Source organism: Kitasatospora sp. NPDC054939, from assembly GCF_053610105.1.
Window position 1 is genome coordinate 1 of the sequence record NZ_JBSGXP010000021.1, and the last position, 57487, is coordinate 57487.

Below are 57487 nucleotides of genomic sequence, written 5' to 3' on the forward strand. Positions count from 1 at the left end.
GGGCGGGGGCGACGCCGTAGCCGACCAGCACCGCCTTCCGCCCGGCGGCCGCGGCTCCCGAACAGTCCGCGGCCAGGGCGGGCGGCGCGGGAGGTACGGCGGCTGCCGCGGTCGGTGCGGTCGGCGCGGCCAGGTCGGCCGGTGCGATCGGTGCGGGCGCCGGGTCGGCCGGCGCCCCCTCCGCGGGCCCGGTGTCCACCGTGATGATCGCCGCGCCGACGTCCACCGTGGCCCCCTCGGGGAAGCCCAGCGAGTGCACCAGGCCGTCGAAGGGGATGGGGAGTTCGACCGCGGCCTTGGCGGTCTCCACCTCGCAGACGATCTGGCCGTCCCGGACGCGGTCGCCGACCGCCACGTGCCAGCGGAGGATCTCGGCCTCGGTCAGCCCCTCGCCGACGTCCGGCAGGGGGAAGCGCCGGAAGCGGGGCGGCGCGGGTGCGATTGCGGTCATCTTGGATCCTCAGTGCGCGAGGGCGCGGTCGACGGCGTCGAGCACCCGGTCCAGGTCGGGCAGGTACGACTCCTCCAGCCGGGACGGCGGGTACGGCAGGTGGAAGCCGCCGACCCGGAGCACCGGGGCCTGGAGGTGGTAGAAGCAGTGCTCGGTGACCCGGGCGGCGATCTCCGCGCCCGCGCCGAGGAAGACCGGCGCCTCGTGCACGACGACCAGCCGGCCGGTGCGGCGAACCGACTCCTGCAGGGTGGGGAAGTCGATCGGCGAGATCGAGCGCAGGTCGACCACCTCGATCGAGGTGCCCTCCTGCTCGGCCGCCGCCGCGGCCTCCAGGCAGACCTTCACCATCGGCCCGTACGCGGCGAGGGTGAGGTCCCGTCCGGGGCGGGCGATCCGGGCGGCGTGCAGCGGGGCGGCCGGGGCGGGGTCGACCCCGCCCTTGTCCCAGTAGCGGCGCTTGGGTTCGAAGAAGACCACCGGGTCGTCCGACTCGATGGCCTGGCGCAACATCCAGTAGCCGTCCGACGGGGTGGCGGGGGACACCACCTTGAGGCCGGCGGTGTGCGCGAACAGCGCCTCCGGCGACTCGCTGTGGTGCTCCACGGCGCCGATGCCCCCGCCGTACGGGATGCGGATCACCAGCGGTACCCGGACCTTGCCCAGCGAGCGGGCGTGCAGCTTGGCGACCTGGGCCACGATCTGGTCGAAGGCCGGGTAGACGAAGCCGTCGAACTGGATCTCGGCGACCGGCCGGTAGCCGCGCAGGGCGAGGCCGACGGCGGTGCCGACGATCCCGGACTCGGCGAGCGGGCTGTCCAGCACCCGGGCCTCGCCGAAGTCCTTCTGCAGCCCCTCGGTGATCCGGAAGACGCCGCCGAGCCTCCCGACGTCCTCGCCCATCAGGACGACCTTGGGGTCGCGCTCCATCGCGTGCCGCAGCGCCTCGTTGAGCGCCTTGGCGAAGGTCGGCTCCGCCACCGTCACCACTCCCCCGTGCTCTCGTGGCCGGTCGGGCCGTCGGCGAACGAGGCCAGGTAGGAGGCGAGTTGGGCGCGCTCCTCGGCGACCAGCGGGTGTCCTTCGGCGTACACGTGGTCGAACAGGCTGAGCGGGTCCGGATCGGCCGTGGCGCGGACCTCCTCGCGGATCCGGACCGCCAGCCGCTCGGCCTCCGCGTCCACCGCGGCGAAGTACTCCTCGTCGGCGTGGAACTCCCGGGCCAGGTGGGCCCGCAGCCGGGCGATCGGGTCCCTGGCGGCCCAGGCCTCGCGCTCGGCCTCGTGCCGGTAGCGGCTCGGGTCGTCCGAGGTGGTGTGCGCGCCCATCCGGTAGGTGTACGCCTCGATCAGCACCGGGCCCTGGCCGCTGCGGGCGTGCTCCAGGGCGGCCCGGGTGACGGCCAGGCAGGCCAGCACGTCGTTGCCGTCCACCCGGACGCCCGGGAAGCCGAAGCCCTGGGCGCGCTGGTGGATCGGCACCCGGCTCTGCCGCTCGGTCGGCTCGGAGATCGCCCACTGGTTGTTCTGGCAGAAGAACACCACGGGCGCGTTGTAGACGGCGGCGAAGTTGAACGCCTCGGAGACGTCGCCCTGGCTGGTCGAGCCGTCGCCGAAGTAGGTGACGACGGCGGTGCCGGCGCCGTCCTGGGCGACGCCCATCGCGTAGCCGGCGGCGTGCAGCGGGTGGGCGCCGACGACCAGGGTGTACAGGTGGAAGTTGTGCTCCTGCGGGTCCCAGCCGCCGTTGGTGGTGCCCCGGAAGACCTTGATCAGGTCGAGCGGGTCGATGCCGCGGCACCAGGCGACCCCGTGCTCCCGGTAGCTGGGGAACACGAAGTCGTCCGGCCGCAGGGCCCGCGCGGAGCCGATCTGGGCGGCCTCCTGGCCCAGCAGCGGGGTCCACAGGCCGAGTTCGCCCTGCCGTTGGAGGGCGGTCGCCTCGTTGTCGAAGCGCCGGACCAGCACCATGTCGCGGTACATGGCGCGGAGTTCGTCCGGGGTGCAGCCGGGGTCCAGGCCGGGGACGTGCACCCGCTCGCCCTCGGGGGTGAGCAGCTGGACCTGGTCGGTGGAGACCGGGGCGGCCTCCAGCCGGAACGGGCCGGGCCGGGTGCCGGGGTGGAGGTCGGGGTGCGGGGCGGGGTCGAGGCCGGGGTGCAGGCCGGGGTGCGGGTCGGCCGGGGTGCGGGTCGGGCTCATCGGAGGGCTCCCGTGGGGACGCGTGCGCCGTCAGGGGCCAGGGCGGCCCCGATCTCGGCGACCAGGTCGTGGGCGAAGCCCGGCATGGCGTCGCCCAGGAAGTAGAAGTGACCGCCGTGGTAGACCCGGCGGCGGTGGCCGGCCGAGGTCTCCAGGCCCCAGCCGGCCATCGCGGCCGGCGGGCCCCAGGCGTCCTCGGTGCCGCAGAAGACGCTGATCGGGCAGGGCAGCGGGGTGCGGTCCTGCGCCGGGCGGAAGGACTCCACCGCGCGCAGGTCGGAGCGGGTCAGCCGGACGAAGCGCTCGACGAACTCCGGTACCCGGGTGAGCTGTTCGGGCAGGCCGCCCATGGCGCCCAGCTCCCGCAGCAGGGCGTCGTCGGGCAGCAGCGACAGCCGCCGCAGGGTGCGGTAGCCGGGCGGGACGCGCCCGGAGACGCCCAGCCACACCGGCGGCCGGCCCACGGCGTCCAGCGCCCGGGCGGTCTCCAGGGCGACCAGCGAGCCGTAGCTGTGGCCGAACAGCGCGAGCGGGGCGTCGGACCACGGTTCGAGGTCGGCGACGGCCAGCGCGACGGCCTCCCCGAGGTCCTCCAGCGGCTCCTCGCCGTAGCGCTTGCCGCGCCCCGGCAGGTCGAGCAGCAGCAGCTCCCAGGTCTCCGGGAGCTCCCGGTGCAGCGGGTAGTAGGCGGAGGCCGAGCCGCCCGCGTGGTGGAAGCCGATCACCCGCAGCTCGGGGTCCTCGACCGCGCGCGGCCGGACGAAGGGGGTGGGCGTCGTCATGACAGCGGCTCCAGTTCGCGGACGCTGCCGGTGACGAACCCGCCCAGCAGCTCGAAGAGTTCGACCAGCGGAAGGTCGGCGGAGAGCTCGTCGACCGGCACCTCCACGCCGTAGGCCTCCTCGATCGCGATGGTCAGCTGCATCGCGGTGAAGGAGTCGCCGCCGACGTCGAGCAGGGACTGCGAGAGGTCCAGCAGCTCCTGGTCGGCGTGCAGCACCCGGGCGAGTTCGCGGCGCAGGAACGCACCGACGTCCGGCAGCCCGTCCGCCCGCGCCGGGGCCCGGCCGGGCGCCGCGTCGGCGGTGGCCGGGTCGGGCTCGTCGATCCAGCAGCGGACCCGGCGGAACGCGTACGTCGGCAGGTCGCCGGTGCGCGGGGTGCCGGGGCGGCGCAGCGACTCGAACCGCAGGTCGGCGCCGGCCCGGAAGAGCTCGGCCAGGGCGTCGAGCAGCAGGCCGGGCGCGGCGGCCGGATCGCCGTCGAGCAGCAGCAGCGACCGGCCCTCGCGGACCAGTTCGGCGACCGCCCCGGGCACGGCCGGGCGCTCCACGGTGTGGTCGACCCGCAGGCCGAGGCGGGCCAGCCGGCGGGCCAGCCGGACGCCCGGGGCGTCCGCGGAGTCGTCCGGGCCGTCCAGCGCCGGGTGGGCGGCGAGCAGGGCGTCCAGGCCGCGGCCGACCGCCGCGGTGTCCTCGGCGAGCCGCAGCCGCACCGGCGGCTGCGGGGAGGCGGCGCCGGCCGGGGAGCGGTCGAGCGCGTCGGCCGCGGCGGCCAGCCGGACGGCGAGCCGTTCGGCGTCGGCGCCGGTCACCGCGAGGCGGTACGGGAACGCCGTCCGGCCGTCGCGCAGGGTGGCGCAGACCGCCGCCAGCTCGGCCGGCCCGGTGCGGGCCAGCCGGGCGACGGTGTCCTCGGCGAGGGCGGCGAGGCTGTCGGGGTCCTTCGCCGAGAGGGTGAGCAGCTCCGGCCCTGCCGCGGCCGGTTCGGCCGGTGCCGGGGTGTACGCCTCCAGGACGGCGTGCGCGTTGGTGCCGCTCATGCCGAAGGCGCTGATGCCGGCGATCCGGCGCTGCTGCCCGGCCGGCCAGGGCCGGGTGCGGCGCGGCACCTCGACCCGCAGCCGCTGCCAGGGGATCAGCCGGTTGAGCGGGCCGGCCGACTCCGGCTGGCCGACCGGTACGGTGCCGTGGCGCAGCATCAGCACCAGCTTGATCAGCCCGGCGATGCCGGCCGCGCTCTCCAGGTGGCCGATCCGCGACTTGACGGTGCCGACCAGCAGCGGTTCGGTGCGGCCGGGCGCCCCGCTGCCGAGGACGGCGTCCAGTGCGCCGGCCTCGATCGGGTCGCCGAGCGAGGTGCCGGTGCCGTGCGCCTCCACGTAGCCGACCTCCGCCGGGGCGATCCCGCCGTCGGCCAGGGCGGCCCGGACGACCTGCTGCTGGGCGGGGCCGTTGGGCACGGTCAGGCCGGAGGAGGCGCCGTCGTGGTTGACGGCGGTGCCGCGCAGCACGGCGAGGACGGGGCGCTGCTCGCGTTCCGCGTCGGCCAGCCGCATCAGCACCAGGGTGCCGACGCCCTCGCCGCGGCCGTAGCCGTCCGCCGAGTCCAGGAAGGCCTTGGAGCGGCCGTCCGGGGCGAGGGCCTTGCTCTGGCAGAGCGAGACCATCAGGTCGGGGGAGAAGAACACGTTGGCGCCGCCGACCAGGGCGTAGCGGCACTCGGCCCGGCGCAGGCTCTGTGCGGCCAGGTGGAGCGCGACCAGCGAGGAGGAGCAGGCGGTGTCGACGGTCAGCGCGGGCCCGGAGAAGCCGAGTGCGTAGCTGATCCGGCCGGCCGCCATGGCGTGGCCGCCGCCGGTGCCGTAGTAGGGGTCGAGCGCGGTGCGGTCGGCGCGGTGGCCGAGCCGCTCGGTGTAGTCGGCGGTCATCAGGCCGACGAACACGCCCGCCTCCAGCCGCTCCTGGCGGCGGACGGCGATCCCGGCCCGCTCCATCGCCTCCCAGGAGGTCTCCAGCAGCAGCCGCTGCTGGGGGTCGAGGGTCTCCGCCTCGCGCTGCGAGATGCCGAAGAAGGCGGGGTCGAAGTGGGCGACGTCGCGCAGGAATCCGGCGCGGTCGACGTAGGAGCGGCCGGGCCGCTCGGCGCCCGCGGTGAAGACCGAGCGCAGGCCGGGGCGGTCCTCGGGGATCGGGCCGACCGGGTCGGTGTCGCCGAGCAGGAAGTCCCAGTACTCCTCGGGGGTGGTCTGTCCGCCGGGGAGCCGCAGGCCCAGGCCGACCACGGCCAGCGGTGCGGTGGCGGCGTCCTCCAGTGCGCGGATCCGGGCCTTCAGCCGCTGCGACTGGGCGAGCTGCTGCTCCATGATGCGGCGCAGGTCATCGGTGTCCATGGTCACCTCACAGATCCACGGTCAGGTCGTCGGACAGGGCCTTGAGGAGCTCCTCGTCGCTCAGGGCGGCGAGGGTGTCCTCGGCGAGCGGCGCGGCCGGGGCGGCCGTCGGCGCGGTGGGGGCGGTGGCCGCCGCGGGGACGGCGGGGGCTTCGGACGGGGCGAGGTCGATCTGCTCGACGACGAACGCGGCCAGCTCCCGGACGGTCGGGTAGTCGATCGCGACGGTGGAGGGCAGTTCGGTGTCCAGGGCGCCGCCCAGGATGTCGCCGAGGTCGAGGACCATGATCGAGTCCATCCCGGCCTCCTCGAAGCCGCGGTCGTGGTCGGCGACGGCGTCGGGCTCGCCGAGCGTCTCGCCGATCAGCACCCGCAGGGTCTCCCGGAGCACGTTCTCGCGGTCCTCGTCCGGCAGGTCGGCCAGCAGGGCCCGCAGCCAGCCGCGCCGGCGGTCGCCCTCGGGCCGGTCGGGCGCGGCGGCGTCCTGCGCCGGGCGCTCGGCGGCGGGCTCGGGGCGGGCCGGCACGGCCAGCTCCTGGACCAGGGCCGAGCGCGGGTGGCCGCGCAGTGCCTCCAGGTACCGGGTGACGTCGATGTCGACGGCGAGCAGTCGGGCGCCGGCCGCCGAGGCGGCGTAGCCGAGCAGGGGTTCGGCGGCGTCGTCGGTCAGCGGTTCGATGCCGAGCCGGCCGATCGCCCGGCGGGCCGCCTCCGAGGCCGCCATGCCGCCCTTGGCCTGCGGCACCCACGGCCCCCATTCGACGGCGGTGGCGGGCACGCCGCGGTGCCGCAGCGATTCGGCGAGGCCGTTCAGGTAGCCGTTGGCGGCGCCGTAGTTGGCCTGGCCGGCGTTGCCGAGCAGTCCGGCCGCCGAGGAGAACAGCACGAAGGCGGTCAGCGGGATGCCGCGGACGGCGTCGGCGAGGTTGCCCGCGCCGCGCGCCTTGGCGGCGAACACGGTCTCCCAGTCCTCGGCGGTCAGCTGGTCGAAGGCGTGGTCGGCGGTGGCGCCGGCCAGGTGGAAGACGCCGCGCAGCGGGGCGTCCTGGACGGCGGCGGCCACGGCGGCGGCCGTCGCCCCCGGGTCGGTGAGGTCGGCCGCGACCACCCGGACGGCGGTGCCGCCGGCCCGCAGCCGCTCGATCACCTCCTCGGCGACCGGGTCGGGCGCCGAGCGGCCGACCAGGGTGACGGCGGTGGCGCCCTGGCGGACGACGGCCTGCGCGACGCTCAGGCCGAGCGCCCCGAGCCCGCCGGTGACCAGCACTCCGCCGCCCTGCCACTGCGGCACCGCCGGCGAGGGCATCGCCGCGGTGAGCCGGGCCAGCCGGGCGCCGTCGGCGCCGACCGCGATCCGGGTCTCCGGGATCCCCCGATCGAGCAGCAGGGTGAGGGTGCCGGCCAGCTGCTCGGGCTGCCAGCCCTCGTCCAGGACGACCCGCAGGATCCGGCGCTCGGCGTCCTCGGCCTCCAGGGCGGCGGTCATGCCCCAGAGCGCCTCGCGGACGGGTGCGGCCTCCGGGCCGCCGGTGCCGAGCACCGCGTACGGGGTGGTGCGGGGCGCGGACCGCAGGGTGGCGGCCAGCTCCAGGGCGGCGGCGAGGGCCGCCCGGTCGTCCGCGCCGCCGGGGCAGCGGGCGTCGACCAGCAGCTCGGTGGCCGCGGAGACGGTGTCGGAGACCCGGTGGCCGAGCTGTTCGAAGGCCTCGGCGATCCGCAGGCCGGGCCCGTCGGCGGCCCCGAGCACGGTGACCGTGCGGCCGGGCGCGCCCCGGCCGTCGAGGGCCGGCTCGGCCATCCAGGCCAGCTCGTAGGCGTTCGGCTGGCCGTCGCGCAGGCTCTGGCGGAGCATCGCGCGGCGGGCGTTGCGGACCCGGAAGTCCTCGGCGACCAGCAGCGACCGCCCGTCCGGGGTGAACAGGTGCAGCTCGGCGGTGCCGACCCGGCGCCGCCCGTTGGGCAGCGGCTCGGACTTCAGGGTCCGGATGTGGCCCCAGAGTTCGGGTTGCGGCGCGGACCGCTCGGGGAAGGTGATCCGGCCCGCCGAGAACGGGATGGCCAGGGTCGCGGCGCTGTGCACCTGGTCGTCGACCATGAAGCCGGCCGTGGACTGGAACACCGCGTCGATCAGGCCCGGGTAGACCTCGTAGTCGGTGACGGCGTCCGGCAGCTGCGGCTGGGCGTAGCGGACCAGCGCCTCGCCGTCCTTGATCCACAGATCGGCGATCCAGCGGAAGGACGGGCCGAGGTTGTAGCCCAGCGCGCGGAAGTAGTCGTAGAAGGCCCGGCCGGAGACGTGCCGGTCGGCCTCGGCGATGAACGCCCGGGTGTCCGTGGCCGCGGGGCGGATCCCCTCGCTCGGGCAGCCGAGCCGCGCCGACAGGTGCTTCTCCCAGACGCCCTGCTCCGGGTCCAGCAGGCTGTGCAGGGCGACCGTCCGGGAGGCGCCCTCCCCGCCGACCAGGATCTGCACGTCGTAGGACTCGCCGTCCTTGATCACCAGCGGGCGCGGGCAGATCAGGTCCTCCACGGCGAGGCCTTCGCCGCCGCCGGCGATCGCGGAGAGGATCGTCGCCAGGTGGGAGGAGGCCGGGGTGAGGACGGTGTCCTCGATCCGGTGGTCGGTCAGGTACGGCGGGAACTCGGCGCTGCGGGTCAGCGCGAAGACCCGGCCGTCGAGGGCGGGGGAGCGCAGCTCGGCGCCCCAGTGCCGGCCGCCGGCGGGTGCCGCCGGTGCGGAGGCCGCGGCGGTGTCGGCGGCGGCGGTCGCGGGGGCCGCGGCCGGGGTCCAGTAGCGGGTCGCGGCGAACGGGTGCAGCGGGGCCGGGGCCTTCGCGGCTCCGGTCGCGGCCTGCACGGCCGCCCAGTCGAGCTCCTGGCCCTGCTCGTACAGCGCCGCGGCGGCGGTGAGCAGCGCGGTGCGGTCGGCGGTGCGGCGGCGCAGCGACGGGTACGCCCCGCCGGCCGGCACGGTGCCGGCCGCGTGCAGCAGGTTGACCAGGGTGCGGTCGGGGCCGAGCTCCAGCAGCACGTCGGTGCCGAGCTCCAGCAGCGCCCGGGCGCCGTCGTGGAAGCGCACCGCCTGCCGCAGGTGCCGGGCCCAGTAGGCCGGGCCGTACGCGCCGTCCTCCAGCACCCGGCCGGTGAGGTTGGAGACGATCGGGATCCGCGGCGTACGGAACGCCAGCCCGGCCACGATCCGCTCCAGTTCGGCGGCGACCGGTTCGACGTAGCGCGAGTGCATGGCCGAGGAGACGGCCAGCTGCTGGGCGCGCACCCCCGCCTCCTTGGCGCGGCGGGCCACCTCGGCGACGCCCTGCGGCGAGCCGGAGACCACGGTGGAGCGCGGCCCGTTGAGCCCGGCCACGTCGCAGTCGGTGCCGGCCACCAGCTCCTCGGCGGTGGCGGCCGGGGCGACCAGCGAGAGCATCGCGCCGGGGCCGGTGCTCGCGATCAGCCGGGCCCGGTGGGCGGCCAGGGCGAGGCCGTCGGCCTCGTCCAGGGCGCCGGCCACCACGGCCGCGGAGATCTCGCCGAGGCTGTGCCCGGTGACCGCGGACGGGGTGACCCCCCAGGACTTCCACAGCTCGGCGAGCGCCAGCTCCAGGGCGACGATGGCGGGCTGGGCGAGGTCGATCCGCTCCAGCGCCCGGTCGTCGAGGCCGTCGACGACCAGTTCGCGCAGTCCGGTGCCGAGCAGCGGCGTCAGGACGGCGTCGCAGCGGTCGAAGACGGCGCGGAAGACCGGCTCGGTGTCGTACAGCTCGCGGCCCATCCCGGCGTACTGGCTGCCGGAGCCGGTGAACAGGAAGGCGACCTTCGGCTCGCGGCCGCCGGTGTGGGCCGGCCCCTCGCTGCCGAACGCGTCGAGCAGCTGCTCGCGGGTGGTGCCGAGCAGCGCCCGGCGGACCGGGAAGTGCGTCCGGCCGGCGCCGGCGGTGGCGGCGAGCCCGGCCGTTCCGGCGGGCGTGCCGGGCTGCGCCAGGCGGTCCTTCCAGAGGGCGGCGAGGCGCTCCCAGGCGGCCGGGTCGGGGGCCGACACCGGCACCAGGAACGGGCCCTGCGGCTCCTCGGCGGGCACGGCCGCCGGGTCGTCGGCCGGTGCCTCGCCGATCACCAGGTGGGCGTTGGTGCCGCTGAAGCCGAAGCCGGAGACGCCGGCTAGGCGCGGGCCGCCGGAGCGCCGCCAGGGGGTGAGCGAGTCGACCACGCGGATGTTCATCTCGTCCCACGGGACGTGCGGGTTCAGCTCCTCGCAGTGCAGCGAGGCGGGGATCCGGCCGTGCCGCAGCGCCAGGACGACTTTGAACACGGAGGCCATCCCGGCCGCCGACTCGGCGTGCCCGAGGTTGCTCTTCACCGAGCCGACCTGCAGCGGCTCGCCCGGCTTGCGGCCCCGGCCGAGCACGGCCCAGGCGGAGTTGAGCTCGATCGGGTCGCCGAGCGAGGTGCCGGTGCCGTGCGCCTCCAGGTAGGAGACGTCGGCGGGTGCGACGCCGGCGTCGGCCAGCGCGGCGGTGATCACGGCCTGCTGGGCGGTGCCGCTGGGCACGGTGAGGCCGGAGGAGGCGCCGTCCTGGTTGACCGCGCTGCCGTGGATCACGGCGTGCACCCGGTCGCCGTCGCGGCGGGCGTCGCTGAGCCGCTTGAGCACCAGCACCCCGCAGCCCTCGGCCCGGACGAAGCCGTTGGCGTCGGTGGAGAAGGTCTTGCAGCGGCCGTCCGGCGACAGCATGTGGGCCCGGCTCACCGCGACCGAGGTCTCCGGCGAGCTGATCACGTTGACGCCGCCGGCCAGCGCCCGGTCGCTCTCGTACGAGCGCAGCGAACGCACCGCCAGGTGCAGCGCGGTCAGCGAGGAGGAGCAGGCGGTGTCGACCGCGAGGGCCGGGCCGTTCAGGCCGAGGGTGAAGGCGATCCGGCCGGCCGCCGCGTTGAGCGCGGTGCCGGAGGCGAAGTACGCGTCCAGGCCGCCGAGTCCGGCGCTCTCCAGGTGCCGGGCGTAGTCGGAGTTGCTGATGCCGACGAACACGCCGGTGCGGGTGCCCTTGAGGGCGCTCGGCGCGGTGCCGCTGTCCTCCAGGGCGTGCCAGGACGCCTCCAGCAGCAGGCGCTGCTGCGGGTCGAGGCTCTGCGCCTCGCGCGCCGGGATGCCGAAGAAGGCGGCGTCGAAGCGGGCGATGTCGGAGAGGAAGCCGCCCTGGTCGGTGGAGATCCGGCCGGTGTCCAGCGGGTCGGTGGAGTGCAGCCGCCCGGCGTCCCAGCGGTCGGCCGGCACGGTGGTGACGGCGTCGGTGCCGGTGCGCAGCAGCTCCCACAGCTCGTCGACGCCGTCGGCGCCGGGGAAGCGTCCGGCCAGGCCGACCACGGCGATCGGCTCGGCGGTGCCGGGCCGCTGCTCCGGGGCGGGAACGGCGCCGTCCGCGGCGGGTGCGGCGGCCCGTTCGGGGCGCCGGCGGGGTGCGGCCGGGGCGCTGGTCACCTGCTGCAGGACGGCGGCGGCCAGGTCGGAGACGGTCGGGCTGTTGAAGACGTCGGCGACGTCCAGCCGCAGGCCGTACGCCTCGGAGAGGTCGCGGGCCAGGTCCACGGCCATGATCGAGTCCAGGCCGAGGTCGAAGAAGCCGGTCCGCTCCGGGACGGCGCCCGCGTCGGCGTGGCCGAGCACGGCGGCCAGCAGGGCGGCGACCTCGGTCCGGGCGGCGGCGGCCCGGACGCCCTCGGGCAGGGCGAGCAGCCGGATCCGGCCCGGGGCCTCCTCGGCCGGCGCGGCGGCGGTGCCCGGCCCGGCCGTCCCGGCGGCCCCCGCGGCCCCGGGGGCGGTCGGCGGCACCAGGCGGGCGAACAGCGGTCGGCGGCGGACGGTCGAGACCACCTCGACGAAGCGGGCCCAGTCCATCGCGCAGGCCAGCAGGTGCGCGCCCTCGCCGGGCGCGGCGGCGGCCAGCGCGGCGGTGCCCTGGGCGGGCGTCAGCTCGGCCAGGCCCATCCGGGCCAGCTTGCGGCGCTTCTCCTCGTCGGCCATGCCGTCCAGGCCCCAGGTGCCGTACGCGACGCTGGTGGCCGGGAGCCCGGCGGCGGCCCGGTGGGCGGCGATGGCGTCCAGGCCGCCGTTGGCGGCGGCGTACCCGCCGCGGCCCTCGTGGCCCCAGAGCGCGGAGACCGAGGAGGTCTGCACGAAGAAGTCCAGCGGCCAGTCGCGGGCGGCCAGGTGCAGCCACCAGGCGCCGCTGTACTTGCCGCGCAGCGCCGCCGCGAAGTCGGCGGCCCCGGCCGTGGCGAGCGCGGCCTCGGGCAGCGTGCCCGCGCCGTGCACCACGCCGCGCACCGGCGGCAGCCCGTCCAGGGCGCGCAGCGCCGTGGCGAGCTCGGCGGGCGCGTCGCAGTCGGCGGCGCGGTAGCGGACGTCGGCACCCTCGGCGCGCAGTGCGGCGAGCGCGCCCGCGGCCTCGGCGGACAGCCCCTCCTCGGGGGTGCGGCCGACCAGCAGCAGGTGGCGGGCGCCGCGTCGGACCAGGTCCGCGGCGACGGCCCGGCCGATCGCGCCGAGTCCGCCGGTGAGCAGGTACGAGCCGTCGGCGGTGACCGGCAGTTCGGGGCTCCACCCGTCGGCGACCGGCCGCAGCCGGGCGGCCAGCACGCGGCCGTCGCGGACCGCCGCGAGGTCCTCCGCGGAGTCCGAGCGGACCAGGGCCAGCAGGGCGCGGGCGTCGTCCGCGGTGGGTGCGGCCGGCACGTCGACCGTGCCGCCCCAGACGGCGCCCAGCTCCAGGCCGAGGACGGGGGAGAGGCCGTGCAGCAGTCCGGCGGCGGTGGCCGGTACGGCGTCCGCCGGCAGGATCCGGCGGGCGCCCCGGGTGACCGCGAACGCCCGGCCGCCCGGACCGGCCGCGTACAGCGAGCGGACCGCCGAGACCACCGAGGCGAGCAGCTCGGCGCCCTCGCCCGCCGGGTCGCCGGGTGCGTCGGCGCTCTCCGGCAGCGCGGCGGCGGACGGGACGAGCACCAGGTCGACCGGGCGGCCGTCGGTGCGGGCGGCCCAGAACTCCTGCCACCCGGCGTCGTCGGCGGGCAGCGCGGCGTGCGACCAGCCCGTCGGCAGTCCGGCGGGGACCGGCCCGACCACGGTGCCGGCCGGGCCGGCCTGCGCGGCCAGCAGGGCGAGCAGCGCGGTGTCGTCGCCCGCCAGGACCAGCGCGTGGCCCCCGGCGGGGGCGGGCAGCGCCCCCGCCGGCTGCCAGTCCAGCTCGTACAGCGGCGCGGCCTCCGGCGCGGGTGCCGCGTCGGCGGTGGCCTCCGGGGCGTGGGTCGCCCGCTGCCACGGGTAGCCGGGCAGGTCGAGCACGGCGCGCGGCAGCTCCGGGCGCGGCCCGGCGTGCGCGGCGTCCACCAGGGCGACGGCGGGCGGGTCCTGACCGGCCGCCAGGGCGGTCAGTGCGGCGAGCGCCGCGGTCCGGTCGGCGGCGGAGACCTGCGCGAGGACGGCCAGCCGGGCCCGGCCCAGGCTCACGGTGTGCGCGAACGCGCCGTACGCGGCGTCGTCCAGGCCGGCCAGCCGCTCGGCGAGCAGCCCGGCCAGGGTGCGCAGCGCCTCCGGGGTCGCCGCGGACAGCTCGAAGCCGGCCACCGGCGCCGTCCCGGCGGCGGACCCGGAGGGCCCGGAGGACCTGTCGGAGCCGTCGGCCGGTTCGGCGGCGCCGAGCACCACGTGCGCGTTGGTGCCGCTCATCCCGAAGGAGCTGACGCCGGCGTAGCGGCCGGTGCCCTCCGCCTCCCACGCCCGGGCCTCGGCGGAGACCGTGACGGCGGTGCCGTCCAGCTGGATCCGCGGATTGAGGGTGGTGAAGTGCGCCAGCGGCGGCACCTCGCGGTGGCGCAGGCAGAGGATCGCCTTGATCAGCCCCATCACCCCGGCGGCGGCCTCCTGGTGGCCGAAGTTCGCCTTGAGCGAGCCGACGTGCAGGGTGGTCCCGCCGTTGCGGCGGCCCAGCGCGGCGACGATCGCCTCCATCTCGATCGGGTCGCCGAGCGAGGTGCCGGTGCCGTGCGCCTCCAGCAGGCCGATGTCGGCCGGGTCCAGGCCGGCGTCGGCCAGCGCGGCCTCGATCAGCGCGATCTGGGAGAGCACGTTGGGCGCGGTGAAGCCGGAGGAGCGGCCGTCCTGGTTGGTGGCGGTGCCGTGCACGACGGCCAGCACCCGGTCGTGGTCGCGCCGGGCGTCGGCGAGCCGCTTGAGGACGACCAGGCCGGCGCCCTCGCCGCGGACGAAGCCGTTGGCGCGGGCGTCGAACGCCCGGCACAGCCCGTCCGGGGAGAGCGAGCGGGTCTGCTCGATCACCCGGGTGGAACCCGGCGAGAGCACCAGGTTGACGCCGCCCGCCAGGGCCACGTCGACCTCGCCCCGGCGCAGCGCCTGGGCGGCCTGGTGCACCGCGACCAGCGAGGATGCGCAGGCGGTGTCGATGGCGACGGCCGGGCCGGTCAGCCCCAGCGAGTAGGCGATCCGGCCGGCCGCGAAGCTGTGGCCGTTGCCGGTGGTCCAGTAGGCGTCCGGGTCGCCGGCCAGCCAGTCCGCGTAGTCCTGGCGGCCGGTGATGCCGACGTAGGTGCCGACCTGCCGGCCGGCCAGGGCGTCCGGCGCCAGCGCGGCGTGCTCCAGCGCCTCCCAGGCGACCTCCAGCAGCAGGCGGTGCTGCGGGTCGATCGCCCGGGCCTCGCGCGGGCTGATCCCGAAGAAGGCGGCGTCGAAGTCGAGCACCCCGTCCAGGAAGCTGCCCCGGTGGGGCAGGTCGGCCCACTCGGCGGCGAACGGGCCCATCCGCTCGGCGGGGCGCGGCCGGACGTGGTCGGCGCCGCCCCGCAGGGCAGCCCAGTAGCCGTCCAGGTCGCGGATGCCGCCGGGGGCGCGCAGTCCGGCGCCGATCACCGCGAGCGGCTGGCTGCCGCTGCTCTCGGCCAGCTGGGCCTTCAGGTTCTTGATGGTCTCCAGCGCCCGGGTCAGCGGGGTGACCGCGCCGGCTGCGCCGTTGTTCGATGTCATCTGGGAGCGTCCCTGTCTCGGTGCCGTGGTCGGTTCGGGGGCTGCCTGCACGGCTCAGCCCGCCGTGATCGCGGTCTGAAGCCGCTCGCTGAGCGCGCCCGAAAGGGCACGCGAGTTGCCGTAGGTCCACAGGAGGGTGGGGGAGAGGGTGAGGCCGAACGAGGCCTCCAGCCGGTTGCGCAGCTCCAGGCTCATCAGCGAGTCCAGCCCCATCGCCTTGAACGGGGTCTCCTGCGCGATGCCGGCCGGGTCCAGCCGGAGCACCCGGCCGACGTTCTCCCGGACCCTGGTCTCCACCAGCCCCTGGCGGCCGGTCTCGTCGGTGCTGCGGAACAGCGCCAGGAAGTCGCCGCCGGCCGGGGCCGCGCCCTGCTCCCGCTGCATCCGGTGCAGCGTCCGCCAGGTCTTCTGGGCGGCCGTGCCCGGGTAGGCGTCGAACCACTGCCGCAGGTCGAGCGGCACGTAGCCGACCACCTGGCGGTCCTGGCCGAGCAGCCGGGCGAGGGCCGCCCACGCCTCACCGGCGGTGAAGGCGCCCAGGCCGTGGTCGCCGAGCCGGGCGCCGCGGATGTCCTCCCGGGCGGCCAGGCCGATCTCCGCGAACGGGCCCCACTGGACGGCCAGCGCCGGGCGGCCCGCCCGGCGGCGGGCCTCGGCCAGCGCGTCGAGGTAGGCGTTGGCGGCGGCGTAGCCGGCCTGGCCGGGGTTGCCGATCAGCGAGGCGACCGAGGAGAACAGCACGAACAGGTCGAGCGGGTCGTCGGCGGTCGCCGCGTCCAGGTGCCGGGCGCCGTCCACCTTGGGGGCCAGCACCCGTGCGGTCTGCTCGGGGCGCAGGTTCAGCACGGTGGCGTCGTCCAGCACGCCGGCCGCGTGCACCACCCCGCGCAGCGGCGGCAGTTCGGCCCGCACCGCGTCCAGGGCGGTGCGCAGCGCGGCGCCGTCGGCGACGTCCACCGCGTGCACGGCCACCCGCACGCCGGCCGCCCGCAGCCGGGCGATCCGCCGCTCGGCGTCCGGGCCCGGCGCCGACCGGCCGAGCAGCACCAGCGCGCCGGCGCCGTGCTCGGCGAACCACTCGGCCAGCGACAGGCCGAGCGCGCCCAGGCCGCCGCTGACCAGGTAGCTGCCGTCGGCCCGGAAGCGGCCGCCGGGCATCGCCTCCGGCACCACGCTGCGCACCGTCTCCGGGCGGTCCAGCACGAACTTGCCGATGTGCCGGCCGTGCGACATCTCGCGCAGCACCTCGGCGGCGTCCGCGAAGGCGTGCGAGAGCCGGGGCAGCGGCCTGATCCGGCCGTCGGCGACCAGCCGCCAGGCCTCCGCGAACAGCCGGGCGAACTTCGCCGGGCGGCGGTCGAGCAGCCCGGCCAGGTCGACGGAGGCGAAGCTGATGCTCTTGCGGAACGCGGCCAGGCTGAGGTTGCGGGCGCCGTAGATGTCCTTCTTGCCGACCTCGACGAACCGGCCGTCCTCGGCGAGCGCGTCCAGGCCGAGCGGGATCGCCGCGCCGGTCAGCGAGTTGAGCACCACGTCGACGCCCCGGCCGCCGGTCGCCCGGTGCACGCCCTGCGCCCAGGAGAGGTCGCGGGAGTCGAAGACGTGCGCGATGCCGAGCCCGCGCAGGTGGGCGCGCTTCTCCTCGGTACCGGCGGTGGCGATCACCTCGGCGCCCAGGGCGCGGGCCACCTGGACGGCCGCCAGGCCGAGGCCGCCGGCCGCCGAGTGCACCAGCACGGTCTCGCCGGCCTCCAGCCGGGCCAGGTCGTGCAGCGCGTACCAGGCGGTGCCCAGGACCAGCGGCAGGCCGGCCGCGTCGGCGTCGGAGAGGCCGTCCGGGACGGGCTGCACGTGCTCCGCCCGCAGGGTCAGGTGGGAGGCCAGCGCGCCCATCGCGCAGGCGGCCACCCGGTCGCCGACGGCCAGGCCGCAGACCCCGGCGCCGACCGCGGTGACCCGGCCCGCGCACTCGCCGCCGAGCAGCGCGGCGCCGCCCGAGCGGTCGGGGTAGGTGCCCATGGTCTTCATCACGTCGATGAAGTTGAGGCCGGCCGCGGTCACCTCGATCTCGACCTCGCCCGGGCCGGGCGCCCGGCGGGCGAGCGGACGGTAGCCGACCGCGTCCCAGAAGCCGGGCCGGTCGGTGGCCAGCCGGAACGGCTGGTCGGACGCGCGCCACGGGGCGGTGGGGGCGGGCTCGTCGACGTCCGGTCCGCCCGGCACCAGCCGGGCCACCAGCCGGCGTCCGGCCCGCAGCGCTACCTGGTCCTCGCCGTCGCCGGTGAGCAGTTCGGCCGCGCAATCGGCGGCCCAGTCCGCGGTGCCGGGCAGGACGTCGACCAGCAGCGCCTCCAGCTCCGGGTGCTCCCGGCGGACGACCCGGGTGAAGCCCCAGAACAGAGCCGCGCCCGGATCCGGCGCATCGGCCGGCAGGACGGCCTGGGCGGCGGCGGTGACCACGGCGAGCCGGGGCGCGGAGGGCAGCGCGCCGGCCGCCCGGACCAGGTCGGCGACGGTGTCCAGTGCGGCGCGCTGGGCGCTCAGCCCGGCCGCGGCGTCCGGGGCCAGGAGGGCGATCCCGGCCGGTGCGCCGGTGAGGTCCGCCGGGCCGCCGACGGCGACCTCGGCCCCGGCCGCGGCGAGCGCCGCCGCCAGCTCCTCGGCGCGCGCCCCGGAGCCGACCAGCAGCCAGCGGCCGGGCTCCCCGGCGGGTGCCGGGCGGGGCTCCTCGGCGAAGCGCAGCCGGTACTCGCGCCCGGCCTCCTCCGCGCCGTCGGCGGCCTGCTCCAGGGGCTGCATCCGCAGGCCCTCCATGGTCAGCAGCGGCTGCCGGTCGGCGTCGTACAGGTACAGGTCGAAGGTGTCCGCGGCCCGCCGCACCGCCGCGGACCAGAGCCCGGTGACGGTCTCGGCGAGGTCGGCGAGCAGGTGGATCCGGTGCACGCCGACCGGCACCACCAGGCCGTCGCCGCTGCACAGCGGCAGTACCGCCTGCAGCGCGCCGTCCCACAGCGCCGGGTGCAGGCCGTGCGGGCGGGCGCCGGCCCGGCAGCGGGCGGCCAGCTCGACCCGGGCGAGGGTGCGGTCGCCGTCGGCGTGCAGCGCCCGGACGCCCTGGAAGGCCGGGCCGTAGTCGAGGCCGCGGGCCGCCGTCGCGGCGTAGAACTCCTCGGCGGACTGCGGCGCGTGGTCGAGCAGCTGCGCCGGGAACGGCTCGTCGGCGACGGCCGCCGGCTGTCCGGCCGCCCGGGCGGTGGCGTGCACCGTCCAGCCGTCCGCGCCGTCGGGCAGCGACAGCAGGGTGAACGAGCCGCCCTCGCTGACGTCGTCGCGCCAGAGCGCGCCCAGGTGGGCCGGGCCCTCGCCGAGGGTCAGGTCACTGGCGAAGGAGACGTCGGTGAGCACCGCCGGCAGCACGCCGTGCCGGGAGCGGGCGGCGCCCAGCGCGTACGCCAGCATCGCGGCGCCGGGCAGCACCACGGCCTCGCCGACCCGGTGGTCGGAGAGCCAGGGCGCGCCGTCGGTGGACAGGTCCAGGGTGCCGTGCCAGGTGTCCTGCTCGGTGACGGCCGGCTCCAGCCGGAAGACCGAGGAGTCCCGGTCGACCGCCCGGCGCGAGGTGTCCAGCCAGTACGCGGCGCGCTGCCACGGGTAGCCGGGCACCTCGGCGAAGGCGCGCGGCAGGCCGGCGAACGGCTCCAGTCCGGCCGGGTAGGCGCGGGCCAGGGCGTTCGCCAGGTCGCGGGCCGAACCGGCCTGGCGGCGCAGCGAGGTCAGCACGGCGGCCTGCGGCTCGCGGGCCCCGGCCAGCTGTTCGACGGCGGGGGCCAGGATCGGGTGCGGGCTGATCTCCACGACGTGGGTGACGCCCGCGTCGAGCAGCTCGCCCAGCGCGTCGGCGAACAGCACCGGGCGCCGCAGGTTCTCCACCCAGTAGCCGGTGTCCATCTCCGGGCCGGCCAGCTGCTCCACCCGGACGGTCGACATCAGCGGGATCCGGCCGGCGCGCGGACGGACCGGCTCCAGGGCGGCCGTGAGGTCCTCGCGCAGCTCGTCCATCTGCGGGCTGTGCGAGGCGTAGTCGACGTTGACCATGCGGCAGAAGACGCCCTCGGCCTCCAGGATCTCCTTGAGCGCCTCGACGGCGTCGCTCTCCCCGGACAGTACGCAGGAGCTCGGGCCGTTGTTGACGGCGACCGACACCAGCTCCTCGAAGCCGGCCAGCGCCTCCCGGGCGGCCTCGATGCCCAGGTCGACGGCGAGCATCCGGCCCCGGCCGGACATCCGGCGGGCGATCGCGCTGCGCCGGGCGATGATCAGCGCGGCGTCCTGGTACGAGAGGATGCCGGCCAGGGTGGCGGCGGTGACCTCGCCCTGGCTGTGGCCGATCACCACGTCCGGCTCGACCCCGGCGGCGCGCCAGAGCTCGGCGATGCCCAGCGAGACGGCCCACAGGGTCGGCTGGACCATGTCGAGGCGCTCCAGCCAGCCGTCGCCGGCCCGGCCGGAGACCACCTCGACGAGGTCCCAGTCGGTGTACGGCCGCAGGGCCTCGGCGCAGCGGTGGATCACCGCGGCGAAGGCCGGGCGGTCCCGGTAGAGTTCGGCGCCCATGCCGGCCCACTGGGAGCCCTGGCCGGGGAAGACGAAGGCGGTGCGACCGGCCGGGTCCGTGCTGCGGCCGGTCGCGGCGGGGGCCGGCTCGGCGGCCGGGTCGGCGGCGAACTCCTTCAGCAGGGCGGCGAGTTCGGCGGCGTCCTCGGCGACGAAGGCGGCCCGGGAGGGGAGCGAGTCGCGGCGGTGGGCCAGCGTGCCGGCCAGCTCGGCGAGGGCGGCCGGGCCGACCTCCCCGGCGGCGGCGAGCTGCTCGGCCAGGCCGGCGGCCCGGTCGCGCAGCGCCTGCTCGTTGTGCCCGGAGACCGGGACGACGAGCGGCAGTTCGACGGCCGCGGGGGCGCCGTCGGCGGCGGCCGGAGCCGCGGCCGGGGCGCGCATCACGACCGCGTGGGCGTTGGTGCCGCCCCACCCGAAGGAGTTGACGCCCATGTAGACGGGACCGTCCTCCGGGAGGGGCAGCGGCTCGCGTACGACACGCACGTTCAGCTCGTCGAAGGGGATCCGGGGGCTGAGGGTCTCGGCGTGCAGGCTCGGCGGGACGACACCGTGCTCCAGCGACAGCACGACCTTGAACAGGCCGGCCAGGCCGGAGGCGGCCTCCAGGTGTCCCACGTTCGACTTGACCGAGCCGATCGCGAGCGGTCCGGCGCTGTGGCGCCGCTGACCGAGGGCGCGACCGATGGCGCCGGCTTCCACGGGATCTCCGCGGCGGGTGCCGGTGCCGTGTGCTTCCACGTACGCGAGCTCGTCGAGGGGTACGCCGGCGTCCGCGTAGACGCGGCGCAGCAGGTCCTCCTGGGCCTCGGGGCTCGGGGTGACCAGGCTGTCGCCGCCGCCGTCGTTGTTGACGGCGGTACGGACGATCACGGCGTGGATGCGGTCGCCGTCCGCGAGGGCCCGGGCGAGGGTCTTGACGTACACCGCGGCGACGCCCTCCCCCCGGACGAAGCCGTTGGCGGCGTCGGCGAACGCGGCGCAGCGGCCGTCGGGGGACAGGCCGCCGAAGTGGGTGAGGCCGATCGAGACGTCGGGCGTCAGGATCAGGTTGACGCCGCCGACCAGCGCGGCGTCGATCTCGCCGGCCCGCAGCGCCTGGGCGGCCAGGTGCAGGGCGACCAGCGAGGAGGAGCAGCCGGTGGCGACGCTCAGGCTGGGGCCGCGCAGGCCGAGGAAGTAGGAGAGGCGCGCGGCGATCACGTCGATGGCGTGGCCGACCGCGGAGCGCTGGGTGGCGCCGCCGACGGTGTTCTTGCGCAGCAGCTCGTAGTCGTGCCAGATCGCGCCGATGTAGACGCCGGTGCGGCTGCCGCGGATGTCCTGGGCGCGGACGCCGGCGTCCTCCAGTGCCTGCCAGCCGGCCTCCAGGACGAGCCGCTGCTGCGGGTCGATGTCCTCGACCTCGCGCGGGGAGATGCCGAAGAACGCCGGGTCGAACTCGTCGACCCCGTCGATGAATCCGCCGACCGCCTGGATCTGCTTCTCCGGGTCGAGCTGGGCGGAGGCGTCCCAGCGCGAGGGCGGCACGGGCCGGATCGCGTGGCCGCGCTCCGTCAGGAGGCGCCAGAGGCTCTCGGTGTCGGGGGCTCCGGGGAAGCGGCCGGCCATGCCGACGACGGCGACCAGCTCGGCGGGGTCGTGAGGGTTCACAGCGTCCGTGGGCATCTCTCTACCTCGGTTGGTGGAAGGGGAGTTCGACGGGTTCAGTCCTGTTTCCAGGACTCCAGCCGGTCCTTCACCCGGGCCAGCACCTCCGAGGCGAGGGCTCCGTCGAGCACTCTGTGGTCGAAGGCGAGCGAGAGGGTGAAGACCGGCGCGATGCGCACGTCGCCGTCGCGGGCGACCGGGGTGTCGGCGATCCGGCCGATGCCGAAGCCGAGCGTGCCGGAGATCATCGGGTAGATCGTGCGGACCGGCTCCTGCCCGACCGAGGTCACCGAGAAGGTGCCCTGGAGGGCGGCCCGCTTGGCCGGGTCGCGCAGCGCGGCGCGGTAGACCAGCCGGGCGACCGGCAGCGGCATCCGCTGCAGCCTCAGCAGCTGCCGGTACGGACCGGTGTCGTCCACCGGGGCGTTCTTGTAGGTGTCGACGGCGTCCTGGATCTGCTCCGCGGTGCGGTCCTGGGCGTCCGGCACGGTGCCGGACACCACGCAGCGCTGGCCGTCCACGGTCTTGTCGAGCAGCACCTTCACCCAGACGCCGGGGGTGACCGCCAGCCGGGGCCGCAGGGCGCCGCCCTGGAGCAGCGACCGGGCGTCGGGGTAGTCGGCGACCACGTCGGCGGCGGCCTTCACCAGCATGCTGACGTAGGACAGTCGGCCGCCGGAGGCCGCCCGGGCCTCCTTCAGCAGGGTGGCGTCCACCTCGGTCGCCAGGTACACGTGGCAGGTGTCCCGGGCGCCGCCGTGCAGGAAGGTCCAGGTGCCGCGCCGCGCGCGGGGGAACTCCCGGGCCAGGACGGCGCTCACGCCGGCACTCCGTCCGACTCGGCGACCACGGCGGCGAGTTCGCCGACCGTGCCCGCGTGCATGAACCGGTCGTAGTCCAGCGGTCGGCCCAGCTCCCGCTCCAGGTACACCAGGACGCGCATCTGGTTGACCGAGTCCCAGTCCTCGTGCTCGCCCAGCGGCGCGTCCGCGGCCAGCTCCTCCGGCTCCAGGCCGAGCAGCTGCGCGAGGGCCTCGGCGACGATCAGCTCAGCGGACATGGAGGACTCCCTCGTCGTTGGTGACCCGGATCCAGCCGGGCAGTTCGGCCGCCCCGGTGAGCGGGTGGCGGAAGGCGGTGGCGCCGTCGGACCCGCCGGTGGAGGCGAAGCCCAGCGACGGGTAGAAGCCGGCGAACCGGGCGTTCTTGGCGCTCGGGACGAACCGGGCGGTGACCGCCGGCGCGCCCGCGGCCGCCGCGGCCCGCAGCACCAGGCCGACGATCGCGTCCTCCACGCTGCGCGAGAACACCCGGCAGCTGAGCACGAAGTTGTCGATCGACCAGGCGCCGTCCGGCTCCCGGCCCAGCGCGAGCGCCGCGATCAGGCCGTTGTCGCCGAAGCGGTCGGTCAGCCTGGCCCCGAAGAACACCGGGCCGCCGCCGTCCGCGGCCGGCTCGACCTGCCCGTAGCGGATCCCGGTCAGGTTGAACTGGTTGGTCTTGCCGAAGAGCTGGACGATCCGGGCCGCGTTCAGCGGACCGGCCGGCTCCAGCGTCAGCTCGGAACCGAGCGCCTCCAGATAGCCCGTCAGATCCTCGGCGGTGGAGGCGAGTTCGGTACGCTGCGCGCGCTCCCGGTAGAGCCGGGTGCGCTCGCGGTCCTCGCCGGTGAGCCGCAGCAGGGCGAAGTCGCCCCGGGCCGCCAGCAGCGCCGCGTACCCGGCCGGGTCGGCCGGCAGCTCCACGGTGGCCACCTCGGGCGCCAGTTCGCGCATCAGCCCGCGCTCCACCGGGTTGTCGTCGACGAACACCATCGCGTCCGTACCGATGTTGAGCTCCGCCGACAGAGCGCGGACGGAGTCCGGCTTGGGCCCCCAGTTGGCGTGCACGGCGACGAAGGACTCCGGGCGCAGCACCATCTCGGGGTGGGTGGCGATGGCCTCCCGGGCGACCGCGTCGTCGTTCTTGGACGCCACCGCGAGCATCACCCCCTGCGCCATGAAGTCGCGGGCCAGCTCCTGGAGTTCGCGGTGCGCCGAGCCGGGGTAGCCGCCGCCCAGGCGGAGCCCGCCGACGCCGTCGTCGCCCACCACACCGCCCCACAGGGTGTGGTCGAGGTCGAGCACCAGGCATTTGGCGGAGCGCCCGAGGTCGGCACGGGCCACCCGGGCCAGCTCCTCCGCGTACGCCCGCAGGAACTCCGGCGCCCAGACGTGCGCGGCGACGTGCCGCATCCGGTCGCCGCCGAACACCGCGCCGCCGGCGTGCGCGGCGATGCCCTCGTGGGAGAGCACCAGCACGCCCTCGTGCTGCCCGGCGAGCGCCAGCACGGCCGCGTTCATCCGGTGCCAGGCCGCCTCCAGCCGGGCCCGGCCCGGGTAGTCGAGGATCCGGTCGCGGCGCAGCGGCGACAGCGGGACGGTGCACAGCACGGTGAGCCCGCCGAGGGCGGCCTGCGCCTGCTGCGCCCACTGCCCCAGTTCGGCGGCGAAATCTTCGCAGCGCCGCTCGACCTCGGCGAGGTCCAGCGGGTCGGCGACCGCCTCGAAGACCGCCGCGTCGTCCAGCAGGCAGGCCGTGATCCGGGGCGCGAGGTCCTTCAACTGCGGGGCGCCGGCGAGGATCTCGAAGCGCCACTGGTTGAAGCCGGCCGAGCGGATCTCCGGCAGCAGGCCCTCGCGGACCGCGACGGCGGTCAGCAGGTGCGGCAGCTGGTCCAGGGTGGCGCTGCCGAGCAGCGCGATCCGCTGCTCCGCCAGCGTGCCGCAGGCGGCGAGTCCGGCCCGCTGGGCGGGGCCGGACAGCAGGGCGCCGGCCGACTCCAGGTCGAGGACGTCGTCGATCGCGCCGAGCAGGGCGCGGACCCGCCCGGCCGCGCCGGCCAGACCGGCCCGGCGCAGGGCGCGCAGCTCCTTGCGGGGGTCGGCGCCGGCCGGGGCGGCGGGCGCCGTCACGGTGTCAGCCGACATCGCCGGACCCCCCGGGCCGGTGCCGCAGGGCCAGTCCGGAGACCACCCACTTGGACGACTCGATGGTGGTGACCAGCAGCCGCCCGCCCACGCCCACGCCGGATTCGATCCGCCGCAGCGCGCGGTGGAGCTGGATGAACGGCAGCGCGTTGCCGTTGTTGCCGGTGTCGGCGACGCAGCTGACCGCCTGGTCGGGGCGGACCCCGAGCCGCTCGCGGATCTTCTCCGTCATCACGCCGTTGAGCTGCGGCGGCAGGACGTGCTCGACCTCGGCGACCGGCCAGCGGGTGAGCGCGGAGAGCTCGTCGAGCACCCCCGCGGCGAGGCCGGGGACGTGCTCCTCGATGGCCTTGTAGTCCTCGTGGCTCATCGGCTCGCGCACCTCGGTGCCGTCCGGGCCGGCGATCAGCGGGGCGCCGTCGGCGCCGTACCAGCGGACGATCTGGGCGGGCGCGCGGCCCTTGCCGACGGTGCGCAGCAGCAACTGCTCGACGACCAGGCCGGGGCCGTCGTCGTCGGCGTCGACCACGGCGGCGCCGGCGCCGTCGCCGAACAGCGCGAAGTTGGCCAGCTCGGCCGGGTTGATGCGCTTGAGGCCCTGCTCGGCGGGCCAGAGCTTCTCGACCGAGTCGGCGCCGATCACCAGGCCGCGGCGGTGCCCGGCGGCGAGCAGGCCGCGGGCGGTGTAGAGGCCGGTGAGGGCGCCGGCGCAGCCGGAGGTGAGCTGGAAGGTGGGGATGTCGTCGATGCCCAGCCGGTCGGCGACGACGTTCACCGTGGCGGGCATCAGCTGGTCGGGGGAGGCGGTGCAGAGGATCAGGAAGTCCAGGTCGCCGGGGCCGAGGCCGGCCGCCGCGAGCGCCCGCTCGGCGGCGGCGGTGGCGAGGTCCCCGGTGGTGCGCGGTTCGCCGGTCGGGCCGTCCGGGGTGCAGAAGTGGCGGGTGCGGTTGCCGGTCATCCGGTCGAGCCACTTCTCGTGGAGGCCGAACCGCTCCGCCATGTCCCGGTTGGTGACCGGGGCGCCCGGCAGTACTTCGCTGAGGGCGGTGAGTCTCAACGTCAGGTCCCTTGGTCTGGTGGGTTACCGGTGGCCGGTGCGGTCCCGGCCTGCCGGGTACCGCCGATGGCCACCGTAGGAATTCGAACTCGGATCGAACTCAAGGGAGTTCATGACGAGAGCACGGTCTCCGGGGTGCGCTCGTCGACCGGGTCGACCAGGTGCGGGACACCGATGACCCGCTCGAACATGGCGTACTTGAGCGGCAGCCGGTTGAGCGTGGAGTACCGCAGCCGGCGCAGCGCGACCCCGAACGGGGTGTGCTGGGCGAGGGCCGCCTCCTGCATCCGCTGGAAGCCGGTGACCTTGGCCTTGTGTGCCTTGCGGGCGGCCACGAAGGCGTCGAGGGCCGCGGCCGGTACCGTCCCGCCGGAGCCGCCCCGGGAGAGCGCGGCGGCGATCACCGGGGCCACCGTCACGACGTCCTGGATGGCCAGGTTGACGCCCTGGCCGAGGATCGGGGTGCAGGTGTGCGAGGCGTCGCCGATCAGCACCAGGCCGTCGCGGGTCCACTGGTCGACCTCGGCGGTGAAGATCTCCAGGAAGCCGGTGTCGTCCCAGCTGCGCAGGTGCTCGTCGACCAGCGGGCGCAGCCGCGGGTCGATCGCGGCGATGCCGTCGCGGAACGCCTCGATGCCGCGCTTGCGCAGGTCGCCGAGGCCGCGCTTGGGCAGGTTGTGGCCGACCCGCAGGAAGTCCGGGAAGGTCGGCAGGACGACCAGGTGGCGGTCGCGGTCGACGACCAGCTCGGCGGCGGAGCCCCAGCCGGCCGGGCGGGGCAGCTTGAAGGAGACGAAGTCCCGCTCCATCGGCTGGACGCGGGCGCTCAGCCCGGCCTCCTTGCGGACGCGGGAGAAGCGGCCGTCGGCGCCGACCACCAGCCGGGCCCGGACGGTGAACCGCTCGCCGTCCTTCTTCAGTACCGCGCCCTTGACCGCGCCGTCCTCCTCCACCAGGCCGGTCACGCCGGCGCCGAAGACGTAGCGGTGGTTCGGCAGCGCGGCGGCGGCGTCCTTGAAGATGCCGATCAGGGCGGGCTGCGGGATGTCGATCGGCAGGGTGCTGCCGCTGAACCGGCCGTAGTCGACGCTCAGGACCTCGCGGCCCTCCATCCGCATCGAGACGGCGGTGGTCTCCAGGAAGCCGTGCTCGGCGAGTGCCGGGCCGAAGCCCAGCCGGCGCAGGGTGACCACGGACGGGGCGGCCAGGGTCTCGCCGCGGAAGTCCCGGTCGAGGTGGTGCTGCTTCTCGACGACCAGGACGTCCACGCCGCGGCGGGCCAGCAGCGCGCCGAGCAGCGCGCCGGCCGGCCCGCCTCCGACGATCAGGACGTCTGTCTCGGCAGGGATGGTCACGGCTTCTCCTCGGGGGTCGGGCGGCCTCGGGCACCGGGCGCTGTGCAGCCGGTGGCCCGGGACGCTACGGAGCCCCCCTCGGAGTGGGCTCGAACACCGCCGGAGCGTGTTCGAGCGGCAGTCGGGAGTCAGACGAAGAGCGGCACCGGGTTGAGGTCCCGGTAGGCGGTCGGCCGGTCGAGCCGGCCCAGCGCCACCGGCACGTCGTACAGCCGGCCGGGGCCGAACCGCGCCCAGAAGTGCCGCAGCCCGGGGACGATCACCCGCACCACCGGCAGGCCGATGTCGGGCCGGCTCTGGTTGAGGACGAGCAGGTCGAGGCCGCGGGCGCGGACCAGCTCGGTGACGGCCTCCAGGTCCTGCCCGAGGTCGTGGTGCGGCTGGTAGTGCCAGTCGGCCGGGCGGCGGGCCGGGACGGCCGGATCGCCCACCAGGTAGGGCTGGTTGGCGACGGTCGCGGTGGTCCACCAGGCGCGCGGCTCGGGGTCGTCGAGCCGGTAGCCGGTGCCGTCCGGGCGCGCCTCGCAGACGGCGGGCAGCAGCTGGGCCATCTCGGTGGTGGCGCGGCGCAGGGCGACCCGCGGGTCCTGGTGGGCGCCGAAGCCGAACACGATGTCCTCGGCGGGCTTGTCGGTGCGCCGGGAGAGCGCGGCGAAGACCGGGATGCCGAGGTCGGAGGTGAGGTCGAGGGCCCACACCTCGCGGTCGATCCGCCGGCAGCCGTCCAGCAGGCGGTCCAGGCCGGGTTCGGCGAAGGCCTCCAGGTCGACCCGCGGCTGCCGGGTGCGGTTGTACCACCAGAGGGCGACGGCGTCGCGTTCGACGAGCTCCAGGAAGCCCTGCAGGACGGCGTCCTCGACGCTGCTCCCGGCCGCGTTGCCGTTGGAGTCGGCGCACAGCCCGTCGGTGTAGCGGCTCTCCGGATATGGGCCGGCGGCCCGGGAGTTGTAGTAGAGCAGCGAGGTGGGCACCAGTCTGCGGCGGCCCTCGGTGAGCGACCAGACCGGGCTCCACTCGACCGCCCGCTCCTCGTCGAAGCGCGGCGGTACGTACTGGAACGCGGAGTGCCGGGCGTTCCAGCGCTCCCGGTCGGAGAACTGCCGCGCGTCGTACAGCTGGACGGCGTTGGGGTGGACGGCCTCCGGGCCGAGCGCCCGGTAGGCGGCCAGCACCACCGGCTCGTCGCCGTGCCGGGTGCCGCTGTAGCGCTCGACCGCCTCGCCGAGCGCGCTGGTCCTGGCCTCGGCCTCGGTGGTGCCCTTGCCGCCGCTGAGCGCCCGCAGTCCGGCCCGCAGCCCGGCCACCGAGTGGGTGCTCATGGCGATGTTGCGCCCGGACAGGTACGCCTGGACGAAGCCCGGGCTGCGCGGGTCGCGGCGCACCTCCGGGACGATGCCGGTGACCGGGCCGATCAGATGGCCGTACCGGTCGAGCATCTGGTCGGGGGTGAGCGCCCGGTGGCCGTTGCCCTGGTCGGTGGCCTTGGCCCGGGGCGCGGGGACGAACGGCGCGGCGGCCAGTTCGGCCACCAGCCCCGGGTCGCCGCAGTCGGCGCACTGCGGGCGCCGGCGCACCGGGTGGGCGCTCAGCTGCAGGGTCACGGTGTCCAGGGTGTGCACGGCGCTCTGGCCCTCGTAGCGGACGCCGGCCAGCCACTTGGCGGCCTCCATCACCATGGTGTTGAGCGCCAGCGCGCGGCTGGCCGGCAGCGAGGCCTCCGGCCCGCGCAGCGGCTGGTCCAGGCCCAGCCGGCGCTGGACGGTCGACTCGCAGCCCCGGTGCTGCACCAGCCGGACGGCCAGGCACGACCAGCACGGCCCGCCGTCGCCGGGCCGGAACAGCGGCCCGATCCACGGCGAGGCCGCGGACGGCCGGCAGAGCAGCCAGGGCCGGCCGCTGCGCCGGTGCGCGGCGTCGACCTCGCGCAGCAGCGGGGAGAGGTAGTCGTCGCAGAGCACCAGGGAGAGGTCGGCCCCGGCGTCGTCCACGGTGAGGCCGGAGGCCGCGCAGGCCGCGGCGAGCGGTGCGTGGTCCTGCTCGGAGAGGTTGACGATCCGGACGGACGAACTGGTGAGCCGCCGGGCGGCGCCGTCGCTGTCGAGGCCGGAGAGGTCCCAGTAGGCGCGCGCGGCCCGGTCGGCGGCGGGCTGCCGGTCGGCGGCGCGGGCCCCGAGCAGCCCGGCCGCGGCGAGCCGGCGCAGCGAGTCCAGCGCCTCGTCGGCGGTGAGCGCCGGGGCGGCCGCGCGGATCACCTCCGCGATGCTGCGGGTCCCGTCCAACAGCGGCGCCAGCAGCTCGGCGTGGGTGCCGCGCAGGGCCGTCACACCGCGTTCGGAGACCAGGAAGGCCCCCTCCCCGGGCACCACCGCGAGATGCAGGTGCGCCTTGAAGCCGACCAGCAGGCCGGCCTCCCCCGCGAGCTGTCCCTGATCGTCCGTACCGATGGCCACCCGGACCCCCTTCCGCGCGAACCTGACTGTGTATCAAGGGATTCTTGAGGTCTGCGGCGGCCGCTGACAGTGCGGCAGTCACTGCCACACCGTGAAATCGTCACTTGACTTGAGGCAGCCGCGAGCCCTCGGCGCCAGGATGCGCGGATCGGGGACGACGATCCAGTCAGAGGAGGGCCGCGCCTTGTCGCGCACACTTGTCTTGTTCGTCCGGTTCGCCCTGCGCGCGGTCTACCGTGCGCTGGCGCTCTTCGGCAGTCTGTGGGTGCACCACCCGGCGGCGTTCGATGCCGTGCCGCCCGGGACCGGGGAGGCCGGGCAGCGGCCTCCGTGGCGAACCGGGCAGGGCGATCCGCGGGCGGGCGGCTCCCGACGGGGCCGCTCCCGGCCGCCGGGGACGCTCCGGCCGCTGGCCGGGGTCGCCCCGGGCCACCCGGAGCGGCTCTGCCCCGAGCAGGCGCTGACTCCGCTGGAGCGCGCCCTGGAGCGTGAGCTGTGGGACCTCGCGTGATCCGCCGGCCGCCGGACGGTCCGTCAGATCCAGCCCTGGTCGCGGGCGATGCGCACCGCGTCCACGCGGTTGCGTCCGCCGAGCTTGGTGACGATGGTGGTGAGGTAGTTGCGCACCGTCCCGACCGACAGGTACAGCCGGGCGGCGATCTCGCCGGCCTCGGCGCCCTCGGCGGCCAGCCGGAGCACCTCGGTCTCCCGGGCGGTCAGCGGATTGCTGGCGGTGTCCCAGGCGGCGAAGGCGAGTTGACGGTCGATCACCCGCTCGCCGACGGCGACCCGGCGGATCGCGTCGGCCAGCCGCGCGGGCGGGGCGTCCTTGAGGATGAAGCCGGAGACGTGTGCCTCCAGTGCTCTTCGGAGGTTCCCCGGTCGGCCGAGGCTGGTCAGGATGAGCGTCCGGCAGCTGGGCAGCTTCTCGTGGATCAGCCGGGCGGCGGTCAGGCCGTCGGTGCCCGGCATGTCGATGTCCAGCACGGCCACGTCCGGGCGGTGCTTCAGCACGGCCGGCAGCACGTCGTCGCCGTTGTCGACCTCGGCGGCCACGTCGATGTCGATTTCGAAGCCCAGCAGGGCCACCAGCGCACCTCGGATCATGTGCATGTCCTCGGCCAGCACAATCTTGATCACTCGTGGCACCCCCCGCACTCTCGCCGGCGTCTCTCAAGATCAGTGGCCGATGGTAGCGCGGCGGCAACGTCCGGTGAAGCCGTGCCCGGCCCCCGGTCGTCCGGGCGACGGCGATCAGACCCGTTCCACCGCACCCCGATCCGCACCGCGGCCCGTCCCCGCCGGGCGCGCGGCCACCACGAAGGAGCCCGTCCATGAACGTCGTCGCCACCGTCGCGTCATCCCTGGTGATCCTGGAGTTCTCGCTCCAGGCACTCGGCATGCTCACCCACATGCCCGCCCAACTGGACCAGTTCGAGGCCGTCACCGGCCACCGCCCGAGCCGCCGGCTCACCCTCGCCCTCGGCTCGCTGAGCGTGGCGAGCGTGGCCGGCGCGGTCGCCGGGTTCTGGGAGCCCGGCTGGGCGGTGGCGGCCGGTGTGTACCTCACCGGCTTCACCGGCACGATGCTGGGGATCCAGCTGCGCCGGGGCAACCGCGGCATGCTGCTGAACACGGGGATCCTGTTCTTCGCGTCCGCCCTGCTGATGCTGCTCGGACGCCTCTTCGGCTGAGCCCGGCGCGGATCCGGGCCCCGGCGGGCGGCTCAGGCCGGCTGCGGGGCCCGGACCAGCACCCCGCCGACCCCGGCCGGCGGGTCGAGGGCCGGGTCGCCGGCCAGGATCGCCTGGTGCAGCCGGCGCAGCCGCGGCGCGGGCTCCAGGCCGAGTTCGGAGATCAGCACCCTGCGCAGGCGCTGGAACGACTCCAGCGCCCTCGCCGTGTGCCCGGAGCGGTACAGCGCGGTCATCAGTTGTGCGCAGAGGTTCTCGTTCATCGGGTGCCGCGCGACGAGCGTGAACAGCTCGCCCAGCAGGTCGGCGTGGCGCCCGAGTTCGAGGTCGGCGTCGATCCGCTGCTCCAGCACCACGGTGCGCGCCTGCTCCAGTGCGGCGACCTCCAGCTCCAGCACCCGGCCGAGCTGGACGTCCATCAGCGCCGAGCCCTGCCAGAGTGCCAGGGCGCTGTCGAGCAGCGCGGCGGCCGTCCGGACGTCGCCCGCGTCCACGGCGTCCCGGCCGCTGCGGGTGAGCTGCTTGAACTCGTGGATGTCCACGCAGTCGGCCGCCACCTCCAGCGAGTAGCCGCCGTGCCGGGTCACCAGGATGTCCTTGGCGTGGCGCGGGTCCTCGCCGAGGGCCGCGGTGATCCGCCCGCGCAGCTGCAGGATGTACGTCTGCAGCGTGGTGAGCGCGCTGCGCGGGGCGTGGTCGCCCCACAGCTCCTCGCACATCGTGGGGACGGGGACCACCCGGCCGGCATTGAGTGCCAGCAGAGCCAGGATCTGACGGGGCTTCGCCGCGCTCGGCGCCACCGGACGGTGGTTCAGCTGAGCGGACAGCCGGCCCAGAAGCTTGATCTCCATGCCGAAGTCTCCTCCAGGGGCGTGAATCGTCGGCAAACCCTCCGAGGGCGCCCGAATATGACCCGAGTCTGCTCGAACTCCGCTGTCGGGCCCAGGTATCGGCTCATGAGTACGGCCGTGAACGCGTCATGGGGAACGGTGTGAATTCATCACTGGTACGCACGGCCGTAGCGCGTCATCCTTGATTGCCCCTCGATCCAAGGAACTCCCGACATGTCCTTCTCACACGTCCCGGACGTGCACGCACAGCCCGTATTCCCCCTGTGGTCGCTCCGCGAGGACGTGGCCCTCGAATCCACCCCGGACGAGATGCGCCTCGACACCCCGTCGGGCGGGATACGGCTCCCGGCCCCCGGCAGACTGGTGCGCGAGATGCTGTGGCGGATGAGCCTCGGGCCCGTCCTGCTGGAGAACGTCGTCGACGACGCGGCCTGGTTCGCCGCCGACCGGGCGGAGGTCGAGCGCGTCCTCGGCGACCTGGGCCACCTGGTGGTCCGCTCGCTGGGGGTGGACGCCCGCCGGCCGCTGCTCTCGGTCGTCCCGGACGGCCGGGGCGCGGAGTTCCGGCCGCAGCCGGTGGCGCCGGACGTACCGGTGCGGCTCTCCCGGCACGCCGCGCTGCGCACCGACGGGCGGGGCTACCTGCTGGAGTCGCCGCGGGCCCGCCACCGGGTGGAACTGCACCGGCCGGAGGCCGTCCAGGCACTGGCCGGGCTGGCCACCGCGGTGCTGCCCTCGGAGGCGGCGCTCGGGCAGCGGATCCCGCCGGTGGCGGTGTTCGGGCTGCTCTCCTACCTGGCGGCGGCGGGCATGGTGGTCACCGCGCAGGCGCGGGGCGGCGCGGGCTTCGCGGAGGACGCCGGCGAGGTGCCGGGGTACGCCGGGTACGTCCGGCGCTGACGCCCGAACGCACTGCGCGACAGCACTGCGGGCCGGACCGCACCGGCCCCGGACGCACCCCGGGGGCGCGAGCGGTCTGCTCGCGCCCCCGGTCGGGCCGTACCGTGCGGTTCCGTACCGTGCGGTGCCCCTCAGTCGCGGTCGTGCACCATCAGGACGAGGTCCTCCGGATCCTCCGGCGGGCCCGGGATCGTGCCGTGCTCGACGAAGCCCTCGGAGCTGTAGAGGGCCCTGGCGCGGCGGTTGAGCGGTTTGACGTCCAGCCAGACCCGGTGGGCGCCGTGCTCGCCGTGCGCCCGGGCGACCGCGGCGCGGAACAGCTCCCGGCCCAGGCCCAGGCCCTGCAGCCCGGGGGCCAGCACGATCCGGCGCAGTTCGACGACGCCCCGGCCCGCCCTCAGCCCGGCCAGCACCACGAAGCCGGCCGGCTCGCCGTCGGCCTCCGCGGACAGGTGCTCCTGGTCGGGGTCGGCCAGCGCCCGCAGGTGCCAGCCGAGGCCCTTGGCGCCCAGCCAGCCGGCGGCGCCCGGGTCGGACTCGAAGCGGGTGGCCGCGTCCAGGTCGGCCGCGGTGCTGGGGCGCACCGTGAGCACGGGGGAGCGGCCGGCGGGGGCCGTCGGGCGCCCAGTCGCCGGCCCGGGGGAGCGGCGGACCACCAGCGGGGTGGTGCGGAGGCCGGTCTGCCGGTCCACCCCGGCCGGTGCCCCGGCGGTGCGGACCGGCAGACCGGTGGCGACCTCAGTCACGGGCGATGCTCCCCGCGCCGTTGGACGCCTCCGCCATGGCGATGGCGATCCGGCGCGGCCCGGTGAACGGCTCGCGGGCGTGCGCGGTCAGCATGTTGTCGATGACCAGCAGGTCGTTCTGCTGCCAGTCGTAGCGGGTCCAGGCGGATCGGTACGCCTCCTGGAGGTGCGCCACCACGTCGTCCGGTATCCGGCCGCCGTCGCCGTAGTAGGTGTTGCTGGGCAGTTCGTCCTCGGGGTACATCTCGCGCAGGGCCGCGCTGTACTCGGCCGGCAGCGTGGTCACGTGGAAGAAGGTGGCGTGGTTGAACCAGACCTTCTCCCCGGTGGCCGGGTGGTGGTGGACGGCCCGGCGGACGGCCCGGGTGCGCAGCCCGTCCGCGCCGAGCCACTCGACGCCGATGTCCTGGCCGGCGCAGTAGCGCTCCACCTCGGCACGGTCCTGGGTGTCGTAGTAGTACTGCCAGGTGCCGCCCATGTCCTCGCCGAGGAAGTTGCGCACGTACATCCAGCCGCGGCGCTCGAACTCCTCGCGGACGGACGGGTCGATCGCCCGGTACACCTGGCGGACGTCGGCGAGTGGGGTGGCGCCCTGCGAGGTCGGCTCGGCGAGGCAGGTGAAGTACACCAGGCCGGGCCAACTCAGCTGGTACGAGCACTCGTTGTGGAGGAAGATCTCCTCGGTCGCGGGGTACTCGGTGGAGGTGTACACCTGGCCCTTGATGTTGGTGCGCGGCGAGGAGCGCTCGCTGTAGTGCAGCGGGGCGCCGGACAGGGCGCGCACCGAGGCGTCGAGGTTGTCCACGCCGCCCTGCTCGAAGCCGCGCTCGAAGCCCCGGAAGAGCACCGCGCCTGCGTCGGTGATCAGCTCGCGGATCTTGTCCCGCTCGGCCTCGATCACCTCGGGGATGGTGGCGTCGCCGTCGGCCTCGATGACCAGCGGGAGGGCGCCCGGAATCTCGGATACAAGCATGGTTCTCCAGCCATTTCGGGAGGTGGGGTGGTGGTGGGGGCCGGCGGTGTGGGGCCCGCGGGTCCTCCGGGGTCGCGCGGGGGCTCGGTGGTGCGGCGGTGCGTTCGGCTGCGGCGGGGACGGTCGTTGCGGGGTCGGTCGTGGCGGGGTCAGTCGTGGGCGGGCAGGAAGCCCTCCACGGTCAGCCCGCGCCGCTCGGCGAGGGCGGTGGCCCGGACGAGCCGCGCCAGCGCCAGGTCGAGCACGCCCAGGCCGAACGGGGAGAAGACCACGACCTTTTCCGGGTCCGGCCGGAACTCGACGGTGCCGCGCACCAGCGCGCCGATCTCGGCGTCGACGAACGCGCGGTCGCCGACCAGTTGCTCGGTGAGGTGCAGGGAGGTCCGCTCCCGGCAGACGTGGTCGGTGTCGTCGACGATGTTGTGGTGCGCCACGATCGCCTCGGGGACGATGTCGCGCAGTGAGACGTGCAGCACCACCGTGCCCGGGTCGCACGGGCGCAGGTCCATGTGTGGGGCGGCGGCGGTGGTGGCGATGGAGACCAATCGGTGGCCGGCCAGCGCCTCGGTCGCCGAGCCGGCGACCGTGAGCTCCAGGCCGGGGGCGAATTCGGCGGCCTGGGCGGCGAATTCGGCGGCCCGCTCCGCGCTCAGGTCGTACAGCACCGCGGTGCGCAGCGAGGGGACGGCCACCGTGAGGTAGCGCAGCACCTGCAGGTTGATCGGGCCGAGGCCGATCAGGCCGGCGCTCGCCGCCCCGTCGTCCGCCAGCAGGACGGAGGCGGCCAGCGCGGCGCTCGCCGCGGTGCGGGTGGCGGAGATCAGCGAGCCCTCGACCAGGGCCTCCGGGCGGCCGGTGCGCAGCGAGTTGAGCACGATCGCGGCGCTGGCCCGGGGGAGTCCGGCGGCCAGGTTGCCGGGGAAGGACGACACCCACTTGAAGCCGGCCACCGCGCTGTCCGCCGAGCTGCCGTCGCCCTCGCGGTCGCCGTCCAGGAAGGCGGGCAGCCCGATGATCCGGTCGGCGGGCTGGTCGGGGAAGCGCAGGAACACCGAGTGCGGGACGGCGGTGCGGCCCTCGTCGTGCCGGGCGTAGGCGGTCCGGACGGCCTCGATGACCTCCTTCTCCCGGCCGGCGAGGATGTCGCGGACCTCGTCGTGTCCAATGATCAGCAACGGACTGCTCCTGCCGTTTCCGAGGACTCCCACAGGTGCGCGACGGCACCGAAGTGGGTGGTGACCCATTCGTCCGAGTAGATGGTGTCGAGGTACCGGTCGCCCCCGTCGGGGAAGACCAGCACGCAGTTGGCGCCGGGCTCGATGCGGTCGCGCAGCTTGGCGATCGCCGAGACGGCCGCCCCGGAGGAGCCGCCGGCCAGGATCGCCTCGGTGGCGACCAGGCGGCGGCAGCCGACCACGCACTCCAGGTCGGAGACGTGGACGACCTCGTCGGGCAGCGACGGGTCGAGCAGCGGCGGCACGATGGAGGCGCCGTGGCCGGGGATCAGCCGCTTGGTCGGGGCGTCCCCGAACAGGACGCTGCCGACCGCGTCGACCGCGACCAGCTTGGTGCGCAGCCCGTGCTTGCGGATGTACGCGCCGGCGCCGGTCATGGTGCCGCAGGTGGAGGCCGGGCTGAAGATGTAGTCGACCTCGCCGTCCAGCGCGTTGACCACCTCCCGCATGGTCTCCTCGTGCGCGGCCGGGTTGAGCGGGTTGGCGTACTGGTTGGGGCTGTACGCGTAGGGGTTGGCCGCGAGCAGTTCCCTGACCCGGCGGATCCGGCCCGGCAGGTACTCGCCGTCCGGCTCGGGCGTGCTGACCATCTCGATGGTGGCGCCGTACGCCCGCAGGATCGCGAGGTTCTGGCCGGTGGTCTTGGCGTCCACCACGCTGATGAACTGCAGCCCGAAGTAGCGGCAGATCTGGGCCATGCCGATCGCGAGGTTGCCCGAGCTGGACTCGACGACCACCGACAGGCCGGGGATCAGTTCGCCGGAGCGGATCTTGCCGAGCAGCATGTTCAGCCCGGAGCGGTCCTTGATGCTGCCGCCGGGGTTGAACCGCTCGACCTTGGCGAAGACCCGGAAGCCGGATCCGCGCATCAGTCCGTCCAGTTCGACCAGCGGGGTGCGGCCGATGGTGTCGAGGATGCCCTTCGCGGGCCCGGCGCTCACACCGTCTCCCGGGCGAGCTGGGCGACCGCGGCCGGCTTGGCGCCCTTGGCGGGGCGGGCGGCGGGCGCGTCGGTCTCCACCGGGGCGGAGTGCGAGAGGTCGGGCAGCCAGGCCAGCCAGCGCGGCAGGTACCAGTTGGCGTCGCCGAGCAGGGCCATCACGGAGGGCAGCAGCAGCGCCCGGATGACGGTGGCGTCCAGCAGGACGGCGACCGCCAGGCCGAAGCCCATCTCCTTGATGGACTGCACCGAGAGGGTGGCGAAGATCCCGAAGACGCCGACCATGATCAGCGCCGCGGCGGTGATGACGCCGGCGGTGGCCTTCAGGCCCTCGGCGATCGCGGTCCGGGTGTCCGCGCCCCGGTCGTACGCCTCGCGGATCCGGGAGACCACGAAGACGTGGTAGTCCATGGAGAGGCCGAAGAGGATGACGAACAGGAAGAGCGGCAGCCAGGAGGCGATCGGGCCCTCGCTGTGGCCGCCGATCAGCTCCAGCCCGATGCCGTCCTGGAAGACCAGGGTCAGCACGCCGTAGGCGGCGCCCACCGACAGCAGGTTGAGCACCATGGCGGTGGCGGCGATGGTCAGCGAGCGGAAGGTCGCGATCATCAGGACGAAGGCGAGCACCAGCACGAACGCCAGGACCGGCAGGACGGCGTCGGAGAGCTGCTCGTTGAAGTCGACCGACTGTGCGGTCGGACCGGTGACGGCGGTCTCCGCGCCGGCCACCGCGCCGATGGTCTGCGGCAGGACGGTGCCGCGCAGCTCCGCCAGCGCCTCGGTGCTGGCCCGGTCGGTGCCGGTGCCCGCGATCGGGACGTCCAGCACGAGGACGCCGGTGCCGGCGTGCTCGGTCACGGTGATCGGGTCGTACAGCTTGCCGGTGGCCACCGCGCGGGACTTGAAGTCCGCGACGGCCTTGGTCACGGCGGCCCCGTCCGCGCCCTCGGCGCCGACGACGACCTTGGCCAGCGCCGAGTTGCCGGGGAAGCGCTCGTCCAGGTGGATCGCGGCCTGCGCGAGCGGCGACTTCGGGTCGAGGTCCTGGGCGATGCCGGGCATGGCGGTGCGGATGTGCAGGACGGGGAGGGCGAGCAGGACCAGCGCGAGCGTGGCGATCAGCGCGGAGGCGAGCGGGAAGCGCAGCACCCGGGCGGTCAGCGCCCCCCAGAAGCGGCTCTCGCCGTTGGTGGCCTGCCGGCGCTTGGCGACGAACGGGATCCGGCCCTTCTCGACGCGGTCGCCGAGCAGCGACAGCAGCGCGGGCAGCACGGTGACCGAACCGGCGACGGCGACCACCACGGCGGCGATCGCGGCGACGCCCATCGCCTTGAAGGTCGCGATGCCGGTGAGGAACATGCCCGCCATCGCGGCGATCACGGTGACGCCGGACACCACGACCGCGCGGCCCGAGGTGGCGGCGGCGATGGCCAGCGCGGTGGCGTTGTCGTGGCCGGCCGCCCGCTCCTCGCGCGCCCGGCGCAGGTAGAAGAGGCTGTAGTCGACGCCGACCGCAAGACCGACCAGCATCAGCACCACGTTGGCGTTGAGGTCGGTCGGCACCAGGTGGGTGGTCAGCGCGAGCAGCCCGTACGCGGCGGCGGTCGCGGTCAGGGCCAGCACGACCGGCAGGACGCTGGCGAGCAGCGCGCCGAAGGCCACCAGCAGGATGCCGATGGCCAGCGGCACGGCCGCCCACTCGGCCTTCTGCAGGTCCTCGTTGAAGATGCCGGTCATCGCGTCCTGCGCGGTGGCCTGGCCGTACGTCTCGAAGGTGATCCCCTCGTGCCGGGCGCCGGCGGCCTTCACCGCGGCCAGCACGGCCGGGATCTCCTTGGCCGCGTCCAGCCGCTCGCCGGCCATCGTGTAGTTGACCAGGGCGGCGTGGTTGTCCTTGGCCACCGCGCCGCTCTCGTACGGCGACTTGATCGCGACGGTCTTGCCGGTCCCCTGGATCGCCGTGATCACGTCGGTGACGGCGCTGCGGAACTCGGCGCTGTCGGCGGTCCTGGTCTCGCTGGTCAGCAGGACGAGTTCCTGGGCGGGCGAGGGGATCCCGGCGTCGGCCAGGATCCGTGCCGCGCGCCCGGACTCGCCGACGCCGTTGTCGACGTCGCTGCTCTGCACCGAGCCGGTCGCACCGCCCATCGAGGCCAGCACGACGAACGCCAGCCAGGCGATCACGGCTGCCCACCGGTGTCGTGCGCTCCAACCGCCGATCGCGGCGGCGATGCCCTTCTTCTGTGCCACGGGGGTCCCCTCCTGAGGATCTTCAGGTCGCATCCGACCCCACCCAGGGTGAGGGCGGGCACTCGGGCCCGACTTGAGCCCGAAAGGTCAAGCGTTCGGCGGCAGTTCGGGCGTGCGGGCGACGCGCCGGGAGCCCCACATGGCGCCGGCCGTGCGGCGGTCGACGGCGGTCGCCGCCCGGGTGTCGCGCAGCGCCCCGACGTGGTGGACCTGCAGCGCGACCGCACCCAGGCAGCCGCCGACCAGCGGCAGGCAGTGGAAGCTCCACGACGGGTCGTCCACCGGCCGACCCTCCAGGGTGCGCAACTCGGCACCACCGTCGTGGAGTTCGAAGCCGAACTCGGTGAACGGGAAGTACAGCCCCTGGCCGAGCGCCTTGGTGTACGCCTCCTTGAGCATCCACACCCGCAGCAGCGACTGCCGGTACTCCTCCACGGGCCGCCCGGCGAGCCGGTCCAGCTCGTCCGGCGTGCAGATGTGCCGGTCCAACTCGGCGATGGACAGCGCCCGTTCGGACGCCTCCACGTCCACGCCGATCCGGCCCAGCGAGGTGATCCCGATCAGCAGCAGGTCGGCCGAGTGGCTCAGGCTGATGTCCACCTGGTCGCAGCCGCGCACGTACGGCCGGCCGCTGATGTGGTAGCCGATCTCCACGTACTCGGGCTCGACCGCGAGCGCCGTCGCCACCGCGCAGCGCAGCAGCACCCGGGAGGCCGCGAAGCGCTCCCGCACCCCGGCGTTGGCGGTCCGCCGGTAGCGCTCCCAGTCCTGCCCGAGCAGCTCGCGCAGCCGGTCCTCCCCGGGCCGGTCCAGCTCCCAGGCGCTCAGCGACGCCTGCACCAGGCCGACGCCGCCGGTCCGCAGGTCCTCGCCGAGCTCCTCCCACGGACCCCCGGCCCCGCCCACCCAGCGGGGCGGCGGCAGCGGCCGGCGCAGCCCGGCCACCCCCTGCACGGCACCGCGCATCATCCCGCCGCCCCTCTCGCCCGGGGGTCCGCACGGGTGCCCGTCCGGGCGCCTGCCCGGACGTCCGTTCGGCCGCTCCCCGCGGTGTGCCCCGGGCCGTCCGCCGGGTGCTTCGTCAGGCTGTCCACCGGGCCGCTCACCCCGCCAACTCGGCTGCGTACAGGTCGAATCCGATCCGCCCGGTGTAGCGGTGCTCCAACTCGTCGAGCACCCGCTGCAGGGCCTCGGCCGGCACCGCGGGACCGGGCCGCCCGATCCGGCGCAGCAGCCGGTCGAGCGCCACCGCGAGCCAGGCCGGATCGGCGGTGAAGCCGTCCTCCGCGCCCCGCCACACACCCAGGCAGCAGGCGGCGGCCAGCATCAGCGCGTACCGCTCGGTCAGCGGGAACGCCCGGGCGTCCGCCGCGGGCCCCTCCGGCAGCTCCCCGAGCGCCGCGGCCCTGGCCAGCAGGTCGGCGGCCTCCTCGGCCAGCAACCCGCCCTGGCGGGCCAGGGTTTCGCCGATCCCGCCGGGCACCGGGGCGCCGTCCGGGCCGACCGCCAGGGTGCCGGTCGTGGCGGCCAGGTCGATCAGGCCCCAGAGCCGGTCCGCGCCGCCGAAGCGCGCCAGCCGCTCCGGGTCCAGCTCGGGCAGCGGCAGGTCGGTGCGGAACAGCGCCCGCGGCGGCTGCGCCGTCCGGGCCCGTGGATCCGCCGCCAGCAGCGGCAGCCAGGGCACCATCGCGGTCTGGCAGACGGCGCTCCCGACGTGCCCGAAGCTGGTCGCGTCCAGGTCGCGCAGGTGCTTGCGCAGGACCGCGTAGTGCGGGTCGCCGGTGTGGAACGCCCCGCCGAGGATCGCCGACTGGTGGAACATGCTCTCGCTCAGCAGCTTCGGCACCAGGTACTTCACGGCCGCCGTCAGCACGTCGCAGTCGTCCGGCAGCAGGTGCAGCGAGCGGGTCCCCGCCAGCGCCAGGCAGTCGGAGACCAGCAGGTCCGCGAAGGCGCCGGCCAGCGAGGAGCGGATCTGCCGCCCCTGCAGCCGCTTGCGGCCGGCCGCGCCCAGCTCCCGGTGGAAGCGCACCGTGCCGCGCAGCGCGGTGTCGCCCAGCCCGATCAGCATCGAGGCCAGGGTCGCGTTGATCAGCGGGTACGCCGAGGCACCGACCGCCATGCCCTCGCCCCACCGGCCGACCAGCGCGCCGGACGGGACGGGGCAGTCGTCGAGCTCCATGCCCACCAGGTGCTGGCGGGTGGAGACGGCGAGGCCGCCGCTGAGCCGGCGGTGCCAGGCGCCGGGCAGTTCGGCGCGGTCCAGCAGGAACAGCGAGTGGCTGCCGGTGCCGTGCGGGTCCGGGGCCGGGTCGGGGGCCGGTCCGGTCGGTGCCTGCGCGGCCCCGGACCGGTCGGCGGGGTCCTCCTCGCTGCCGTCCGCGCGGTAGTCGCCGTCGTACCCGCTGCCGTCGTCGCACCCGCCCGCGTCGTCGCCGTCACCGGTGGAGGCGAAGGCGAGGATCAGGGTGGCGTGGTCCAGGTTGCTGATCGCGGGCTTGCGCCCGGAGAGGCGGTACCCCGAGTCGTCCCGCTCGGCCCGGAACTCCTCCTCGAAGAAGATGTTGGCGTGCTCCAGCCGGTGGCAGGCGATCGCCAGCCGGTCGCCGGCCAGCAGCGCCCGGGCCACCCGTGCCCGCTGCGCCGCGGTGCCCGCCGCCCAGGCGACCGTCGCGACGATGAGGGAGGAGATCCCGCCGACCGACGCCAGCCGGGCGTCCCGGCGGAACACCGGCCGGAACACCGCCCCCGTCACGTCGAAACCGGCCAGCGCGCCGCCCAGTTCGCGCGGGACGAAGGCGGCGTTCAGGCCGAGTTCGTCGTAGCGGCGCAGCGCCTCCGGCACCGGGGCGCCCGACTCGTCCGCCGCGAGCACGGCCGCCAGCCCGACCGGGTTGGCGGCGTCCCACGGATCCCCGAACGCCCGGTCCACCGCGGCGATCCGGGCCCGGACCGCGGCCCGCCGGTCCGCCCGGGCCCCCTCGGGGCCGTGCCCGGCGCCGGCCTCGCTCCCGATCCCCGTCCCGGCCTCGCTCCCGATCCCGACCTCGGCCAGCATGCCCGTTCCCCCTCGCCCGTTCCGGTCCTCCGCAGGGCGTCACTCTGCACCGGCCGGCTAGAGCACATCTGGAGGGCGCCCGGGCGTACGAATCCTCCACGGATATGAGGGATTCACGTGGTTGGGATGAACGGGCCACTGTGCGTGAGGGGCCGGCCACAACAGAATCGTCCCTGTCAGCACGACGACGCCACCGAGTGAGAGGGACTACCCCACCATGGATGCTCTGTTCGCCACCTTCATGCCCACCGAGGAGATCGGCGAGCAGTCGGCGACCGGAAACCAGCCGACTCTGCTGATCGAGAAGCTCTACGGCTACGAGGACCTCGGGTCCGTCATGCTCACCTTCTGCCTCCGCTCGGAGTCCGGCGCCGGAGCCCTCTGAGGCCCGCGCCGCACCCGTCCACCCCACCCGGGCCCGCCGTCACCCACGGCCTGCCCCCGCTGAGCGGACGCCGGCGACCGCTGACCCGGACGCCGGCGTTCCCCCGCCGTGCACGGCCGCGAGGCGGCCGGATCCGCACGTTCCCGGGGGTTCCTGAGAGTCCCCGAGTGATTCCTGTGAGTTCCGAACCGGATTGCGGACAAGCCGTCGGACGGCCTTTGCCATCACCTATCATCTCGGCTCGACACGGGGTGCCGACACCGTACGCGGTACCGGTCGAGGGGGATCAGATGAGGCGTCAGAAGAGAACCGCCGACCGGGACCGACCCGAGGACTCCGAACCGGAGGGGGCGCCCCGAGACGGCACCGTCCTCGCACCCCGGCTGGCGAAGGCGGTCCTGCTCGCCGTCCTCGGCAGCTACCTGCTGATGACCGTGCTCAACATCCTCAGCATGCGGATGAGCGGCACCGCCGTCGGCGTCGCCGTCGCGCTGATGGTGGTGGTCTTCACCCTCCAGCTGCGCCACTCCCGGGTGGACGCCGCCGCCGCGCCCACCCGCGAGAAGGTCCTCACGCTCGGACTGCAGGTGGTGCTCACCTACCTGCCGCTGATCCACTTCAAGGTCTACTGGGGCGCGATGGCCGGCTTCCTGGCCGGCTCGCTGCTGCTCCTGCTGCCCGCCGCGATCGCCTGGTGGCTGTACGCCGCGACCGGGCTCTCCATGCTCGTCCCGGCCCTGCTGATCCCCGGCCTCCGGGGCGTCGACAGCGCCTACATGGTGCAGGCCACCCTGCTCTGCGGCCTGATCGTCTACGGGCTCAGCCGGCTCTGCGCGATGGTCCACGAAGTCCACGCGGCCCGAGGCGAGTTGGCCAGGATGGCGGTCGCCAACGAGCGGCTGCGGTTCGCCCGCGACCTGCACGACGTGCTCGGCTACAGCCTCTCGGCGATCACCCTCAAGAGCGAACTCGTCCACCGGCTCGTCCTGCACAACCCGCGCCGCGCGATGGAGGAGACCGAGGACGTCCTCGCCCTCTCCCGGCAGTCGCTCGCCGACGTCCGGATGGTCGCCAGCGGCTTCCGCGACATGTCGCTGGAGCAGGAGATCGCCTCCGCCCGCTCCGTGCTCAGCTCCGCCGAACTGGAGCTGGAGGTCGAGTTCTCCGCCGAAGGGCTCAACACCCAGGTCGACGGCGTGCTCGCGGTCGTCCTCCGCGAGGCCGTCACCAACGTGCTGCGGCACTCCAAGGCGACCAGCTGCCGCATCGAGGCCGTCGCCCAGCAGGACTGGGTCCGCCTCTGGGTGGCCAACGACGGCGTCGACCCCGACCACCACGACCCGTGCCCCAGCAGCGGCAGCGGCCTCGGCAACATGGAGCAGCGCCTCACGGCCATCGGCGGCACGCTGTCCGCCGGCCCCGGCCCCGACGGCCGCTTCCACCTCACCGCGACCGCGCCCCGGGTCCCCGCCCGCCGCCTCACCGTCGTCGACACCGCCACCGGGGCGGCGGTCTGAGCCGGGCGGACGGCGGACGGGACGTCCGCGCGGGCCGCATGGCCTGCCCGGCCTGTTCCTGCCGGGTGCGCGGGGCCTGTTCGGCCTGTTCCCGCCGGCCGGGCGGGGTCTGACACGCCCTACGCGCAGGGTCTGAGACGTCCTAGGAGACGAAGCCCACCACACCGAACCCGGGCTGCGCCTGCGCCCGGCGGAGCCAGCCGAGGACGTCCATGACCGCCTCGACCACCTCCGGCTCCAGCGGCGGGGCGTGGTTGTCGCGCTTGGTCTGCTCGAACTGCTCCAGCGCCTCCAGGCACTGCTCGTGCGTCCACTCGCCGCAGCGCGGCAGCTCGTAGTGCGGGATCGGCTCCGGCAGCCCGTCGTAGTACCCCAGCTCCGCCACCGACACCGCGGTGATCCGCAGCGCCCGCAGCCCCTCGTCGACCACGTCCAGCCAGGAGCCCCGGAACGGCGAGAAGGAGGAGTTGTCGAGGAAGCTCCCGGTCAGCGCGCACAGGCGCTTGTACGCGTAGCCGTACTGGAAGGAGTACTGCTTCGGCGCCGGGAACGGCCCGCCGTGCACCACGGCCTGCAGGGCCTCGAACGCGGTCGGGGCGCCGTCGGCGATCTCGGACGAGAACCAGTTGTCGGCCGATGCCAGATCGGCGGCGAAGCTGTCGCGGACGACCTGCAGCAACTGGTCGTCGCCGGAGCCGACGAGGGCGTGGGTGGCCTTGAGGTCGAGCAGGTACACGCTCAGGGAGGAACTCATGGGGCCACGCTACCCACCCCGACCGACACCCCGACCGACGGCCCGACCGACGGCCCGGCCGGTGCCCCGGTGGCGCCCTGGTGCAGGGTCAGGGCCGGTCGGTGCGCAGGCCCTCGGCGTTGGCGGCCATCCGACGCAGCACCTTGAGCGCGGCGACGTACTCCTCGTCGCCGATGCCCTCGTGGACGACCGCCCGCAGCTCGGTCACCAGGGCGCGCAGCCGCACCCGGGCCGCCTCGCCGGCCGCCGTGAGGTGCAGCCGGTGGTCGGCGCCGGTCCGCAGCCAGCCGCGGTGCAGCAACTGGTCGACCACCCGGGCGATCTCGTGCGGCCCGTCCGCGAGCGGGGTCAGCGCACTGACGACCTCCTCGCGGGCGGGCGCCGCGGCGTCGCCGTGGACCCGGTTGAGCACCCAGTACTGCGGCTGCGTGACGTCGATCCGGGCCATGGCGTCCCGCAGCTGCCGGGTGACCGCGGCGTGGGCGAGGCCGGTCCAGTACCCGATCGGCTGGTTGGCCAGCAGGTCGTCGCCGACGGCGGGGTCGGCCGGAGCCTGGTCCGTGCGGGCGCCGGCAGCGGGGGCGTCGTAGGCGTTGCCGGCAGCGGGGGCGGGGGCGGCGGTCGGCGGCTGCGTCATGATCACGACGCTAGCCCCTCCGCCCGCGACCGCCGCGACCGCCCCCGCCCGTCGCGGCGCCCCCCGTTCCCCGGCGGCGCCCCTGCCCGGGGGAGTCGTCCCCCTCCGGGCAAGGTGGGGGACCGGAAGGTCAGCGCTCGATCTCGACCCCGGTCACGACGACCGGCTCCACCGGCCGGTCGCCCTCCACCGGCGCCTTCGCGATGGCGTCGACGACCGCCTTCGACGCGGCGTCCGCGACCTGCCCGAAGATGGTGTGCTTGCGGTTCAGGTGGGCGGGCGTGCCGACGGTGATGAAGAACTGCGAACCGTTGGTGCCCGGACCGGCGTTGGCCATCGCCAGCAGGTAGGGCCTGGTGAAGAACAGTTCCGGGTGGAACTCGTCGGCGAAGGCGTAGCCGGGCCCGCCGGTGCCGGTCCCGGTGGGGTCGCCGCCCTGGATCATGAAGCCGGGGACGACCCGGTGGAACACGGTCCCGTCGTAGTACGGGCCGCTGCCCGGCCCGCCGGTGCGCGGATCGGTGTACTCGCGGGCGCCCTCGGCGAGTTCGGTGAAGTTGCGGACGGTCTTCGGCGCCTGGAATGGGAACAGCTCCAGACGGATCGGACCTGCGGTGGTGTGCAGGGTGGCGTACAGGCCGGCCATGGCGGCTCCCTCGGGTCGGGATGATCGGGTCGATGATCGGGTCGGGGCCACTCTGCCACCCCGGGTCGCCCGCGGTGCCCAGCCCTCCTGTGGTACTCAGCCCGTCCGCGGTGCGAAGGTGCGGTGCAGTGCCGCCACCACGTCGTCGGAGGCCGGGTGCGGCAGCCGGGCCGCGAGGTACCCGTCCGGCCGCACCAGCACCGCCTCGCCCCCGCGCGCCGCGTACACCCGCCGGAAGTCGCCCTCGGTGTCCCGCGCGTACGGCAGGGCGAAGTCCTCGCCGCGGGCCTCGGGCGCGAGCACCGCGTACGCGTCGAGCAGCCCGTGCGCGGCCGTCCGGGCCGCCTCCGCGCAGCGGTGCAGCGGCCCGGCGGCGGTACCCGGCGCGGCGTACAGCAGCAGGGAGTGCCGCGGGCCGCGCAGCAGGTCGAACAGCCGCACCGGGTAGGTGGCGAGCGGGCGGTGCAGGCCCCGGCAGTCCGGTGCCCGGTCGCCCGGCCGCGGCCCGCCCGCCGGCCAGGGCGCGGCCCCGTCGGGAGCGGTCACCGGGTGCCCCGTCGGCACGGTGAGCGGCCCGTCCGGGTAGCCGACCAGCAGCTGCGCCTCGCGCAGCAGCAGCGTTGCGACGTCCTCCCGGGCCGGTTCGGGCCCGACCCCGGAACGCGCGTGCCGCACCGTCCGGCCCACCACCTCCGCCCCCACCGGCAGCCGCTCCGCCTCGTAGCTGTCGAGCAGCCCGTCGGCCGCGGCCCCGTGCACGGCGAGGGCGAGCTTCCAGGCCAGGTTGAACGCGTCCTGCACCCCCGTGTTCATGCCCTGCGCCCCGGTCGGCGGATGGATGTGGGCCGCGTCCCCGGCCAGGAACACCCGGCCCGCCCGGTAGTGGTCGACCAGCCGGGCGCTGATCCGGAACGTCGACGACCAGCGCAGCGCGGAGGCCACCGTGGCCCGCGGCGACAGCCGGTCCAGCACCGCCTGGATGTGCGACAGCTGCGGCGGTCGCCCCGGCTCCAGGCCGTGCACGACGTCCCCCGTCGCCTGCGCCTCGGCGGCCAGCTCCGGCGGCACCGACATGGACATCCGGTACCGCCGCCGCCCCGGCAGCGGAATGCACACCAGGACGTCGTCGATCCGGCCGTCCGCGTCGCGGTGCGCCGACCGGATCCCGTAGCCCGGCGGCAGGTCCCAGTCCACCTCCACGTCGCCCAGCATGTACTGCTCCGGGAACGCGTCACCCTCGAACCGCAGCCCCACCGCCCGGCGCACCCGGCTGTGCGCCCCGTCGCAGCCCACCACGAACCGCGCCCGGACGTCCTCGGCCCCGCCGGCCCCCATCAGGCCCACCCGCACGTGGTCGTCCTCCTGGCTCAGCGAGAGCAGCTCGGTGCCGCGCTCCACCACTGTGCCGAACCCCGCCAGGTGCGCGGCGAGCATTCGCTCCGTCTCGTACTGCGGCAGCGCGGCGAAGCGGTACGGGTAGCCCGGCGGCAGGTCGAGGTCGATGCGCGGGCCCGGCTCCCCGTCGACGAAGGTCAGCTGCCCGCGCATCGGCACCGCGGCATCCAGCGCCCGGTGCACCAGGCCCATCGCCTCCCACACCTCGAAGGTCCGCGGCTGGATCCCGACCGCCTTCGCGTACAGCTGCGGTTCCGCCAGACGGTCGACGATCCGGCACCCCACCCCGTGCCGCCGCAGCTCCGCCGCCGCCGTCAGCCCCACCGGCCCGGCTCCCACCACCAGCACGTCGACCTCGCCGCCCATGGGCTCCACCTTCCGCCGGCATCCGCACCTCCTACCAGGCTGGTCCGCCGCCCCCCGCCCCGCCACCGGGAGATCTCCGGGCGCGGTGCGGTCGCCGCGGGTCCGTGGTTCGGTCCGTGGCCCGGCGGGTGTCCTGGTGCGTGCTCCGGTGGGTGTCCTCGGCGTGGCCCCGGCGCGGCCCGAGGTACGGTCACCGTCCGTGCCCGTGCATGCCGCCCGCATCGTGAAGCCCTGGGTTAACGAGCGTTGAGGAATCGGCCGTTGTTCCGGCGGCCGAGCGGCGGAATGCTTGGTTCCGTCCCCGGAACGCGCAGGCGAGGAGTGACACCGACATGCCCGCTCCCGCAGCGAGGGGGTGCCGATCGCGGGGCGGTGCCGCACCGGACCTCCTGCTGCACCGGCGCACCCCCGAACTGCCGCCGGGCCGGGGCACGGTGGACGTCCCGGTCTCCCCCGACCGCGACCGCGACCGCGACGCGGTCCGGCTCGCGGAGCGGACTCCGCCCGCCGGCGCCTGACCGCCCGGCACCCGTTTCGGGCCCGCGGGACCGCGCCGCCGGGTGCGCCCGCGGGCTCCCCATGCCCCATCTCCTCAAGAGGCTTCGATGCAAACCCGCGATTCCCGCCGGTGGCTGATCCTGATCGTGCTGTGCCTCAGCACGCTGGTGCTGGTCATCGACAACATGGTGCTCACCGTGGCGATACCGCCGCTGGCGGCCGACCTCGGCGCCACCGGCCAGGACCTCCAGTGGATCCTGGACTCCTACATCCTGGTCTTCGCCGGCCTGCTGCTCACCGCCGGCAGCCTGTCCGACCGGTTCGGCCGGCGGAAGGTCATGATCATCGGCCTTGCCCTGTTCGGTGCCTCCTCGCTGGCCGCCACCTACGTGGCCGACCCGGCCCAACTGATCGCCGCCCGGGCCGTGATGGGCGTCGGCGGTGCACTGATCATGCCCTCCACCCTGTCCATCCTGATCACCGTCTTCGACGAGGACGAGCGGCGCAAGGCGATGAGCGCCTGGGGCGCGGCGGCCATGCTCGGCCTGGTCGGCGGCCCGGTCCTGGGCGGTGCGCTGATCGCCCACTACTCCTGGGGCTCGGTCTTCCTGATCAACGTCCCCGTCGCCGCGGTGGCGATCGTCGCCTCCCTGGTGCTGATGCCCGAGTCCAAGGGCCCGCAGACCCGGCCGGACCCGCTGGGCGCGGTGCTGTCGATGGTCGGGATGTCCGCCCTGGTCTGGACGATCATCGAGCTGCCGCACGGCCTCTCCTGGCCGTCGCTCGCCGTGACGGTCGCCGCGCTGGGCTCCTTCGTGGCCTGGGAACTGCGCACACCGCACCCAATGGTCCCGCTGGAACTGTTCCGCAACCGCACCTTCAGCGGCGGCAGCCTCTCCCTGACGCTCGTCCAGATCGGCAACGGCGGCCTGCTGCTGGTGCTCACCCAGTACCTGCAGTTCGTGCTCGACTACACCCCGACCGAGGCCGGCCTGGCGTTCGTGCCGCTGGCCATCGCCTCACTGGTCTTCAACGGGGTCGGCGCCGGCCTGGGCACGAAGCTCGGCAACCGGACCATGGTCGTGCTCGGACTGCTGGTCTGCGCGGCCGGCTTCGGCGTACTGGCCACCCTGGAGACCGGTGACGGCTTCTCCACGACCGCGCTGGCGCTGGTCCTCATGGGCGCCGGCGGCGGCCTGGCGATGCCCGCGGCCGTCGCCTCGCTGATGGGCGCCATCCCACCGGAGCGGGCCGGCGTCGGCTCCGCACTCAACGACACCATCCAGCAGGCCGGGGCCGCCCTGGGCGTGGCCGTGCTGGGCAGCCTCCTGGTCGACCGGTACGTCGCCGAGATGCCCGCCGACGCCCCCGCAGCGGCCCGCCGTTCCATCGCCGACGCCCTCGCGCTCGGCGACCCGGGGCCGGCCGCCTCGGCCCGGGAGGCGTTCACCTCCGCGATGTCGTCGACCTTCCTGGTCAGCGCGCTCGGCGTGCTCGCCGCCGCCGTCGTGGCCCTGGCCGTCCTGCCGCGCGGCACGACCGCGCCGGAGGACGCCGGATCGGCTTCCGCGGTGGAGGCCGGGGCCGAGGCCGAGGAGCTCGCCGAAGCCCGGGGCTGACGGCCGGCCCCGGCCGACCCGGCGCACGTTCCCTACCGACAGAAGGAAGCCCCCATGGGCATGAAGCAGAGGCTCGCCGTCGTCGTGGCCGCCATGGCCCTCGCCGGCCTGGTCGGCGGCACCGGATACTCCGTCGCCCGCGGCAGCGGCAGCGGCAGCGGCCGTGGCGCCGCGGTCGAGGTGCAGGACGGCGGCGGGACGTGGTTCGGCTCGGCCGGGATCGCCCGCATCCTCAACAGGTGCGCACGCTGACCGTCCGGTACCCGCCGGGCCGGGGGTGTTGATGCGGGCCGTGCCCCGTCGCCGCCCCCTTTGACCTAGCCACTTCGCGCCGGGGGAGGCCTGCCGCCGCCCCCGGCGTCGCGCGGTGCCTGCGGCGCGGGCGCAGGTCCGCGGCCCTGGAGACTCCCGGCGATTTCCCGGACTCCTGGGCTGACACCCAAACCCCGCCGCACGCCCGCGAGGCGACGTATCGAGCGAAGCCCCGGCATCGAGACCACCGACGCCACTCGACCGGCAGACGCACCCACCGGGAGCCGCTCCGTGGCCACACGACTGGCTCCCCATCCTGCCGACGCCTGGGTGCCGGCGCGGTGGTGCGTGAGAAGTCGGCGGGTCCGACTTCTCGTGCGCGCGCGGGCGGCTGCCGCTGCGTCGAGGGGGCAGGCGAAGGGCGTCAGGCCTCGGGCGGGTCGGCTTGGGGCGGTCGGCCGGTCAGGCGGCGGAGGGATGTGGCGGCGAGGCCGGCGGTCGCGGTGAGGGTGAGGGCCAGGGCGCAGGTGAGGGTGGCCGCGTTCGCGCCGGCGGTGTCGGCGACGAGGCCCAGAACGTTGGTGGTGGCGACGAGGGCGAGGCTCTGGACGAAGGTGGCTGCCGCCTGCACCCGGGCGAGGTGGCTGCCCGGTGCCCCGGTGAGCAGGACGGGTCCGATGTGGGTGGCGAACACCCCGGAACCGACGCCGGTGCCGAGAGCCGCCGCCACCGCGGCACCCGCCGTCGGTGCCACTGCGAGTCCGGCCGCCCCCGCCGCCGCCACGCCGAGCCCCGAGCATGCCCGTACCGCGGGCCGTTCGGCGGTGCCCCGGCGTGCGACGAGGACGGACACCGCGATGATGCCGATGCTCTGCGCGCCCGCCACGAGTCCGGCGGTCTGGGCGCTCCAACCGTGTGACCGGACGAGGAGCGGGCCGAGCAGGGACACCACCGGCAGCAGGCTCCCGGCGGCCGCGGCGGTGAGCAGCAGGGCTGCCCGGAGCGCCCGGTCGCCTGCGACGAGCCGTACGCCGTCGGCGACCGAGCCGAAGAGGCTCCGCTCCCCGAGCGCGCCCCGGCCCCCGTCCCCACCCCCGTTCCCGTCCCCGTCCCCGCCGTCCGGCCGCGGTGGGCTGAGGCGTCCGAGGGCGGTCAGCACGACCAGCATCAGCGCGAACGTCGCCGCGTCGAACAGGGCCGCGCCGCTGAGTCCGCCGACGGCGACGAGGCCGGCGCCGAGTGGGGCGCCCAGGAGGGCGGCGGACTGGCGGCCGGCCTGTTGGACGGCGAGGGCGCGGGACAGCCGTTCGTCCGGGACCAGCCCGGGCAGCACCGCGCCGGTGGCGGGCAGGTGGAATGCGTCGACGGTGCCGACCACCGCCGCCACCGCGACGAGGAACCACAGCGAGGAATCCGCGGCGGAGCCGGCCGCGGCGACGACGAGGGTGGCAGCGAGCATTACGGCGTCCCCGGCCAGCAGCACCCGTCGGGTGCCGAACCGGTCGGCGACCGCCCCGCCGAGCAGCAGGAGCGCTGTGCGCGGGACGGTGACCGCGGTCAGGACCAGCGCGGCGGCCCCGCCACCCCGGGCGCTGGCCGCCCAGCCGAGCGCGAAGTGCAGGACGGCGTCGCCGAGGAGGGAGGCGGTACTGCCGGCGAGCCAGAGCCGGTGGACGGCGTTCGGCGGCGCCGGCGCGGGCTCGCGGGTACCGACGTCAGCGGTGGTTCCGGCGGTGGGTTCGGCAGTGGAATCGCCGATGGTTCCGGTGGCGCGTTCGGTGGTGGCACCGGTTGTGGGATCGGCGGTCGGTCGGCCGGTGGGTTTGCTGGTGGACATGCCCGCCGACCGTAGGGCCCTCGACCCGGTCGAGGGCAAGCGGCCGGTTCACCACTGCTGCCACGTGGTGACGGGCGGGTCGCTCTCGACGCCGGTCGAGGCACCGACGGCAACGCCGAACACGACGAGGACCACTCCCAGGAGGCCGATCCCCGCACCGGCGAACACGCCGAGGAAGGCGATGCCCGCGCCACCCGTGTCCGCACCCTCCGGGACCGCCAGGTCGGGCCGCCCGGGCGGGTACCGCACCGGCACGTGGTCGCCGACGACGGTTACCGGCGAGGCGGTGGACACCCAGCCGGCACTCCCGCCCGTCGGGCGTCCGGAAGGAGAGGACCGCCCGCCGGGTCACGGACCGCTCGCCAACGGCTCGGTGTACGTGTCGATGCGGACGGCCGTCGCGCTCGCCGCCTGCGCGAACTCCCGCTGCCGCCGCTGTACCGCGACGACACCGAAGCTCCCCACCGCGATCCCGGCGACGACCGCCAAGGCTCCCGCCACCACCGGCCCTACGCCCCACGAGTGCACGGAAACCCCTGCTTCGAAGGCCTTGTTGACGGTGAGGACGGATGCTCCGGCCGGAGCGGTTCCGATGTCGCCGCCGCCCGGGGCGCGTTCACTGCGACGGCGGCGTGTGCTCCGCGCGGATGCGGTCGGGGATGCGGCCGCGGTTGTGGACGGCGATGCCGTTCGCGCGGGCCCAGGCGCGCACTGGGAGGTCCGCCGTGCCGAGTTCGGGGGACCGCTGCTCGGTGGCCTCGGTGGCTCCGTCGGGCCGGTCGGCGGTGGGCGCTTCCAACGCGCCGATCGGGCCGCTTCGTTCGTCCATGCGGCAACCGTACGCGGGGCCGCCGACACGGGGCGGTGCCGGAGCCCCGTGCGTCGGCGGCGTCGGCGAACTCCCTAGCCGAACTGCAGGTCGACGACCTGGTACAGGGCTCCGCCGCTGGCGGCGTCCTCCAGGACGGCGAGCAGGACGTGGTGGCCGGGCTCGCGGCGGGGGAGGGGCAGGGCGTGGGTGACGGGGCCGCTGACGGTCAGTTCGGCGTCGTACACCCAGTACGGCTGGGAGGCGTTCTCCCGGGTCAGGATGGGCTCGCTCTCGAACTGCGCCCGGCTCAGCGGCGCCGTCGGGTCCCAGCCGGGCCTGGTGAGGAAGTAGGAGAACCGGCGGGCTGCGACGGGTTGCCCGAGGTGCCAGGTGAGGTGGAGGTGCGATCCGGAGGAGACCTCGTGCTTCTTCCATTCGGCGCCGGCGGCGTCCAGTGCCGCGGCGTGCGACTGTCCGGCACTGGCGATGCTGCCGTCCTGCGGGGGTACCGCGTTGGGCACGTCGTCCGGGGAGGACGGGTCCCGCAGCCCGGCTTCGGTGGCGGGGAAGAACTTGCCCGAGGAGAGTGCGGCGGCCAGGTCGCCGCCGAGGTGCAGATGGGCGCGGGAGGCGGGGGAGACCACCGAACCGGAGATCCTGAACATGTGTCAACTCCTCATGGAGCCCGGGACCGTCACCCGGGCGTGACCGTGAGGCTACCCACCGTGGCCGCGCGCACGCAGGAAGTCGGACCGGCCGACTTCCTGCGCAGGCCCGACCCGCGCCGACCCGCGCCGACCCGCGCCGACCCGAGCCGACCCGAGCCGACCCGTGCCGGCGTCGATGCGCAGGCCGACCGTGCGGGGCCGGCCCGGGCACGCGCGGGGGTGGCGGTGCGTATGCGGAGCGGTAGGATTCGGCTCCAACGCCCCTACGGGCCTGAGGACTTCATCACGTGCTGCGAACCGACCGGATCGCGCGCTCGGCCGCGCCCCTGGCAGCAGCCCTGGCGGCGGCCCTGCTCGTGGCGGGGTGCACCGGAGGGGAGCCGCCTCCGGAGGGGGAGCCGGCGCCTGGGCGCTGGGGGCGCTTCCCGCGGTCGCCGTCGACGCTGCTCTGCAGGCGGCCGTCGACACGCCGGTGGCCCCGGGGGCGGCGCGGGTCCTGGGGGTCGCCGAGGTCGCCGGCACCGAGGTGGTCCTCGCGGTGCGGAACGGGACCTGCCTGGTCGCACACCTGCCGACCGGGTCCGGCGGGTCGGCTGCCGCCGCCGATGTGGTGCTCGGCTCGCGGCGTCCGGCCGGCGACGGTGGAGGGTCGGACGGGCGGGAGGGGTCCCCGGCAGTGTGCTGACGGGGACGTACACGCGGGCGTCGTCCCCGGTGGAGCCCTTCGGCTTCATGAACCTCGCCTGCTCGGAAGGGGCGATGGTGGTCGGCATCGAGGGGGCCGGAGCAGTGGGGGACGTGTGGGTGAAGTCCGGTGCGTCCCTGCAGTTCTGGCGGCAGGGCCGGGATGCCCGTCCCGGCCGTGGGCATTGCCGGAGCGGTCCACCGGCCGACCCCGGAGGGCGGCGCCGGCTCCTGACCGGTGGGCCCTGCGGGCGTGGGTGGCTCCGGTGCCCGGCGTCCTCGTGGGGGCGGCCGCTGTCGCCTTCGCCTTCCGGGTGCCGCCTACTCCATTGCCGCCGCCACCGCCGCCGACAGCACCGCCTCGCCGACCTCCGTCCTCGCGTACAGGACGCTGCGCCCGGTGCGGTGGGCGGTGACGAAGCCGGCGTTGCGCAGGGCGGCGAGGTTCTGGGAGACGCCGGCCATCGACAGGCGGGTGCGGTGGGCGAGTTCGGTGGTGGAGGCCGGGACGTCGAGCTCGCCGAGCAGCAGGGTGCGGGTGCGGCCGAGCACTCCGACGAGCGCATCCGTCCCGTCGGCCGTGCGGCGCCGTTCCCACAGGGTCCCGACGCCCCGCGCCCGGTAGGCGAGCTGCGGCGGGTCGGGCGGCGCGACCCGCGTCGAGAGCCCCGGCCCCTTGAACGCGGACGGGATCAGCAGCAGCCCGGAGCCTGCGGTCTCCCGGGCGAGGGTGTGCCGTCGGCGGACCACCCGCAGCGTGCTCTCCTCCCACCGCAGCAGCGGATGGAGTTCGTTGAGCAGGTGCCCGGCGCCGTGCTCGGCGACCTGGCGGGCCCGGTCGCGGATGTCGGCGTCCAGGACCGCCCGGATGCGGCCCCACGAGGGGGCGAGGGTCAGTTCCCAGTAGGTCAGGATCTCGGCCGAGACCCGCTCCAACTGCCGTGCCGGATCGGCGTACAGGGCGCGCAGACGTGGCCCGGGGGCGCTGCCCTGGTGGTGTCGCAGGTGGTCGAGGTCGCGCCGGACGGCAGTGGCGGGGGTGGCGGCGAGGGCGGCCAACTCCTCGGCCAGTGACGGGGCGGGCCCGGCCGGGGCCGGGTTGAGGAAGTCGGCGACGTACCCGGTGGCCGGCACCAGCTCGGCGAGCCAGCCCCGGTCGAGCCCGGCCGCCGCGATACGGGGCCGGACCTGGTCCAGCCAGCGCCGGTGCAGCGGATCGTCGACACCGGAGGCCAGCAGCCGGTAGCTCGTCCCGACCTGCCACAGCGGGGAGACGGCGAACCGCATCTGCGCCAGATCGTTCGCCGAGAAGGCCAGTCGGGCCGATTCGGCCGCCCTCGTCGCCGCCACACCGCCCCCAGGATTCAGCCCTGCACGAATCAATGGCCGCTCACCCTACCCGGTGGCGATCATTCGCGGCATGACCTCACCGACCATCACCGCCGCTGCCGCTGCCGCTGCCGCGGGGACCTGGACGCTGGGCGACCGCACCGTCCACCGGATCGGCTTCGGCGCGATGCGGCTGCCACAGACCGGGGCGGCCCTCGTCCCCGACGCCGTACCGCGCGACCGCGACCGGGCGATCCGGGTACTGCGCCGGGCGGTCGAACTCGGCGTGAACCACATCGACACCGCCGCGTTCTACTTCTCCCCGCTGCGCTCCGCGAACGAGCTGATCAACCGTGCCCTGGCGCCGTACCCGGCGGACCTGGTGATCGCCACCAAGGTCGGCCAGCCGCGCGACGCCTCGGGCGCATGGCTGCCGCACGCGCGGCCGGAGCAGTTGCGCGGCCTGGTCGAGGAGAACCTGCGCCAGCTCGGCCGGGACCATCTGGACCTGGTCAACCTGCGGATCGTCGGAACGGGGTCCGTCGCCGAGCGCTTCGGCGTCCTGGCCGACCTGCGGCGGGCCGGGCTGATCCGCCACCTCGGCCTGTCCAACGTGAATCCCGAGCATCTCGCGGAGGCCCGGGCCATCGCACCGGTGGTGTGTGTGCAGAACATGTACGGCCTCGGCGTGCGGTCCGACCAGGACGCCTTCGTCCGCAGCTGCGGCGAGCAGGGGGTGGCGTTCGTGCCGTTCTACTCGATCGCCGCCACCGGCCGGCAGAGCGGGGCGAACGGCGACGAGCAGCCCGAGGTGCTGGCCGTGGCGAAGGCACACGGGGTCGGCGCCGCGCAGGTACGGATCGCCTGGACGCTGCAGCGCGGACCGCACGTCCTGGCCATCCCCGGGACGGGCGACCTCGCCCACCTGGAGGCCAACGTCGCGGCGGGCGCCCTGCGGCTGTCCGCGTCCGACCTGGACCTCCTGGATGCGGCGCACCGGCGGGGTACCTGAGCGGCGCAGCCGGTCAGCCGCGTTCGGCCGGTATGCCGGGCGGTGGTGCGCCCGCGGACGTCGCGCCCGCGGACGTCGCCCCGGCGGGCCGAGCGGCGGTGGACGGAGCGCCGGTGGACGGAGCGGCGGCGGGTCCGCCCGCTGAGGGTGCACCGCCGAAGCGCTCGTGTATCGCCGGGTACAGCGCCACCGCGCCGAGCAGGACCAGCGCCCACCCCCCGGTCAGCGGGAACTCCAGTACCGTCAGCCCGCCGCCGATCAGCAGCAGATAGCCGCCGACCTGCGCCGGCAACCGCCCGGTCGCACGGACCGCGTGCCGGGCGAGCGTCCCGAGGGCGGCCAGGGCCACCCCGGCGACCAGGAACCAGACCGAGGCCTCCCGGGCGTCGTAGTCGGCGGCCCCGTGGTCGGCGACCGCGGCGAAGAAGCCGTCCCGGGCGATCGCGCCCCAGGCGTTGGGCTGCGCGAAGGCGGTCAGCAGGTGCAGGCCGGCGACCACCAGGATCAGCCGGGGTACCCAGCGGGCGATCCCGTTCACCGGGCACCCCCGGGGGCCAGGGCCAGCAGCGGCCGGTAGGCCGCGCGCAACTCCTCGGCCGACGGCGGGGGCACGATGTGGTGGGAGCCGATCATGACGAGGTGGAGCAGCCGGGCCATGGCCGCCGACTCCTCCTCGCTGCCGCCGAGTCGCCGCCACAGGTCGTGCAGGTACGCCGTCCGCATCCGGTCGACGCGCTCCTGCGCCGCCCGCGCGCCGGAGTCCTGGGCGGCCCAGGCCCGGGTGGCGGCCTCCAGGCCGGGATGGCGGCCGGAGTCCGCGAGGATGGCCTCCAGCAGGGCCTCCAGGTGCGTCCTCGCCCCCGCGTCGCCGGCCCGCTCCGCCCCCGCGTCGCCCGCGCGGTCCGCCCCCGCGTCGCCGGCCCGCTCCGCCGCCGCGATGTAGCGGACCGTGTACTCGGCCTCGAAGTGCTGCAGCAGGTCGGCCCGGTAGCCGGTCATGCCCTTGAAATGGTGGTAGAAGGACCCCTTCGTCACTCCGAGCCTCCCGCAGAGCCGTTCGATCGTGAGACTCGGCGCGCCCTCCTCGGAGAGCACCGCGAGCCCCGCCTCCAGCCAGTCCGTCCTCGTCGCCATACCATGCAGTATGGTACGGAGCTGATCGACCGTCAACGCATTTCCCGGAGAGGCCGGATGCTCCGCCGAACGGCGTACCCCGCGCATCCGTCCGGGTGCCGGCGGGTGTTGTACGGGCCGGTACGGACCGCCGGTGCTACCACGGACCGCATGTCCCACCACATCCTCCGCGCACCCGGCCTCCGCACCCCGCGCGGCGACGCCCGGCTCCAGCTGGCCGACGTGTTCGCCTTCCCCGGCACCGACGCGCCCGGCCGGACCGTCCTCGTCCTGGACGTACACCCCTTCGCGACCGCCCACGACCCCGGCTTCCACCCCGACGCGGTCTACCGGATCAACA

General features: G+C 75.4%; 44 protein-coding genes (1 of these 44 cut by a window edge). 10 read left to right on the forward strand and 34 right to left on the reverse strand.

The genetic code is table 11. The features are described 5' to 3' along the window. The 13 genes from ACWGB8_RS08935 to ACWGB8_RS08995 form a co-directional block, all read right to left on the reverse strand. On the reverse strand, positions 1–451 hold a 451-nt coding region (locus tag ACWGB8_RS08935), incomplete at its 3' end, for a biotin/lipoyl-containing protein (protein ID WP_452211676.1). 9 nt (positions 452–460) lie between these two features. Beyond that, positions 461–1432, reverse strand: coding sequence for an alpha-ketoacid dehydrogenase subunit beta (locus ACWGB8_RS08940; protein ID WP_452211677.1), 972 nt, complete (start codon positions 1430–1432; stop codon positions 461–463). A gap of 2 nt (positions 1433–1434) precedes the next feature. Then, positions 1435–2652, reverse strand: a complete 1218-nt coding sequence (gene pdhA / locus ACWGB8_RS08945) for a pyruvate dehydrogenase (acetyl-transferring) E1 component subunit alpha (RefSeq protein WP_452211679.1) — start codon at positions 2650–2652, stop codon at positions 1435–1437. Next, a complete protein-coding gene (locus ACWGB8_RS08950; protein WP_452211681.1) occupies positions 2649–3434 on the reverse strand; it encodes a thioesterase II family protein in 786 nt (261 codons plus the stop codon). Before ACWGB8_RS08950 ends, pdhA begins: the two co-directional genes overlap by 4 nt. Further along, positions 3431–5824 (reverse strand): beta-ketoacyl synthase N-terminal-like domain-containing protein, encoded by a 2394-nt coding sequence (locus ACWGB8_RS08955; RefSeq protein ID WP_452211683.1) that lies wholly within the window; start codon positions 5822–5824, stop codon positions 3431–3433. The genes ACWGB8_RS08950 and ACWGB8_RS08955 overlap by 4 nt, the downstream gene beginning before the upstream one ends. Before the next feature lie 7 nt (positions 5825–5831). Next, on the reverse strand, positions 5832–14864 hold the full coding sequence (locus ACWGB8_RS08960) for an SDR family NAD(P)-dependent oxidoreductase (RefSeq protein WP_452211685.1): 9033 nt from the start codon (positions 14862–14864) through the stop codon (positions 5832–5834). A gap of 54 nt (positions 14865–14918) precedes the next feature. Beyond that, positions 14919–21143 carry an SDR family NAD(P)-dependent oxidoreductase gene (locus ACWGB8_RS08965; protein ID WP_452211687.1) on the reverse strand — a complete coding sequence of 2075 codons (6225 nt, stop codon included), beginning with the start codon at positions 21141–21143 and terminating at the stop codon, positions 14919–14921. A gap of 38 nt (positions 21144–21181) precedes the next feature. Next, entirely contained in the window at positions 21182–21946 is a 765-nt protein-coding gene (locus ACWGB8_RS08970) for a 2-oxo acid dehydrogenase subunit E2 (RefSeq protein WP_452211689.1), read from the reverse strand. Further along, the gene (locus ACWGB8_RS08975) at positions 21943–22185 is read right to left on the reverse strand and encodes an acyl carrier protein (RefSeq protein WP_452211691.1); all 243 of its coding nucleotides are present in this window, start codon (positions 22183–22185) and stop codon (positions 21943–21945) included. The genes ACWGB8_RS08970 and ACWGB8_RS08975 overlap by 4 nt, the downstream gene beginning before the upstream one ends. Next, entirely contained in the window at positions 22175–24094 is a 1920-nt protein-coding gene (locus tag ACWGB8_RS08980) for an HAD-IIIC family phosphatase (RefSeq protein WP_452211693.1), read from the reverse strand. The genes ACWGB8_RS08975 and ACWGB8_RS08980 overlap by 11 nt, the downstream gene beginning before the upstream one ends. Then, positions 24084–25151, reverse strand: coding sequence for a 3-oxoacyl-ACP synthase III family protein (locus ACWGB8_RS08985; protein ID WP_452211696.1), 1068 nt, complete (start codon positions 25149–25151; stop codon positions 24084–24086). The genes ACWGB8_RS08980 and ACWGB8_RS08985 overlap by 11 nt, the downstream gene beginning before the upstream one ends. Positions 25152–25261: 110 nt before the next feature. After that, positions 25262–26506 carry an FAD-dependent monooxygenase gene (locus ACWGB8_RS08990; protein WP_452211698.1) on the reverse strand — a complete coding sequence of 415 codons (1245 nt, stop codon included), beginning with the start codon at positions 26504–26506 and terminating at the stop codon, positions 25262–25264. Positions 26507–26634: 128 nt separating this feature from the next. Next, positions 26635–28956, reverse strand: coding sequence for a TOMM precursor leader peptide-binding protein (locus tag ACWGB8_RS08995; RefSeq protein ID WP_452211699.1), 2322 nt, complete (start codon positions 28954–28956; stop codon positions 26635–26637). A gap of 184 nt (positions 28957–29140) precedes the next feature. On the opposite strand from ACWGB8_RS08995, the gene ACWGB8_RS09000 reads away from it, so the two are divergent. After that, the gene (locus ACWGB8_RS09000) at positions 29141–29467 is read left to right on the forward strand and encodes a DUF6059 family protein (RefSeq protein WP_452211701.1); all 327 of its coding nucleotides are present in this window, start codon (positions 29141–29143) and stop codon (positions 29465–29467) included. Between the two features lie 23 nt (positions 29468–29490). Here ACWGB8_RS09000 and ACWGB8_RS09005 read toward each other — a convergent pair whose 3' ends face one another. Further along, complete coding sequence (locus ACWGB8_RS09005; protein ID WP_452211703.1) at positions 29491–30096, reverse strand: response regulator transcription factor; 606 nt, start codon at positions 30094–30096, stop codon at positions 29491–29493. 194 nt (positions 30097–30290) lie between these two features. On the opposite strand from ACWGB8_RS09005, the gene ACWGB8_RS09010 reads away from it, so the two are divergent. Beyond that, positions 30291–30650 carry a hypothetical protein gene (locus tag ACWGB8_RS09010; protein WP_452211705.1) on the forward strand — a complete coding sequence of 120 codons (360 nt, stop codon included), beginning with the start codon at positions 30291–30293 and terminating at the stop codon, positions 30648–30650. A gap of 32 nt (positions 30651–30682) precedes the next feature. On the opposite strand, the gene ACWGB8_RS09015 is transcribed toward ACWGB8_RS09010, so the two are convergent. Continuing rightward, positions 30683–31501, reverse strand: coding sequence for an AfsR/SARP family transcriptional regulator (locus tag ACWGB8_RS09015; RefSeq protein WP_452211707.1), 819 nt, complete (start codon positions 31499–31501; stop codon positions 30683–30685). Between the two features lie 213 nt (positions 31502–31714). Here ACWGB8_RS09015 and ACWGB8_RS09020 point away from each other — a divergent pair, with 213 nt between their 5' ends. Further along, entirely contained in the window at positions 31715–32401 is a 687-nt protein-coding gene (locus tag ACWGB8_RS09020; RefSeq protein WP_452211708.1) for a hypothetical protein, read from the forward strand. Positions 32402–32532: 131 nt separating this feature from the next. On the opposite strand, the gene ACWGB8_RS09025 is transcribed toward ACWGB8_RS09020, so the two are convergent. The 7 genes from ACWGB8_RS09025 to ACWGB8_RS09055 form a co-directional block, all read right to left on the reverse strand. Then, entirely contained in the window at positions 32533–33147 is a 615-nt protein-coding gene (locus ACWGB8_RS09025; RefSeq protein WP_452211710.1) for a GNAT family N-acetyltransferase, read from the reverse strand. Continuing rightward, entirely contained in the window at positions 33140–34120 is a 981-nt protein-coding gene (locus ACWGB8_RS09030; protein WP_452211712.1) for a TauD/TfdA family dioxygenase, read from the reverse strand. The genes ACWGB8_RS09025 and ACWGB8_RS09030 overlap by 8 nt, the downstream gene beginning before the upstream one ends. A 149-nt stretch (positions 34121–34269) precedes the next feature. Continuing rightward, the gene (sbnB, locus tag ACWGB8_RS09035) at positions 34270–35295 is read right to left on the reverse strand and encodes a 2,3-diaminopropionate biosynthesis protein SbnB (RefSeq protein WP_452211714.1); all 1026 of its coding nucleotides are present in this window, start codon (positions 35293–35295) and stop codon (positions 34270–34272) included. Continuing rightward, a complete protein-coding gene (gene sbnA, locus ACWGB8_RS09040) occupies positions 35289–36296 on the reverse strand; it encodes a 2,3-diaminopropionate biosynthesis protein SbnA (protein WP_452211715.1) in 1008 nt (335 codons plus the stop codon). The genes sbnB and sbnA overlap by 7 nt, the downstream gene beginning before the upstream one ends. Then, a complete protein-coding gene (locus tag ACWGB8_RS09045) occupies positions 36293–38578 on the reverse strand; it encodes an MMPL family transporter (protein ID WP_452211717.1) in 2286 nt (761 codons plus the stop codon). The genes sbnA and ACWGB8_RS09045 overlap by 4 nt, the downstream gene beginning before the upstream one ends. Positions 38579–38632: 54 nt before the next feature. Next, the gene (locus tag ACWGB8_RS09050; RefSeq protein WP_452211719.1) at positions 38633–39514 is read right to left on the reverse strand and encodes a 4'-phosphopantetheinyl transferase family protein; all 882 of its coding nucleotides are present in this window, start codon (positions 39512–39514) and stop codon (positions 38633–38635) included. Between the two features lie 133 nt (positions 39515–39647). Next, entirely contained in the window at positions 39648–41603 is a 1956-nt protein-coding gene (locus tag ACWGB8_RS09055) for an acyl-CoA dehydrogenase family protein (RefSeq protein WP_452211721.1), read from the reverse strand. A 217-nt stretch (positions 41604–41820) separates the two neighbouring features. On the opposite strand from ACWGB8_RS09055, the gene ACWGB8_RS09060 reads away from it, so the two are divergent. Then, entirely contained in the window at positions 41821–41988 is a 168-nt protein-coding gene (locus ACWGB8_RS09060) for a hypothetical protein (RefSeq protein ID WP_452211722.1), read from the forward strand. Between the two features lie 290 nt (positions 41989–42278). Beyond that, positions 42279–43505 carry a sensor histidine kinase gene (locus ACWGB8_RS09065; RefSeq protein ID WP_452211723.1) on the forward strand — a complete coding sequence of 409 codons (1227 nt, stop codon included), beginning with the start codon at positions 42279–42281 and terminating at the stop codon, positions 43503–43505. 142 nt (positions 43506–43647) lie between these two features. Here ACWGB8_RS09065 and ACWGB8_RS09070 read toward each other — a convergent pair whose 3' ends face one another. From ACWGB8_RS09070 to ACWGB8_RS09085, 4 genes are all read right to left on the reverse strand, one after another. Further along, positions 43648–44259: a DUF7691 family protein gene (locus ACWGB8_RS09070; protein WP_452211725.1), complete on the reverse strand. Its 612-nt coding sequence runs from the start codon at positions 44257–44259 to the stop codon at positions 43648–43650. An 88-nt stretch (positions 44260–44347) separates the two neighbouring features. Next, entirely contained in the window at positions 44348–44896 is a 549-nt protein-coding gene (locus tag ACWGB8_RS09075; RefSeq protein WP_452211727.1) for a MarR family winged helix-turn-helix transcriptional regulator, read from the reverse strand. A gap of 130 nt (positions 44897–45026) precedes the next feature. Further along, positions 45027–45542, reverse strand: a complete 516-nt coding sequence (locus ACWGB8_RS09080; RefSeq protein ID WP_452211728.1) for a peptidylprolyl isomerase — start codon at positions 45540–45542, stop codon at positions 45027–45029. Positions 45543–45638: 96 nt separating this feature from the next. Further along, complete coding sequence (locus ACWGB8_RS09085; protein WP_452211730.1) at positions 45639–47303, reverse strand: FAD-dependent monooxygenase; 1665 nt, start codon at positions 47301–47303, stop codon at positions 45639–45641. 332 nt (positions 47304–47635) lie between these two features. Here ACWGB8_RS09085 and ACWGB8_RS09090 point away from each other — a divergent pair, with 332 nt between their 5' ends. The 3 genes from ACWGB8_RS09090 (at position 47636) to ACWGB8_RS09100 (ending at position 49672) form a co-directional block, all read left to right on the forward strand. Next, positions 47636–47821, forward strand: coding sequence for a hypothetical protein (locus ACWGB8_RS09090; RefSeq protein WP_452211732.1), 186 nt, complete (start codon positions 47636–47638; stop codon positions 47819–47821). 87 nt (positions 47822–47908) lie between these two features. Further along, a complete protein-coding gene (locus ACWGB8_RS09095) occupies positions 47909–49420 on the forward strand; it encodes an MFS transporter (protein WP_452211734.1) in 1512 nt (503 codons plus the stop codon). A 54-nt stretch (positions 49421–49474) separates the two neighbouring features. Beyond that, the gene (locus tag ACWGB8_RS09100; RefSeq protein ID WP_452211736.1) at positions 49475–49672 is read left to right on the forward strand and encodes a hypothetical protein; all 198 of its coding nucleotides are present in this window, start codon (positions 49475–49477) and stop codon (positions 49670–49672) included. Between the two features lie 424 nt (positions 49673–50096). Here ACWGB8_RS09100 and ACWGB8_RS09105 read toward each other — a convergent pair whose 3' ends face one another. The 6 genes from ACWGB8_RS09105 to ACWGB8_RS09130 all read right to left on the reverse strand — a co-directional run bounded on the left by ACWGB8_RS09105 (position 50097) and on the right by ACWGB8_RS09130 (position 54959). Next, positions 50097–51509 carry an MFS transporter gene (locus tag ACWGB8_RS09105; protein ID WP_452211738.1) on the reverse strand — a complete coding sequence of 471 codons (1413 nt, stop codon included), beginning with the start codon at positions 51507–51509 and terminating at the stop codon, positions 50097–50099. Positions 51510–51557: 48 nt separating this feature from the next. Further along, on the reverse strand, positions 51558–51803 hold the full coding sequence (locus ACWGB8_RS09110; RefSeq protein ID WP_452211739.1) for a hypothetical protein: 246 nt from the start codon (positions 51801–51803) through the stop codon (positions 51558–51560). A 54-nt stretch (positions 51804–51857) separates the two neighbouring features. Continuing rightward, positions 51858–51998, reverse strand: a complete 141-nt coding sequence (locus ACWGB8_RS09115; protein WP_452211741.1) for a hypothetical protein — start codon at positions 51996–51998, stop codon at positions 51858–51860. Positions 51999–52125: 127 nt separating this feature from the next. Next, positions 52126–52338: an Lsr2 family DNA-binding protein gene (locus ACWGB8_RS09120; protein WP_452211742.1), complete on the reverse strand. Its 213-nt coding sequence runs from the start codon at positions 52336–52338 to the stop codon at positions 52126–52128. Between the two features lie 74 nt (positions 52339–52412). Continuing rightward, on the reverse strand, positions 52413–52985 hold the full coding sequence (locus ACWGB8_RS09125; protein WP_452211744.1) for a lytic polysaccharide monooxygenase auxiliary activity family 9 protein: 573 nt from the start codon (positions 52983–52985) through the stop codon (positions 52413–52415). A gap of 1008 nt (positions 52986–53993) precedes the next feature. Further along, on the reverse strand, positions 53994–54959 hold the full coding sequence (locus tag ACWGB8_RS09130) for a DUF5937 family protein (protein WP_452211767.1): 966 nt from the start codon (positions 54957–54959) through the stop codon (positions 53994–53996). Between the two features lie 133 nt (positions 54960–55092). On the opposite strand from ACWGB8_RS09130, the gene ACWGB8_RS09135 reads away from it, so the two are divergent. After that, complete coding sequence (locus ACWGB8_RS09135) at positions 55093–56013, forward strand: oxidoreductase (RefSeq protein WP_452211746.1); 921 nt, start codon at positions 55093–55095, stop codon at positions 56011–56013. Between the two features lie 13 nt (positions 56014–56026). Here the strand turns inward: ACWGB8_RS09135 and ACWGB8_RS09140 are convergent, their stop codons facing one another. Continuing rightward, on the reverse strand, positions 56027–56551 hold the full coding sequence (locus ACWGB8_RS09140) for a DUF6463 family protein (RefSeq protein ID WP_452211748.1): 525 nt from the start codon (positions 56549–56551) through the stop codon (positions 56027–56029). Then, a complete protein-coding gene (locus ACWGB8_RS09145; protein WP_452211750.1) occupies positions 56548–57147 on the reverse strand; it encodes a TetR/AcrR family transcriptional regulator in 600 nt (199 codons plus the stop codon). Before ACWGB8_RS09145 ends, ACWGB8_RS09140 begins: the two co-directional genes overlap by 4 nt. 150 nt (positions 57148–57297) lie before the next feature. On the opposite strand from ACWGB8_RS09145, the gene ACWGB8_RS09150 reads away from it, so the two are divergent. Then, positions 57298–57487 carry the 5' portion of a DUF4331 family protein gene (locus ACWGB8_RS09150; RefSeq protein WP_452211751.1) on the forward strand. It continues 779 nt past the right edge of the window, so only the first 190 of its 969 coding nucleotides appear in the window; its start codon is at positions 57298–57300; the stop codon falls past the right edge of the window.

What these genes read in the sequence shown, in the direction of transcription:
- pdhA (WP_452211679.1), bottom strand. Translation starts at nt 2,652, where the DNA reads ATGAGCCCGACCCGCACCCCGGCCGACCCGCACCCCGGCCTGCACCCC.
- ACWGB8_RS08950 (WP_452211681.1), bottom strand. Translation starts at nt 3,434, where the DNA reads ATGACGACGCCCACCCCCTTCGTCCGGCCGCGCGCGGTCGAGGACCCC.
- ACWGB8_RS08955 (WP_452211683.1), bottom strand. Translation starts at nt 5,824, where the DNA reads ATGGACACCGATGACCTGCGCCGCATCATGGAGCAGCAGCTCGCCCAG.
- ACWGB8_RS08960 (WP_452211685.1), bottom strand. Translation starts at nt 14,864, where the DNA reads ATGACATCGAACAACGGCGCAGCCGGCGCGGTCACCCCGCTGACCCGG.
- ACWGB8_RS08965 (WP_452211687.1), bottom strand. Translation starts at nt 21,143, where the DNA reads ATGCCCACGGACGCTGTGAACCCTCACGACCCCGCCGAGCTGGTCGCC.
- ACWGB8_RS08975 (WP_452211691.1), bottom strand. Translation starts at nt 22,185, where the DNA reads ATGTCCGCTGAGCTGATCGTCGCCGAGGCCCTCGCGCAGCTGCTCGGC.
- ACWGB8_RS08980 (WP_452211693.1), bottom strand. Translation starts at nt 24,094, where the DNA reads ATGTCGGCTGACACCGTGACGGCGCCCGCCGCCCCGGCCGGCGCCGAC.
- ACWGB8_RS09010 (WP_452211705.1), top strand. Translation starts at nt 30,291, where the DNA reads ATGAACGTCGTCGCCACCGTCGCGTCATCCCTGGTGATCCTGGAGTTC.
- ACWGB8_RS09015 (WP_452211707.1), bottom strand. Translation starts at nt 31,501, where the DNA reads ATGGAGATCAAGCTTCTGGGCCGGCTGTCCGCTCAGCTGAACCACCGT.
- ACWGB8_RS09020 (WP_452211708.1), top strand. Translation starts at nt 31,715, where the DNA reads ATGTCCTTCTCACACGTCCCGGACGTGCACGCACAGCCCGTATTCCCC.
- ACWGB8_RS09030 (WP_452211712.1), bottom strand. Translation starts at nt 34,120, where the DNA reads ATGCTTGTATCCGAGATTCCGGGCGCCCTCCCGCTGGTCATCGAGGCC.
- ACWGB8_RS09045 (WP_452211717.1), bottom strand. Translation starts at nt 38,578, where the DNA reads ATGCGACCTGAAGATCCTCAGGAGGGGACCCCCGTGGCACAGAAGAAG.
- ACWGB8_RS09050 (WP_452211719.1), bottom strand. Translation starts at nt 39,514, where the DNA reads ATGATGCGCGGTGCCGTGCAGGGGGTGGCCGGGCTGCGCCGGCCGCTG.
- ACWGB8_RS09055 (WP_452211721.1), bottom strand. Translation starts at nt 41,603, where the DNA reads ATGCTGGCCGAGGTCGGGATCGGGAGCGAGGCCGGGACGGGGATCGGG.
- ACWGB8_RS09060 (WP_452211722.1), top strand. Translation starts at nt 41,821, where the DNA reads ATGGATGCTCTGTTCGCCACCTTCATGCCCACCGAGGAGATCGGCGAG.
- ACWGB8_RS09065 (WP_452211723.1), top strand. Translation starts at nt 42,279, where the DNA reads ATGAGGCGTCAGAAGAGAACCGCCGACCGGGACCGACCCGAGGACTCC.
- ACWGB8_RS09070 (WP_452211725.1), bottom strand. Translation starts at nt 44,259, where the DNA reads ATGAGTTCCTCCCTGAGCGTGTACCTGCTCGACCTCAAGGCCACCCAC.
- ACWGB8_RS09075 (WP_452211727.1), bottom strand. Translation starts at nt 44,896, where the DNA reads ATGACGCAGCCGCCGACCGCCGCCCCCGCCCCCGCTGCCGGCAACGCC.
- ACWGB8_RS09080 (WP_452211728.1), bottom strand. Translation starts at nt 45,542, where the DNA reads ATGGCCGGCCTGTACGCCACCCTGCACACCACCGCAGGTCCGATCCGT.
- ACWGB8_RS09085 (WP_452211730.1), bottom strand. Translation starts at nt 47,303, where the DNA reads ATGGGCGGCGAGGTCGACGTGCTGGTGGTGGGAGCCGGGCCGGTGGGG.
- ACWGB8_RS09090 (WP_452211732.1), top strand. Translation starts at nt 47,636, where the DNA reads ATGCCCGCTCCCGCAGCGAGGGGGTGCCGATCGCGGGGCGGTGCCGCA.
- ACWGB8_RS09095 (WP_452211734.1), top strand. Translation starts at nt 47,909, where the DNA reads ATGCAAACCCGCGATTCCCGCCGGTGGCTGATCCTGATCGTGCTGTGC.
- ACWGB8_RS09100 (WP_452211736.1), top strand. Translation starts at nt 49,475, where the DNA reads ATGGGCATGAAGCAGAGGCTCGCCGTCGTCGTGGCCGCCATGGCCCTC.
- ACWGB8_RS09105 (WP_452211738.1), bottom strand. Translation starts at nt 51,509, where the DNA reads ATGTCCACCAGCAAACCCACCGGCCGACCGACCGCCGATCCCACAACC.
- ACWGB8_RS09120 (WP_452211742.1), bottom strand. Translation starts at nt 52,338, where the DNA reads ATGGACGAACGAAGCGGCCCGATCGGCGCGTTGGAAGCGCCCACCGCC.
- ACWGB8_RS09125 (WP_452211744.1), bottom strand. Translation starts at nt 52,985, where the DNA reads ATGTTCAGGATCTCCGGTTCGGTGGTCTCCCCCGCCTCCCGCGCCCAT.
- ACWGB8_RS09130 (WP_452211767.1), bottom strand. Translation starts at nt 54,959, where the DNA reads ATGCGGTTCGCCGTCTCCCCGCTGTGGCAGGTCGGGACGAGCTACCGG.
- ACWGB8_RS09135 (WP_452211746.1), top strand. Translation starts at nt 55,093, where the DNA reads ATGACCTCACCGACCATCACCGCCGCTGCCGCTGCCGCTGCCGCGGGG.
- ACWGB8_RS09145 (WP_452211750.1), bottom strand. Translation starts at nt 57,147, where the DNA reads ATGGCGACGAGGACGGACTGGCTGGAGGCGGGGCTCGCGGTGCTCTCC.